General features: G+C 60.8%; 57 protein-coding genes, 1 tRNA gene and 3 pseudogenes (3 of these 61 only partly in view). 27 read left to right on the forward strand and 34 right to left on the reverse strand.

The genetic code is table 11. From position 1 onward, the window contains the following. Nucleotides 1-576, forward strand: partial view of a sodium-translocating pyrophosphatase gene (locus tag AC0L37_RS00300; RefSeq protein WP_282222309.1) — the 3' portion only. Its footprint begins 1,569 nt before the window's first position; 576 of the gene's 2,145 nt are visible here — the last part of the coding sequence; the start codon falls outside the window, past its left edge; its stop codon occupies nt 574-576. Nucleotides 577-715: 139 nt separating this feature from the next. Here the strand turns inward: AC0L37_RS00300 and AC0L37_RS00305 are convergent, their stop codons facing one another. Beyond that, nucleotides 716-1,060, reverse strand: coding sequence for a DUF6968 family protein (locus AC0L37_RS00305; RefSeq protein WP_212659878.1), 345 nt, complete (start codon nt 1,058-1,060; stop codon nt 716-718). Between the two features lie 523 nt (nt 1,061-1,583). Here AC0L37_RS00305 and AC0L37_RS00310 point away from each other — a divergent pair. After that, the gene (locus tag AC0L37_RS00310) at nt 1,584-2,378 is read left to right on the forward strand and encodes an ion transporter (RefSeq protein ID WP_282222308.1); all 795 of its coding nucleotides are present in this window, start codon (nt 1,584-1,586) and stop codon (nt 2,376-2,378) included. A 55-nt stretch (nt 2,379-2,433) separates the two neighbouring features. Here AC0L37_RS00310 and ppa read toward each other — a convergent pair whose 3' ends face one another. Further along, nucleotides 2,434-2,967: an inorganic diphosphatase gene (gene ppa / locus AC0L37_RS00315; protein WP_282222307.1), complete on the reverse strand. Its 534-nt coding sequence runs from the start codon at nt 2,965-2,967 to the stop codon at nt 2,434-2,436. 137 nt (nt 2,968-3,104) lie between these two features. Between ppa and AC0L37_RS00320 the strand changes: the two genes are divergently transcribed. Continuing rightward, entirely contained in the window at nt 3,105-3,650 is a 546-nt protein-coding gene (locus AC0L37_RS00320; protein ID WP_282222306.1) for a hypothetical protein, read from the forward strand. Nucleotides 3,651-3,710: 60 nt separating this feature from the next. On the opposite strand, the gene AC0L37_RS00325 is transcribed toward AC0L37_RS00320, so the two are convergent. The 3 genes from AC0L37_RS00325 to AC0L37_RS00335 all read right to left on the reverse strand — a co-directional run bounded on the left by AC0L37_RS00325 (nt 3,711) and on the right by AC0L37_RS00335 (nt 7,268). Then, on the reverse strand, nt 3,711-5,069 hold the full coding sequence (locus AC0L37_RS00325; protein WP_282222305.1) for a hypothetical protein: 1,359 nt from the start codon (nt 5,067-5,069) through the stop codon (nt 3,711-3,713). Between the two features lie 85 nt (nt 5,070-5,154). Further along, a complete protein-coding gene (locus tag AC0L37_RS00330) occupies nt 5,155-6,093 on the reverse strand; it encodes a DMT family transporter (RefSeq protein WP_282222304.1) in 939 nt (312 codons plus the stop codon). Between the two features lie 245 nt (nt 6,094-6,338). Next, nucleotides 6,339-7,268: a tyrosine recombinase XerC gene (locus AC0L37_RS00335; protein WP_282222303.1), complete on the reverse strand. Its 930-nt coding sequence runs from the start codon at nt 7,266-7,268 to the stop codon at nt 6,339-6,341. A 79-nt stretch (nt 7,269-7,347) separates the two neighbouring features. Here AC0L37_RS00335 and AC0L37_RS00340 point away from each other — a divergent pair, with 79 nt between their 5' ends. From AC0L37_RS00340 to AC0L37_RS00355, 4 genes and pseudogenes are all read left to right on the forward strand, one after another. After that, nucleotides 7,348-8,301 carry an omptin family outer membrane protease gene (locus AC0L37_RS00340; protein ID WP_282222302.1) on the forward strand — a complete coding sequence of 318 codons (954 nt, stop codon included), beginning with the start codon at nt 7,348-7,350 and terminating at the stop codon, nt 8,299-8,301. An 81-nt stretch (nt 8,302-8,382) separates the two neighbouring features. Next, a complete protein-coding gene (locus tag AC0L37_RS00345; protein WP_282222301.1) occupies nt 8,383-8,706 on the forward strand; it encodes a hypothetical protein in 324 nt (107 codons plus the stop codon). 65 nt (nt 8,707-8,771) lie between these two features. Further along, nucleotides 8,772-9,449, forward strand: coding sequence for a L,D-transpeptidase (locus tag AC0L37_RS00350; RefSeq protein WP_212659869.1), 678 nt, complete (start codon nt 8,772-8,774; stop codon nt 9,447-9,449). Between the two features lie 78 nt (nt 9,450-9,527). After that, nucleotides 9,528-11,695 (forward strand): annotated as a pseudogene (locus AC0L37_RS00355) (primosomal protein N'). Nucleotides 11,696-11,748: 53 nt separating this feature from the next. On the opposite strand, the gene AC0L37_RS00360 reads toward AC0L37_RS00355, so the two are convergent. Then, on the reverse strand, nt 11,749-15,414 hold the full coding sequence (locus AC0L37_RS00360; RefSeq protein WP_282222300.1) for a calcium-binding protein: 3,666 nt from the start codon (nt 15,412-15,414) through the stop codon (nt 11,749-11,751). A 334-nt stretch (nt 15,415-15,748) separates the two neighbouring features. Between AC0L37_RS00360 and AC0L37_RS00365 the strand changes: the two genes are divergently transcribed. The 9 genes and pseudogenes from AC0L37_RS00365 to AC0L37_RS00405 all read left to right on the forward strand — a co-directional run bounded on the left by AC0L37_RS00365 (nt 15,749) and on the right by AC0L37_RS00405 (nt 25,828). Then, complete coding sequence (locus tag AC0L37_RS00365) at nt 15,749-16,291, forward strand: F0F1 ATP synthase subunit delta (protein ID WP_473313813.1); 543 nt, start codon at nt 15,749-15,751, stop codon at nt 16,289-16,291. Further along, nucleotides 16,291-17,826 (forward strand): F0F1 ATP synthase subunit alpha, encoded by a 1,536-nt coding sequence (gene atpA, locus AC0L37_RS00370; protein ID WP_212659865.1) that lies wholly within the window; start codon nt 16,291-16,293, stop codon nt 17,824-17,826. The genes AC0L37_RS00365 and atpA overlap by 1 nt, the downstream gene beginning before the upstream one ends. A 24-nt stretch (nt 17,827-17,850) precedes the next feature. After that, nucleotides 17,851-18,735: a F0F1 ATP synthase subunit gamma gene (locus tag AC0L37_RS00375; RefSeq protein ID WP_212659864.1), complete on the forward strand. Its 885-nt coding sequence runs from the start codon at nt 17,851-17,853 to the stop codon at nt 18,733-18,735. Nucleotides 18,736-18,772: 37 nt separating this feature from the next. Continuing rightward, nucleotides 18,773-20,200: pseudogene (atpD, locus tag AC0L37_RS00380) on the forward strand (F0F1 ATP synthase subunit beta); the annotation flags it as partial. Nucleotides 20,201-20,259: 59 nt separating this feature from the next. Next, nucleotides 20,260-20,685, forward strand: a complete 426-nt coding sequence (locus AC0L37_RS00385) for a F0F1 ATP synthase subunit epsilon (protein ID WP_212659862.1) — start codon at nt 20,260-20,262, stop codon at nt 20,683-20,685. A gap of 252 nt (nt 20,686-20,937) precedes the next feature. Beyond that, a complete protein-coding gene (locus AC0L37_RS00390) occupies nt 20,938-22,530 on the forward strand; it encodes a PAS domain S-box protein (protein ID WP_282222299.1) in 1,593 nt (530 codons plus the stop codon). After that, nucleotides 22,530-23,108, forward strand: coding sequence for a methyl-accepting chemotaxis protein (locus tag AC0L37_RS00395; protein ID WP_282222298.1), 579 nt, complete (start codon nt 22,530-22,532; stop codon nt 23,106-23,108). The genes AC0L37_RS00390 and AC0L37_RS00395 overlap by 1 nt, the downstream gene beginning before the upstream one ends. A gap of 102 nt (nt 23,109-23,210) precedes the next feature. Further along, nucleotides 23,211-23,807, forward strand: coding sequence for a hypothetical protein (locus tag AC0L37_RS00400; protein WP_282222297.1), 597 nt, complete (start codon nt 23,211-23,213; stop codon nt 23,805-23,807). Between the two features lie 47 nt (nt 23,808-23,854). Continuing rightward, nucleotides 23,855-25,828, forward strand: coding sequence for a methyl-accepting chemotaxis protein (locus AC0L37_RS00405; protein ID WP_282222296.1), 1,974 nt, complete (start codon nt 23,855-23,857; stop codon nt 25,826-25,828). Between the two features lie 53 nt (nt 25,829-25,881). Here AC0L37_RS00405 and AC0L37_RS00410 read toward each other — a convergent pair whose 3' ends face one another. The 18 genes from AC0L37_RS00410 to AC0L37_RS00495 form a co-directional block, all read right to left on the reverse strand. Beyond that, on the reverse strand, nt 25,882-26,568 hold the full coding sequence (locus AC0L37_RS00410; protein WP_282222295.1) for an aspartate/glutamate racemase family protein: 687 nt from the start codon (nt 26,566-26,568) through the stop codon (nt 25,882-25,884). A 3-nt stretch (nt 26,569-26,571) separates the two neighbouring features. Further along, nucleotides 26,572-27,111 carry an RNA pyrophosphohydrolase gene (locus AC0L37_RS00415; RefSeq protein ID WP_212659858.1) on the reverse strand — a complete coding sequence of 180 codons (540 nt, stop codon included), beginning with the start codon at nt 27,109-27,111 and terminating at the stop codon, nt 26,572-26,574. A gap of 9 nt (nt 27,112-27,120) precedes the next feature. Beyond that, on the reverse strand, nt 27,121-28,245 hold the full coding sequence (locus AC0L37_RS00420; RefSeq protein ID WP_282222294.1) for a divergent polysaccharide deacetylase family protein: 1,125 nt from the start codon (nt 28,243-28,245) through the stop codon (nt 27,121-27,123). 80 nt (nt 28,246-28,325) lie between these two features. Further along, nucleotides 28,326-29,372, reverse strand: coding sequence for a S41 family peptidase (locus tag AC0L37_RS00425; protein WP_282222293.1), 1,047 nt, complete (start codon nt 29,370-29,372; stop codon nt 28,326-28,328). A gap of 4 nt (nt 29,373-29,376) precedes the next feature. Further along, complete coding sequence (locus AC0L37_RS00430) at nt 29,377-29,703, reverse strand: S41 family peptidase (RefSeq protein WP_282222292.1); 327 nt, start codon at nt 29,701-29,703, stop codon at nt 29,377-29,379. Between the two features lie 7 nt (nt 29,704-29,710). Then, complete coding sequence (locus AC0L37_RS00435) at nt 29,711-30,541, reverse strand: murein hydrolase activator EnvC family protein (protein WP_473313822.1); 831 nt, start codon at nt 30,539-30,541, stop codon at nt 29,711-29,713. 59 nt (nt 30,542-30,600) lie between these two features. Then, complete coding sequence (locus tag AC0L37_RS00440) at nt 30,601-31,086, reverse strand: hypothetical protein (RefSeq protein WP_473313824.1); 486 nt, start codon at nt 31,084-31,086, stop codon at nt 30,601-30,603. Between the two features lie 107 nt (nt 31,087-31,193). Beyond that, complete coding sequence (gene rlmH / locus AC0L37_RS00445) at nt 31,194-31,676, reverse strand: 23S rRNA (pseudouridine(1915)-N(3))-methyltransferase RlmH (RefSeq protein WP_212659854.1); 483 nt, start codon at nt 31,674-31,676, stop codon at nt 31,194-31,196. A gap of 9 nt (nt 31,677-31,685) precedes the next feature. After that, a complete protein-coding gene (gene rsfS, locus AC0L37_RS00450; RefSeq protein WP_427857117.1) occupies nt 31,686-32,078 on the reverse strand; it encodes a ribosome silencing factor in 393 nt (130 codons plus the stop codon). A gap of 178 nt (nt 32,079-32,256) precedes the next feature. Then, entirely contained in the window at nt 32,257-32,898 is a 642-nt protein-coding gene (locus AC0L37_RS00455; protein WP_269371664.1) for a nicotinate-nucleotide adenylyltransferase, read from the reverse strand. Nucleotides 32,899-32,904: 6 nt separating this feature from the next. After that, nucleotides 32,905-34,185 (reverse strand): glutamate-5-semialdehyde dehydrogenase, encoded by a 1,281-nt coding sequence (locus AC0L37_RS00460; protein ID WP_282222290.1) that lies wholly within the window; start codon nt 34,183-34,185, stop codon nt 32,905-32,907. Next, complete coding sequence (gene proB / locus AC0L37_RS00465; RefSeq protein WP_473313829.1) at nt 34,172-35,317, reverse strand: glutamate 5-kinase; 1,146 nt, start codon at nt 35,315-35,317, stop codon at nt 34,172-34,174. Before proB ends, AC0L37_RS00460 begins: the two co-directional genes overlap by 14 nt. After that, nucleotides 35,317-36,360 carry a GTPase ObgE gene (obgE, locus tag AC0L37_RS00470; protein ID WP_212659851.1) on the reverse strand — a complete coding sequence of 348 codons (1,044 nt, stop codon included), beginning with the start codon at nt 36,358-36,360 and terminating at the stop codon, nt 35,317-35,319. Before obgE ends, proB begins: the two co-directional genes overlap by 1 nt. Then, nucleotides 36,357-36,893 carry a GNAT family N-acetyltransferase gene (locus AC0L37_RS00475; RefSeq protein WP_282222289.1) on the reverse strand — a complete coding sequence of 179 codons (537 nt, stop codon included), beginning with the start codon at nt 36,891-36,893 and terminating at the stop codon, nt 36,357-36,359. Before AC0L37_RS00475 ends, obgE begins: the two co-directional genes overlap by 4 nt. Then, nucleotides 36,890-37,429, reverse strand: a complete 540-nt coding sequence (locus AC0L37_RS00480; protein WP_282222288.1) for a GNAT family N-acetyltransferase — start codon at nt 37,427-37,429, stop codon at nt 36,890-36,892. The genes AC0L37_RS00475 and AC0L37_RS00480 overlap by 4 nt, the downstream gene beginning before the upstream one ends. Before the next feature lie 124 nt (nt 37,430-37,553). Continuing rightward, nucleotides 37,554-37,820: a 50S ribosomal protein L27 gene (rpmA, locus tag AC0L37_RS00485; protein WP_212659848.1), complete on the reverse strand. Its 267-nt coding sequence runs from the start codon at nt 37,818-37,820 to the stop codon at nt 37,554-37,556. Between the two features lie 15 nt (nt 37,821-37,835). Beyond that, nucleotides 37,836-38,558, reverse strand: coding sequence for a 50S ribosomal protein L21 (locus AC0L37_RS00490; protein WP_269371658.1), 723 nt, complete (start codon nt 38,556-38,558; stop codon nt 37,836-37,838). A 225-nt stretch (nt 38,559-38,783) separates the two neighbouring features. Next, nucleotides 38,784-39,557, reverse strand: a complete 774-nt coding sequence (locus AC0L37_RS00495; RefSeq protein ID WP_282222287.1) for an MBL fold metallo-hydrolase — start codon at nt 39,555-39,557, stop codon at nt 38,784-38,786. Between the two features lie 220 nt (nt 39,558-39,777). On the opposite strand from AC0L37_RS00495, the gene AC0L37_RS00500 reads away from it, so the two are divergent. Next, nucleotides 39,778-39,867, forward strand: a tRNA-Ser gene (locus AC0L37_RS00500). Between the two features lie 84 nt (nt 39,868-39,951). Here AC0L37_RS00500 and AC0L37_RS00505 read toward each other — a convergent pair. From AC0L37_RS00505 to AC0L37_RS00520, 4 genes are all read right to left on the reverse strand, one after another. Further along, on the reverse strand, nt 39,952-40,641 hold the full coding sequence (locus AC0L37_RS00505; protein WP_282222286.1) for a LacI family DNA-binding transcriptional regulator: 690 nt from the start codon (nt 40,639-40,641) through the stop codon (nt 39,952-39,954). Further along, nucleotides 40,599-40,970, reverse strand: a complete 372-nt coding sequence (locus AC0L37_RS00510; protein ID WP_282222285.1) for a LacI family DNA-binding transcriptional regulator — start codon at nt 40,968-40,970, stop codon at nt 40,599-40,601. The genes AC0L37_RS00505 and AC0L37_RS00510 overlap by 43 nt, the downstream gene beginning before the upstream one ends. Before the next feature lie 66 nt (nt 40,971-41,036). Next, nucleotides 41,037-41,477 (reverse strand): VOC family protein, encoded by a 441-nt coding sequence (locus AC0L37_RS00515; RefSeq protein ID WP_212659832.1) that lies wholly within the window; start codon nt 41,475-41,477, stop codon nt 41,037-41,039. A gap of 122 nt (nt 41,478-41,599) precedes the next feature. Beyond that, nucleotides 41,600-42,409 (reverse strand): aldo/keto reductase, encoded by an 810-nt coding sequence (locus AC0L37_RS00520; protein WP_282222284.1) that lies wholly within the window; start codon nt 42,407-42,409, stop codon nt 41,600-41,602. 189 nt (nt 42,410-42,598) lie between these two features. On the opposite strand from AC0L37_RS00520, the gene AC0L37_RS00525 reads away from it, so the two are divergent. The 10 genes and pseudogenes from AC0L37_RS00525 to hisD all read left to right on the forward strand — a co-directional run bounded on the left by AC0L37_RS00525 (nt 42,599) and on the right by hisD (nt 50,994). Beyond that, nucleotides 42,599-43,489 carry a carbohydrate ABC transporter permease gene (locus AC0L37_RS00525; RefSeq protein WP_249327930.1) on the forward strand — a complete coding sequence of 297 codons (891 nt, stop codon included), beginning with the start codon at nt 42,599-42,601 and terminating at the stop codon, nt 43,487-43,489. Next, nucleotides 43,486-44,421 (forward strand): carbohydrate ABC transporter permease, encoded by a 936-nt coding sequence (locus tag AC0L37_RS00530; protein WP_269371650.1) that lies wholly within the window; start codon nt 43,486-43,488, stop codon nt 44,419-44,421. The genes AC0L37_RS00525 and AC0L37_RS00530 overlap by 4 nt, the downstream gene beginning before the upstream one ends. 4 nt (nt 44,422-44,425) lie before the next feature. Then, nucleotides 44,426-45,526, forward strand: coding sequence for an ABC transporter ATP-binding protein (locus tag AC0L37_RS00535; protein WP_282222283.1), 1,101 nt, complete (start codon nt 44,426-44,428; stop codon nt 45,524-45,526). Between the two features lie 28 nt (nt 45,527-45,554). Further along, nucleotides 45,555-46,793 (forward strand): ABC transporter substrate-binding protein, encoded by a 1,239-nt coding sequence (locus AC0L37_RS00540; protein ID WP_473313841.1) that lies wholly within the window; start codon nt 45,555-45,557, stop codon nt 46,791-46,793. Nucleotides 46,794-46,880: 87 nt separating this feature from the next. Continuing rightward, nucleotides 46,881-47,360 (forward strand): VOC family protein, encoded by a 480-nt coding sequence (locus AC0L37_RS00545; RefSeq protein WP_212659828.1) that lies wholly within the window; start codon nt 46,881-46,883, stop codon nt 47,358-47,360. 48 nt (nt 47,361-47,408) lie between these two features. Next, nucleotides 47,409-48,167: a sugar phosphate isomerase/epimerase family protein gene (locus AC0L37_RS00550; protein WP_282222281.1), complete on the forward strand. Its 759-nt coding sequence runs from the start codon at nt 47,409-47,411 to the stop codon at nt 48,165-48,167. A gap of 29 nt (nt 48,168-48,196) precedes the next feature. After that, nucleotides 48,197-48,850 (forward strand): aldo/keto reductase, encoded by a 654-nt coding sequence (locus AC0L37_RS00555; protein WP_282222280.1) that lies wholly within the window; start codon nt 48,197-48,199, stop codon nt 48,848-48,850. Continuing rightward, nucleotides 48,787-49,020 carry an aldo/keto reductase gene (locus AC0L37_RS00560; RefSeq protein WP_282222279.1) on the forward strand — a complete coding sequence of 78 codons (234 nt, stop codon included), beginning with the start codon at nt 48,787-48,789 and terminating at the stop codon, nt 49,018-49,020. Before AC0L37_RS00555 ends, AC0L37_RS00560 begins: the two co-directional genes overlap by 64 nt. A 37-nt stretch (nt 49,021-49,057) precedes the next feature. Beyond that, on the forward strand, nt 49,058-49,621 hold the full coding sequence (locus tag AC0L37_RS00565; RefSeq protein WP_282222278.1) for a cupin domain-containing protein: 564 nt from the start codon (nt 49,058-49,060) through the stop codon (nt 49,619-49,621). A 45-nt stretch (nt 49,622-49,666) separates the two neighbouring features. After that, nucleotides 49,667-50,994, forward strand: a pseudogene (gene hisD / locus AC0L37_RS00570) (histidinol dehydrogenase). A 166-nt stretch (nt 50,995-51,160) separates the two neighbouring features. On the opposite strand, the gene AC0L37_RS00575 reads toward hisD, so the two are convergent. Further along, complete coding sequence (locus AC0L37_RS00575; RefSeq protein WP_212659824.1) at nt 51,161-52,234, reverse strand: ABC transporter ATP-binding protein; 1,074 nt, start codon at nt 52,232-52,234, stop codon at nt 51,161-51,163. Between the two features lie 4 nt (nt 52,235-52,238). Beyond that, complete coding sequence (locus tag AC0L37_RS00580) at nt 52,239-53,231, reverse strand: glycoside hydrolase family protein (RefSeq protein ID WP_282222277.1); 993 nt, start codon at nt 53,229-53,231, stop codon at nt 52,239-52,241. Between the two features lie 12 nt (nt 53,232-53,243). After that, entirely contained in the window at nt 53,244-54,125 is an 882-nt protein-coding gene (locus AC0L37_RS00585) for a carbohydrate ABC transporter permease (protein ID WP_269371636.1), read from the reverse strand. Beyond that, entirely contained in the window at nt 54,122-55,195 is a 1,074-nt protein-coding gene (locus tag AC0L37_RS00590; RefSeq protein WP_212659821.1) for a carbohydrate ABC transporter permease, read from the reverse strand. The genes AC0L37_RS00585 and AC0L37_RS00590 overlap by 4 nt, the downstream gene beginning before the upstream one ends. A 73-nt stretch (nt 55,196-55,268) precedes the next feature. Then, on the reverse strand, nt 55,269-56,103 hold the 3' portion of the coding sequence (locus AC0L37_RS00595; RefSeq protein ID WP_282222276.1) for a sugar ABC transporter substrate-binding protein. The gene runs 59 nt beyond the window's last position; the window shows 835 of its 894 coding nt (coding positions 60-894); the start codon falls outside the window, past its right edge; its stop codon occupies nt 55,269-55,271. Continuing rightward, on the reverse strand, nt 56,083-56,103 hold the 3' end of the coding sequence (locus AC0L37_RS00600; protein WP_282222275.1) for an ABC transporter substrate-binding protein. 423 nt of this gene lie beyond the right edge of the window; 21 of the gene's 444 nt are visible here — the last part of the coding sequence; its start codon lies beyond the right edge, outside the window; the stop codon is at nt 56,083-56,085. The genes AC0L37_RS00595 and AC0L37_RS00600 overlap by 80 nt, the downstream gene beginning before the upstream one ends.

Below are 56,103 nucleotides of genomic sequence, written 5' to 3' on the forward strand. Positions count from 1 at the left end.
GTGGGCCTGCTGTTTGGCGGTCTGCTGCCCTTCCTGTTCTCGGGCATGAGCATGACGGCAGTGGGGCGCGCGGCCCAGTCCGTGGTGGTCGAGGTGCGCCGCCAGTTCAAGGAAAAGCCGGGCATCATGGCCGGCACCGAAAAGCCCGACTATGGCCGGGCCGTGGACATGCTGACCAAGGCGGCGATCAAGGAAATGATCGTGCCCAGCCTGCTCCCCGTGCTCAGCCCGATTGTGGTGTTCTTCCTGATCAATTGGATCGCCGGACCCGCTGCAGGCTTCTCGGCGCTGGGTGCCATGCTGATGGGCGTGATCGTCACGGGTCTGTTCGTGGCCATTTCCATGACCGCCGGTGGCGGCGCCTGGGACAATGCCAAAAAGAGCTTTGAAGACGGCTTCACCGACAGCCATGGCGTCAAGCACCTCAAGGGCAGCGAGGCGCACAAGGCCTCGGTCACCGGTGACACCGTCGGCGACCCCTACAAGGACACGGCCGGTCCGGCTGTGAACCCGATGATCAAGATCACCAATATCGTGGCGCTCTTGTTGCTCGCGGTGCTGGCCCATCTTGGCTGACCACCAGACGTTGTCTGGACTGGAATGAAGACGGCCCGGGGTGAAAGCTCCGGGCTATTTTTTGTCCACTGGTGGTGCAGCAATCTTGAGCCAAACGTGGGACCCGCCTGGCTGTTAAGGCGAAAAGACCGGATTGCACTTAACTGTCCACGCCATAGTATTTCTGATCGTCGCCAATCAGCAGGTCACGGGCGCCTTTGGGCATGGGAAAGCCGTAGCCGACCCAGGGTTTGATCCACCACATGGTCCGTTCATGGTGATAGCGGCTCATCTGCAGGTCAGTGCCGATCTTTTGCTGAGCCATGTCGATGGCATGCAGGGCATCATTGCCCATCGCGCGGCTCTTGACGCGTCCTTCAGGCCAGTCGATCTCATAATGGCAGTCCCAGCTCGGTCCATTCTGCACGGGTTGAAACACCCGAATGACAACGGGTTGTTCGCCGCTCGGCGTCAGTACGGTCAGGGTTCGCGTGCCGATGATCATCACGCACCTCAATAGTTGAACGGCGGAAGGGGATCATCCTTCATACAGGCGGTGCGCCGCAACATTGCCTGATTGCTGCAGGCGGGGGACCACACCGTCATTCTGCACTGGAACATGTCGCTCTCATATTGAGCCTCGCACTTTGCATAATTGCCATCATTCCAGCGTGCGGCAACTCTAGTCCGCGTCCACTGACCGCCAGTGGGACGTCCCGCTGGCACACGGGGTTGAGCTGGGTTGTATTTGCGTAGCAGCCGCTCGAGGCCAAGCCCGATGATTGTTAGTCGACCCGACGCTATCACGTACTCGGCTCTTGCAAGCAGTCTATTGGCCCTCAATATGGTTGCTCCGATCACGTGTTGACTGGCGCAAATTATCGGTGCGTTGCTCTGACCGGGGATAAGTTCAGGACCCCAAAGACACAAAGTCCAGGATTGATCACCGCCCACTGCGACCCAACACACCCTTGACGAATCCTGCGCTCTGGCCTTTGCCTCATGGGGTTCTTGTGGAGCCCTTGATCATGCGCCAGCGCCTTGTGCAATTGTTGACCTCCCGCCGCTGGGAGCAGGCCATTGTGGCCGTGATCCTGCTCAATTCGCTGGTGTTGGGGCTCGAAACCGATGCCGGTCTGGTCGCCCGTTTCGGGCCGGTGCTCCATGCGCTCGACATGATCATCCTGGCCATCTTCGTGGTCGAAATCTGCCTGCGCATCTATGCCTTCGGGCCGCGGTTTTTCCGTGATCCCTGGAGCCTGTTTGATTTCTTCGTGGTGGCCATTGCCCTGGTGCCGGCCAGCGGCCCGTTCCAAGTGCTGCGCGCCCTGCGCATCCTGCGGGCCTTGCGACTGGTCTCGACCATGCCGGCGCTGCGGCGTGTGGTGGGCGGGCTGGTGGCGGCCCTGCCGGGCATGAGCTCAATCGTGGCGCTGATGGCCATGCTGTTTTATGTGGCCGCGGTGATGGCGACAAATCTGTTCGGCGCGGCGTTTCCGGACTGGTTCGGCAGTCTGGGCGCCTCGCTCTATACGCTGTTTCAGGTGATGACGCTGGAGAGCTGGTCGATGGGCATTGTGCGCCCGGTGATGACGGCCTTCCCGCTGGCCTGGCTGTTCTTCGTGCCGTTCATCCTGCTCTCCACCTATGCGGTGCTGAACCTGTTCATCGGTGTCATCGTCTCGGCCATGCAGGAAGAAACCGAGGCGGCGGCCAGCACTGACCGGCAGGCGCTGCATGATGATACGGCCAGCATTTTGGCCGAGGTGCGGGCCCTGCGCGCTGAAGTGGCTGCGCTGCGGCAGGCGGACGGGCCGAAATAGCAAGGGGCGCCAAGCGCCCCTTCAAAGTCTCGAAACGATCAGGCTGACCAGAGGGTCAGGCCGATGTGTTATGCAGGTCGATGGAATCCAGGATCACCTTCTTGGCGTCTTCATAGCCACCGACATGGGAAATCTTGGCCCATTTGCCAGGCTCGAGATCCTTGTAGTGGGTGAAGAAGTGCTTGACGCGCTCAACCTGGATTTCCTGCATGTCGGTGACATCCTTGATGGCGTCATACATGCGGGTCAGCTTCTGCACGGGGACTGCGAGGATCTTCTCGTCCTGGCCGCCATCATCTTCCATGAACAGCACGCCGATCGGGCGGCAGCGCACCACGGCGCCGGGCACCAGCGGGCGCGAGTTCATCACGATGACGTCGAGCGGGTCGCCGTCGCCACACAGGGTATGAGGCACAAAGCCGTAATTGCCGGGATAGCGCATGGGCGTATAGAGGAAACGGTCAACAAACAGCGCGCCGCTGGCCTTGTCGATCTCGTACTTGATCGGCTCGCCGCCCATGGGGACTTCGATGATGACATTGAGGTCGTCGGGTGGGTTCTTCCCGGTGGGGATTGCGTCGATGTTCATTTGGCTTGGTGTCTCGTTGATCAAGGGGGCCACAAAGTGGTTGCGTTGTGCCCATAATGGCGGTGCAAAGGCAAGCCAGTTTGGTGCAAGGCTGCTGCCGCATATTGTCCCTGTTTCCTACGCGCCCCGGAGCCAAGATGAAACCCATTGTCTATGCCGCCCTGGCCGTATTGGCGCTGGCAAGCCCGGCCCAGGCCGGTTTCAACAGTGCCTATACCGATATCAATCTCGATGACTGCCTGGTTCTGGATGCCGATGATTTCGGCGTCAGCTGGGCCTGTCCGGGCTATAAGGGCTACCCGCTGATGATCCGCGAGGGCGATCTGCGCTTTTCGCTCAATTACGGTTTCGGCATTGATCAGCGCGCCCCGTTCTACACCATGCCCCCGTTCAATACGCTGGGCGCCAAGCTGGAATGGCGGCTGAGCAATGATCTGGGCCGCTGGATGCCGATTGCCACTATTGTGCGCTATTACACCGCCGATCCCGAAACCGGCGAGGATAGCGGGCAGGTGCTGATGGTGACCCAGCTGGTCGAGGGCAATAGCTGCCCCATCGCCTATGTCGATGCGCGCGCCAACAAGAATGCCAATGAGCTGGCGCGGCAGGCCGCCGACAAGGCGGGCAGTTTTGATTGCGCCAGCGATGAAGTGGCCATTATCGGCAGCTTCAAGGCCTGGTAGCGGACACAAGAATGGCGGGGACCGGCCCCGCCATTGCTGATTTTCGGGCTGGCCTGAAGGTTAGCTCTGCCCCGCGCGCAGCATGATGGTGCCCGCCTCGTAGCCGGTGCGGCAATCGCTGGCATCGCGCTTGAGATCGTCTTCAAGCACATAGCTGGCCGCGCCCGGTCCCTCAAAGCGCGGGTCATCGCACTGGCCATCATTGGCATAGCTGGAGCTGTCGTCGCCAAACTCGATGGCCTGGCTGTCATAGGGGGCAGCGGCGGCATATTGCGGGGTGTAGACGGTGCGGATCGAGACCTGTCCCTGGGCTTCAAGGGCCTTGCAGTCGCTGGCATCGCCCTGCAGGTCGTCGGTCAGCAGCTTCTTGTCGGTGCCGGGGCCTTCAAAGCGCAGATCATCGCATTCGCCATCATTGGCCCATTTGCTCCAGTCGCCGCCATAGTCAAAGGCGCCAACGGGGCTGGTGGTGTCGCCGCCCAGAAAGCTGGCATTGCCCGCTTCAACGGCGGCCTGGCAATCGGTGGCGTCGTGGCCGCGATCGGCTTCAAGCAGTTCGTCGGCGACGCCCGATCCGGCAAAGCGGGGGTCATCGCATTCGCCGTCATTGGCCCATTCGCTGGTGTCGTCGCCATAATCGATGAATGACTGGCTGGGGTCATCCAGAGCCGGGCTGTCGCCGATAAAGGTTGCCATGCCTGCGTCATAGGCGGTGCGGCAATCGGTGGCATCGTGGCCCAGATCGGCCTGCAGCAATTCGCTGGCCACGCCTGTACCGGCAAAGCGGGGGTCGTCACACTCGCCATCATTGGCCCAGTGACTGGTATCGTCGCCAAAATCGATCGCCTCGATCGCTGATGGGGTGGCGGTGTCACTGGCGCTGTCGGCGGCGCGGTCCGCGCGCAGGGTCACGGTGCCGGCTTCAAAAGCGGCCTGACAGTCGGTGGCGTCGCGGGCAATATCGGCATCGAGCAGTTCGGCAGCACTGGCCGGGCCCTCAAAGCGGGGGTCGTCGCATTCGCCATCCCTGGCCCAGTCGCTGCTGTCATCGCCAAAATCAATGGCGGGGGCAGGGGCCTCGATAATGGCGGTGGTGTCGACCAGGGTCAGCGCGCCCGCCTCATAGGCCGTGCGGCAATCGGTGGCGTCGTGCCCCTTGTCGGCCTCAAGCAGTTCGTCGGCGGCGGCGGGGCCGGCAAAGCGGGGGTCATCGCACTCGCCGTCATTGGCCCATTCGCTGGTGTCGTCACCATAATCGATCATGCCGGCGCTGATGGCGGGCGCGCTGGTCTTGGGCGTGTGGGTGATCTTGTCGGCCTGGGCGGGCATGGTCAGGCCCAGCGCCAGAGCTGCCGCCAGCGTGGCGGCAGAGACAAGGCCCAGCCCGGCGCTGTTCAGAAGCGTCTTCAATCGGATCATCTGGTGTCCCTTTCGAGATGGCTGGGCGTCAACTGGCGCCATCCTAGTGCGAAGTTGCCGGGCTCAAAAGCCTTGCTTGGCAGAATCATGGTGTCGCCTTGCGGGCGGCCCGCTCGGCGCGGGTAAACAGCACTGAGCCGGCCAGCACAAGGGCGGTGCCAATGGCATGGAACAGGGTGAAGGGTTCGCCCAGCACCAGCACGGCAATGATGATGGTCACGACCGGGCCGAAAGCGCCGGTCGATGCGGTGGCGCGGGCGCCGATCCGGGCCATGCCCATATTCATCAGAAACGAGGGTAACACCGTGCCCAGCAGACCCAGTGCCAGACCATAGGCCCAGATTTGCGGGGTCAGGCCGAGATAGCTGGCCGGGCCCGCCAGCACCAGATTCTGCCCGATGGCGACCAGTGCGGCGGTGGACATGCCGATACAGGTGAACAGCCCCGCGCCAATGGTCAGCATCTGACGCTTGGCCAGGTGCTGATAGAGCGCAAAAGTGATGGCGGCGGCCAGGACCAGCAGCGTGCCGGTGACCAGCCCGTCCGGATTGATTGCCAGGTTCCAGCCAAAGATCACCAGCAGGCCGGCATAGGACACAAGCATGGCGGGCACGACGCGCCAGAGCATGCGATCACCGAAGAACCACACGCCAAACAGCAGCACGAAAAACGGATAGGTGAACAGCACCAGCCGCTCATATTGCGCGGTGACGAAGTTCAGCCCCAGGAAATCGAGATAGCTCGAGAGATAATAGCCCAGAATGCCCACGGCCATGCTGGCCAGCACCACGGGCACGCTCAGGGCACGGCGCAGACTATCCTCGCGGCGCAAAATGGTGACTAGAATGAGCAGATAGACCGGCAGCGCGACCAGCATGCGCAGGCTGAGCAGCATTTCGGTCGACACGCCCTGGCCATAGGCAAGTTTGATGAAAATGCCCTTGGTTGAAAACAGCACGGCGCCGGCCACGGCAAAGGCATAGCCGATCGGGTCGCTGACGGTGAGGGGAGACTGGCGGGTCATCTGGCAGGTCCTGATAAGGTCCACCTTGCCAGTCACCGGAGCGCCAGAAGGCGGACCGGGGTAACGAATGGCTGGACGTCAGCGCTCGTTCCGGTCCCGCGGGGAGCCAGAAAGAAGCAGTGTAAGGCAGGAGGTTGCGACGATGATGTCCATGGCATGGTTTTACCGGGCCAGAAGCGGTGCACGCAAGTCCATCTCAACGCGAACCGTTCGGTCGTCCGGACAGGCTCGATGCTAACAGTGTGTTAACCTCTGGGGTGCGCCTTGCGGTAGCTGTCGAGCAGGCGGTCGGTGTCCACCGCGGTGTAGATCTGCGTCGAGGACAGGCTGGCATGGCCCAGCAATTCCTGGATGGCGCGCAGATCGCCGCCCTTGCCCAGCAGATGGGTAGCAAAGGAATGGCGCAGCGCATGCGGTGTTGCCGAGGGCGGCAGGCCCAGTGCGCCGCGCAATTGCGCCACGCGCAGTTGGATCAGACGCGGGGACAACACCCCGCCCTTGACCCCGCGAAACAGCGGCTCGCCGGGCTGGGGGGCGAAGGGGCAGAGCTCGAGATAGAGGTCAATACTGCGGCGAACAGCAGCGATCAGCGGCACCATGCGGGTCTTGCCACCCTTGCCAGTCACCCGCAAAACCTCGGTTTCGAGGTCCGCACGGGTCAGCGCCAGCGCTTCGGCAATACGCAGGCCAGCGCCATAGCACAGCGAGAGCACGGCCATGTCGCGGGCCGCGACCCAGGGCCGTTCTTCCATGCCCTGGGTGGTGGAAATCGTATCGCGCGCCTCGAGCACGGTCAGCGCCTTGGGCAGGGATTTGGGTAGTTTGGGGGTGCGGATGACATTGAGCGCTTCGGTGCTCATCACCCCTTCGCGTTCCAGGAAACGGAAAAAGCTCTTGAGCGCCGACAGGACCCGGGCCAGCGAGCGTGACCCCAGACTTTCATTGCGCCGCTGCGCCATGAAGGCGCGCACATCGGCACCGCGTAAATCCTTGAGCGTATTTAGAGAAACCGGGCCGCCGGTGTGGCCGGCGAGAAACTGCAGGAACTGGTCGAGGTCCCGCCCATAGGCTTCGAGCGTATTGTCGGCGAGCCGACGCACTGATCCCAGTTCACGCTGCCAATCGCTGATGCGCGCGCGGACAAGCTCGTCGGTGGCAAAGGCAGAGTCGACCATAGGTGCAATCTGGTCCTTCATGGTAAACCGATGTTTAACCAGCGCCTGCCATTGTGCGAATCCTCAGAGAGGCCGATCGATGTCCAGACGTATCAATACTTTAGCGGGTGTGTTGGCCACGGGCATGCTGGCTGTATGGGTCGGCCAGGCAGCGGCGCAAAGTTATGCCTATACCAGCCCTGACGACACCGTCCGGGTTACTGGTGGCATTGGCGCAATGTATCTTGAGGGCAATGAATATGTCTTCAATGGCGAGCGCACGCTGAGCCAGCTGATCTGGCAGACCCGCGTCCCCGTGCTGCGCGGCAGCATTGCAGTTGATGTCGGCAATGGCTTTTCCATTCGTGCCGAAGGCAGCGTTGCTGGTTTTGGCTCAAGCTATATGGAAGACTATGACTGGCTGGTCTCGACCGATAGCTTTGACAACTGGACGCACCGCTCGCAGCACCCTGACACTAATCTGGACCACTATCTGACGGGCGCGGCGATGATTGGCTATGAACTGGTCAATGATCCCGAGGCCGTCATCCGTTTCCACACGGGTCTGAAATACACCGATGTGAAATGGTCGGCCTATGGCGGCTCCTACATTTATAGCGATGGCGGCTTCCGCAACAAAACCGGCAATTTTGCCGATGGCGAGCCTGCAATTGCCTATCAGCAGAAACTGCCCGAATTGTTTGTCGGTTTTGATGGCGATCAGTATTACGACAATGTGCGGATTGGTGGTTTGCTGCGCGGTGGCCTGACCGTGATGGCGCAGACGCGCGACAACCACTGGATGCGCAATCTTCTGGTGGTCGATAATTTCAATCCAGCACCCACCATTGCGCTGGGCGCCGATGTCGGCTTCGCGCTGGGTCCGCTGGCCGAGTTCTACGTGGCCGCCCGCTACGACCAGATGTTCTTGATGCGCGGGAAGTCCGAGTATTTCAACACCACTACCGGCGCGCGCACCATTGTGGGCAACGATCTGGGGGGCGCGGATCTGCGTAGCGCCGAAATCACGGCAGGCCTGCGCGGTGCGTTTTAGGTCAATCAGTCAGGCCGACAACATAAACACGCTGCCGTGAGCGGTCTTCCGCCGCAAAGGCAGGCGCGCTAAGGCGATTGCATGAAACGTCTATTGGGCATTGCTGTACTGATTTTGGCACTGGTCGGCCTGAGCGCCCCCAGCCTGTCGGTGGCTGCCGGTGTTTCGGGACCGGTGTGGTCGATTGAACAAACCAGCGTTTCGGCCCCCACACCAACCAAGCTGGTGCACTGCAAATCACTGGGTGGCAAGCGCGTGCTGCCCTGCCATCCCGATCAGGGTGTGATTACCAGCACGCTGCCCGCCACAGGCCCCACCACCCGTCCTGCCCTGCAGCAGACGGTGTTGCTGCCCCCTGCCACGATTGGGCCTGAGGCCGAATTGCCGCCGCCCAGACGGGCCTGACGCCGGATATCGTTTCATCCTCAGGTTTCAGCGGCCAAATGGCCTCCCGTTTTCGAGTTTTCGACATGACCCGTCTTTCCATCGGTCGCCGCCAGTTCATGGTCGGCGCCACCAGTCTTTCTGCCCTGGCTCTGGCCGGCTGCACCACAACCACACCTCGCCGTGTCGTTGCTGCGGCCGCGCCCGTCCGCCAGCCCGTTCCTGCCGATGTGCAGGCCATGTATGGCGCGATCTATGACGAGCCCTTTGTTGTGCGCGCCGCCGACATGTCGCTGATAGACCCGATCTATTGGCGTCAGGAAGTGACCGACCCCACCGGTGAGGCGCCCGGTACTGTGGTGGTCGATACTGCGCAGCGCCATCTCTACCATGTCGGCGAAAATGGCATGGCGACCCGCTATGGCGTGGGCATTGGCCGGGCCGGTTTTGCCTGGGCCGGGCGGGCGCATATTGCCTACAAGAAAGCCTGGCCAACCTGGACGCCGCCCGCCGAAATGATCGAGCGGCAACCCGAGCTCGAGGAATATCGCCACGGCATGCCTGCCGGGGTGGATAATCCGCTGGGTGCGCGTGCTCTCTATATCCATCAGGGCAATGTGGACACGCTCTACCGCCTGCATGGCAATTCGGATGAGCGCAGTATCGGCAAGGCCGTTTCGAGCGGTTGTGTGCGATTGCTGCAGCAGGATGTGATCCATCTCGCCAGCGCGGTGAAGGCCGGTGCACCATTGGTGGTGCTTTAGTCTGGTGCGGTTGATGGTCTGAGCGGTCGCAGAATCACTGGACGCTGCCTATGTTCGTGGCGAACAGAACAGGCACAGATGCAGTTACGTCCAGATATTGTTGCGGTTATGGTGGGGGTCGCCGTGGAGGGACCCTATACCTATCACGTGCCCGACGGCATGACGGTGGCGCGCGGCTCCATCGTCTCTGTGCCGTTGGGACCACGCCTGGTGCTGGGCGTGGTGTGGGGGCCGCCCAAGGATATGGTGGCGCATAATCGGCTGCGCGATATCGCCATGGCCTATGATGTGCCGCCGCTCAGCGAGGAACTGCTCAAGCTGGTCGAATGGGTGGCACGCTACACGCTGGCAGCGCCCGGGCAGGTGTTGCGGGCCGTCTTGCGTTCGAGCGAAGCACTGGATGCACCCAAGCCGGTGGTGGCGTTTCGCCGGACCGGCAAGGATCCCGACAGGATGACCCCGGCCCGATTGCGGGTGCTGGACGTGTTGATGGACGATATGGCTTGGCCCAAGGCCGCGTTGATCGGCTCGGCTGGCGTCTCGGCTTCGGTCGTTGAGGGACTGGAACGCGCTGGCGCCGTTGAACGGCTGGAAACGCCCGCGCCGCCGATAGTCGAGCAACCCGATCCGGAGGCTGCCATCGCCACGTTGTCTGAGGGGCAGCAAAAGGCGCTCGATGACATTCTGGCACTGGATCCGCATCAATTCGGCGTTGCCCTGCTCGATGGGGTGACGGGGGGCGGCAAGACCGAAGTGTTCTTTGAGGCAGTCGCCGACACGCTGCGGGCCGGACGTCAGGCCCTGATCCTGTTGCCCGAAATTGCACTGACCAATACCTTTATCAATCGCTTCACCAAGCGCTTTGGCACCCGGCCTGCCGAATGGCATTCCGACATGACGCCGCTGCAGCGTGCCAAGGTGTGGCGTGGGGTGCTGGATGGCACGGTGCGGGCAGTTGTCGGGGCGCGCTCGGCGCTGTTTCTGCCGTTTCGCGAGCTGGGCATTCTGGTGCTCGATGAAGAGCATGATGGCGCCTACAAGCAGGCCGATGGCATCACCTATCATGCCCGTGACATGGCGGTGGTGCGCGCCCATTTGAGCCATGCGCGGGTAATCCTGTCCTCGGCGACGCCGTCGGTGGAAACGCGCAACAACGCCAATACCGGCCGCTATGCCCATGTGCTGCTGACCTCGCGCTATGCCGAGGCGGCCATGCCCAATATCACTACCATCGACATGCGGATAGACGGGCCGGAAAAAGGTGCCTGGATCGCGCCAACGCTGGCGCGGGAGGTCTTCGCCGCGCTTGATCGGGGCGAGCAGGCTCTGCTGTTTCTCAATCGCCGCGGCTATGCGCCACTGACCCTGTGCCGCTCGTGCGGGCACCAATATCAATGTCCGGACTGCTCCGCCTGGATGGTGGAACATCGCTTTCGCGGGGTATTGATGTGTCACCATTGTGGGCATGAGGTACGCACGCCCACCGCATGCAGTGAATGCGGGGAAGCGGATGCACTGATCGCGGTGGGGCCCGGGATCGAACGGGTGGCCGAAGAGGCCGCGGCGCGGTTCCCCGATGCACGTCGGGTGATCCTGTCCTCTGACATGGGCAGCAATGCGCAATTGCGCGAACGGCTCGGCGAGATTGAGCGTGGCGAGTTCGATCTGATCATCGGCACGCAACTGGTGTCCAAGGGGCATCACTTCGAGAAGCTGACGGTGGTAGGTGTACTGGATGCCGATCTTGGACTGGCGCATGGCGATCCGCGCGCCGCGGAAAAAACCTTCCAGATTCTGACACAGGTCGCGGGGCGGGCCGGGCGGGCCTCCAAAACCGGCAAGGCATTTCTGCAGACTTACCACCCCGACCATGCGGTTATGAAGGCCATGGTGACCGGTGATCGCGAGGCATTTTATGCCCATGAACTGGCGGCACGCGAATCGGGTGGCTTGCCCCGTTCGGGCGGCTGGCGGCGCTGATCATTTCGGCCAATGAGCACGATGTTGCGATGGCCTATGCCAAGCGCCTGCTTTCAGCGGCACCAATGGCCGAAGGCGTGCGTCTGTTCGGACCGGCCGATGCCCCCATCTCCATGGTCCGCGGCCGCTACCGCGTCCGGCTTCTGGCGCAGTCGGGCAAGGATTTCGATCTGTCGGGCTATGTGCGGTTCTGGCTCGGATCAGCCGAAAAACCCACAGGCAATCTGCGGGTGCAGGTGGATATAGACCCGATAAGTTTCATGTGACAAACCGGCCCCGTGCACGCACAGGGGGCCGGTCAGGAGTGCGTCCGGCCCCACTAGAGCAGGAAATCATCGGTGGTCAGCGTGATGAGCCCCGTCAACTCAATTTGGAAGTCGGCGGAGCCGTCGCCGTCAACATCTCCGCGGATCAGAGTGCGATTCTGTGCAGATTGTTGCGTCCAAGTCAGAGAACCCGCTCCCGAAAGTGCGGCTCCCTCAATCGTATTGAACGAAAAAGCGCCGTCTCCGCCTGTAAGGGTATTGGCATCGATATCGGTCAGGTCGATGTAATCGCGATTGCCGAAGATCTGCGAGAAGTCTTGGATGACGTCGCGCTGACCAGCGATTCCGGCATCCGCAATGTCGTCGAAGTTAAAAGTATCATTTCCGTCTTCGCCAATCAGGATGTCACGCTGAAAGCCGCCGCTGAGCAAGTCGTCGCCGTCGCCACCGATCAATAAGTCCGTTCCCTTCAGTCCGATCAGGGTATCGTTGCCATCAGCACCCCAGAGAACGTTGGCCTTGTCATTGCCGGCAATAACATTGTCCAGGTAGTTGCCAGTGGCATCTGCTTCGTCGTTTCCCAACAAAGTCAGGTTTTCGATCTGCTGCATATTTGCAATGCTGCGGGTAATCGTGGACGTGATCAGATCTGTGCCGCCTTCATCCCAGACAATGTCGAAATCTTGGGCTTCAGATCCGAGAACGAAGGTGTCATTGCCTTGACCGCCCCCGAGAAAGTCCTGACCGGCACCGCCCTCTAGAACATCGTCGCCATCGCCGCCATACAGGTCATCATTGCCCGCATCCCCGAACAACGTATCGTTGCCTTCTCCTCCCTGGACGGCGTCATCACCATTGCCGCCTACTATGAAGTCATTGCCATTGCCGCCCAACAGGAAATCTTCTCCGCCCTCTCCGTAAATGGTGTCATTGCCGTCGCCGCCGTTGACTTCGTCATGACCGTATCCTCCGTAGATGATATCGTCGTCTTCATTGCCGTCGAGCATATCGTGACCGTAACCACCATAGATCAGGTCATTGCCTCGGCCACCTAATACTCGGTCATTCCCACCGGCCGTGTCCGTTGAGCCGATATCGTCGCCATGAATTGTGTCATCGCCATCGTCGCCGTCAATGCGATCACTACCGCGACCACCGATCAGGGTGTCGTTGTCGTCTTGACCTCTCAATCTGTCGGAACCTCTACCGCCGTCCATGGTGTCGTCGCCACTGCCGCCATCGAGCTCGTCATCACCGACACCACCGTCCATAATGTCGTTGCCTTGCTCACCCTCAAGGTAGTCGTTGCCGTTGTCGCCGAAGAGACTGTCGTCACCATTGCCGCCGATAAGATCATCACGGCCATTGCCACCCCGCAACGTGTCTTCACCATTTCCACCGTTGAGGTAATCGTTGTCGCCTTCGCCGAGTATAACATCGTTACCTTCGTCGCCATTCAACTGGTCGCGGCCCCCACCGCCATTGATTGTGTCGTCGCCGCGTCCGCCATTGATTGTGTCGTTGCCATCGCCGCCGGACGCCGTATCGATTCCGTCGTCACCGCTGAACTGGTCCGCGCCGTCTCCTCCTGTAAAGAGATCGTTGCCGCCACGGCCGCGAACTGCGACTCCGACATCTCCGGCGAGGAACACGTCGTCGGTTTCGGTCAGTTCGAAAGCAATAATGCCGTCAATGTAGTCTTTGTCCCCCCACGTATCGCGGGCGCGGCCCGAGCCCACGAAGCCAAATCCAGCAATGTTGCGGTTCGTGACGCTGAGGTTGACTGCAACGCCGGTTTCGCCGTTATCGCCCCACTCAGTGTATTTGTCGAAATCCTTGTGGGTCCATTTTTCTTCATTGTAGTTGATCGTCGCAAGACCAGTTGTATCGGCGTCGGTGAAGGTATCGATGTTCCTGCCGCCTACGAAATCGAACACGCCAACACCTGACCGCAGTGGGTCATAGAAGCTGTTCCCCGCATCTTCAGTGTTGGAAAATCCAGATCCGACGATGAAGTTGTCTCGTCCTTCGGTACCGCGTATGCGCTCCAGATTTGCGAATGTCTGATCTAGCGATAGCTTGCGTGGAGTACCGCTATTAGGGTTGACCCCGAAAAAGCCGCTGACAGTGCCTGCTCCGACCCCATTTTCCAAAGTTACCGTAATCTTGTCGCCAGCGTGTTCGTTCTGGTCATCCGGATTGCCATCTCCATTGGCATCAGAGTCTCGGTCGTATTCGTCAAATGCATACATGTCATAGCCGGCGTCGCCATCTACGCTGTCATTTCCTGCGGATCCAAGAATTGTGTCAAAACGGCCGCTGCCAGCGTTGATGGTGTCGTTACCTTCACCGGCTGAGATATAGTCATCTCCTCCGTCGCCATTGATGACGTCGTTGTTCTTCCCACCGAACAGATCGTCGTCGCCATCGCCGCCATAAAGGAAGTCATTGCCGTCGCCGCCGTACAGGCGGTCATGGCCTTCGTGGCCGTAGAGGCGGTCATTGCCGTCTTCACCCCAAAACCGGTTGTCGGTGCTATCGCCGATGATGCGGTCGTTGAGATCGGTGCCGACGATGCGTTCAATGCTGATCAGGCTGTCGGTATTGCCGTAGCTGTCCAGTGCGGCATGCGCCGCAACAGTCACGCCGCCGCTGCCGGTCACGGCGCCGTTGGCTGAACTGTCTGAGAGATTGACGAAGACCCCGCGGGAACCCAGTTCGGCCGAGTAATTGACGCGATCATAGCCACCACTGCCGTTAATGGTGTCGGCGCCGTCCATGCCCTCAAATTCGTTGTTGAAGACACTGCCATAGAAAACATCATCAAAATTGGTACCCTGAAGAGTATCGATACCAAAGAGGCGATCGGTCCCACCAGCGCCGGGCTTGATCACGATACCCGTGCCCAGATTGGCATCAATGCCGCCAGCAATGCCCGTCTGCTCAAAGAAGAATCGATAGCTCACCCGCACATAGCTATCGCCATGCATATAGTAGTTGTCATTGCCCAGTGACGCTTCGATGAAATAGCCATCGCCCTCGATATCGGCGCCGTAAAACTCGTCATCGAACTGGCTGCCTCGACCCGATTCAAAGCTGGTGAAATTGGCCAGCAGGTTCAGGGTACCGCGCTCAATGACTTCACCAGTGCCAAAGTCGATCACGACGCCATTGGTGCGCTGAAAGCCCATTTGCAGGAAATCATTGCCGCTACCGCCATCAAGCGTAACGGCGGCGGCAGGGGTATCCAGGATATAGGCATCATTGCCCTCATTGAGCGCGACGGTGTCCCCGCCGACAATGGAGCTGCCAAAGACGTCTCGGTCGGCCGAACCGGCAACATCGATCGGCTCCATCAAAAGCAGGTTGGCCAGCGCAAAGCCGATGACGCCTTCATTGGGAGCAGGGTTGTCAAACTCGGTCAGAATGGTCTGCATGTCGGTATAGCTACCGGCCGTGACAAAGTTTTCGATGCGGGCTACTTCCTGCCCGTCGCTGAAAACGACAAGACCGGTAATGTCACCAGAAGTCATGTTACGCGCGGCATCAGCACGCAGATCAATACCGCTAATAACCAGAACGGTTGTGCCAGTTGTCAGGCTAATCGATGTCTGAGGCGAGTTGTCTGTGACGTTGAACACGCCAGATTGCAGTGCAGAACGATACAGCGCATTCCAGTCGTATGTTGGCATACCAACTGTAAAAATTACGTTTGACATCTTGTCGTTCTCCCCTCGGATCCGATGTTGGGGAGCTTAATACTTAAATTAACAATTGGTAAACATTTCTATTTTGGTGGATGCAGCGGGGCAGGTGCGCCCCCGGCTGCCTGAGGTGCCCTGCGACACTTTCGCCGCCAGTGAATCACACCTGCAAGCCTTGCAAGGCCCGCGAGCCTTGTGCTAGAGCGAGCGCGACTTTGAAGGGGGCTCCGGACGTCCTCTTTTCCAGACAAGAACAAGCGTCAGCGACCGCCCGGGTTTCCAAACCAAATCAGGCGGCAAGCAGGCAAGCAACCAAGAGGGTGATGCGGCATTGGCAGCGCAGAATTCAGTGCTTACCCAGATCGCTCGGCCATATGCGTCGGCGCTGTTTGATCTCGCTAGCAGCGAGAACCAGTTGGCATCGGTCGAGACGTCTCTATCTGACGTCTCCCGTTTGATCGGAGAAAGTGCGGACTTTTCGCGCTTTCTGCGGTCGCCTGTCATTTCCGCGGACAACAAGGCCAGCGCGCTCGATGCATTGCTGGGCAAGGCCAAGACCAATCCACTGGTCGGCAACTTCCTGCGCCTGGTGGCCCAGAATGGTCGTCTGTTCGCGCTTGATGCCATTATTGCCGGCTTTCGCGAACTGGCCGCGCAGGCGCGTGGCGAGGTGACGGCTGACGTCACCTCCTCGGCGCCGCTGAACGCAGATCAGGTTGCCGCGCTCGGCGAGACGCTCAAGGCCAAGATCGGCAAGACCGTCACGCTCAATCAATTTGTCGATCCATCCTTGATTGGCGGCCTTCAGGTGAAGGTCGGCAGCCAGATGATCGATAGCTCGCTCAAGACAAAACTCGCTGCGATGAAGATCGCCATGAAAGAGGTCGGATAATGGACATCAAAGCCGCGGAAATTTCTGCGATCCTCAAGGACCAGATCAAGAATTTCGGCCAGGAAGCCCAGGTTTCCGAAGTCGGTCAGGTGCTTTCCGTCGGTGACGGTATCGCCCGCGTCTACGGTCTGGACAAGGTGCAGGCTGGTGAGCTCGTCGAGTTCCCGGGTGGCATTAAGGGCATGGCGCTGAACCTTGAAACTGACAATGTCGGTGTCGTGATCTTCGGCAATGACCGTTCCATCAAGGAAGGCGATGTCGTCAAGCGCACCGGTTCGATCGTGGATACCCCGGTCGGCATGGGTCTGCTGGGTCGCGTTGTTGATGGTCTGGGTAACCCGATCGACGGAAAGGGTCCGATCGAGCACACCGAACGCAGTCGCGTTGACGTCAAGGCGCCCGGCATTCTGCCCCGCAAGTCGGTGCATGAGCCAATGTCGACAGGCCTGAAGGCCATCGATGCGCTGATCCCGATTGGCCGTGGCCAGCGCGAGCTGATCATTGGCGATCGCCAGACCGGCAAGTCGGCCATCATTCTTGATACTTTCCTGAACCAGAAGCCGGCGCATGACGCCAATGCTTCGGACACTGACAAGCTGTATTGCATCTATGTTGCAGTCGGGCAGAAGCGTTCGACCGTTGCGCAGTTCGTGCGTCAGCTCGAAGAATCGGGCGCGCTGCCCTATTCCGTGGTGATCGCGGCAACCGCTTCGGATCCCGCTCCCCTGCAGTACATCGCGCCATTCACTGGCTGCGCCATTGGCGAGTTCTTCCGCGACAACGGCAAGCATGCCGTGATCGCCTATGACGATCTGACCAAGCAGGCCGTTGCCTACCGTCAGATGTCGCTGCTGCTGCGTCGTCCACCAGGCCGTGAAGCCTATCCCGGCGACGTGTTCTATCTGCATTCGCGCCTGCTCGAGCGCGCGGCCAAGCTCAATGAAAAGCATGGCCTGGGTTCGCTGACCGCTCTGCCCGTGATTGAAACGCAGGCCAACGACGTGTCGGCCTATATCCCGACCAACGTGATTTCGATCACCGATGGTCAGATCTTCCTGGAAACCAATTTGTTCTTCCAGGGTATCCGTCCTGCTGTGAACGTCGGTCTGTCGGTGTCCCGCGTGGGTTCGTCGGCTCAGGTCAAGGCGATGAAGCAGGTTGCCGGTTCGCTCAAGGGTGAGCTGAGCCAGTATCGCGAAATGGCGGCCTTCGCCCAGTTCGGGTCCGATCTGGATGCGGCCACCCAGCGTCTGCTCAATCGTGGTGCGCGTCTGACCGAGCTGCTCAAGCAGCCGCAGTTCAGCCCGCTCAAGATGGAAGAGCAGGTTGCGGTGATCTTTGCTGGCGCCAATGGCTATCTCGATAGCGTGCCCGTCAACAAGGTTGGCGATTTTGAACAGACCGTACTGTCCGCCCTGCGTGGCAAGTATGCTGATCTGCTCAAGACCATCGCCACCGACAAGGCCCTGAGCGACGACACCCGTGCCGCGCTCAAGTCCGCACTCGATGAGATCAAGAAGACCTACGCGGCCTAAGGCCAGCAGGGAGATCGAAGGCCAATGGCTTCGCTAAAGGACCTCAAGAACCGGATCGACTCGGTCAGATCGACCCAGAAGATCACCAAGGCCATGCAGATGGTTGCGGCGGCAAAGCTCCGCCGTGCCCAGGAAGCTGCCGAGGCTGCGCGCCCCTATGCCGAACGCATGGGCAAGGTGCTGGCTTCGCTTGGTGCCGTCTATGACGGTCAGGAAAACGCGCCTGTGCTGCTCGGTGGTACAGGCAAGGATCAGGTGCATTTGCTGGTGGTTGCCACCGGCGAGCGGGGCCTGGCGGGCGGTTTCAACTCCTCGATCGCGCGTCTGGCCCGCGAGCATGCCGCAAAGCTGCTCAGCGAAGGCAAGACCGTCAAGATGCTGACCGTGGGCCGAAAGGGTCACGATATCTTGCGTCGTCAGTATGCCGACAACATCGTGGACACCTTCAATTTCCGTGAGATCAAGCAGGTCGGGTTCACCCAGGCACAGCAGGTCACGGACAAGGTGCTCGAGATGTTCAACGCCGGCGAGTTCGACGTTGCGACGCTGTATTTTGCCAAGTTCGGTAGCGTGATCAGCCAGGTGCCAACGGCGCATCAGCTGATCCCCGCCAAGCTGCCGGCTCAGGCAGAAGGCGAGGTCGAGAATTCGGCCGTGCCTTACGAATATGAGCCAAGCGAAGAGGCGATCGTGGAAGATCTGCTGCCGCGCAATATTGCGGTTCAGGTGTTGCGCGCTCTGCTGGAAAACAGTGCCTCGTTCTATGGTGCGCAGATGTCCGCAATGGACAATGCGACCCGGAATGCCGGCGAAATGATCGGGCAGTTGCAGCTGAGCTACAACCGTCAGCGTCAGGCCCAGATCACCAAAGAACTCATCGAAATCATTTCGGGCGCGGAAGCGCTCTAAGCAATCGAAGCGAAGGACGAAACAAATGGCAGAGAAAAAGGCCGGTCGCGTATCGCAGGTCATCGGTGCCGTCGTGGACGTCGTGTTCGACGGCCACCTGCCCGCGATCCTGAACGCACTTGAGACAACCAATAACGGCCAGCGTCTGGTCTTGGAAGTGGCACAGCACCTGGGCGAAAACGCCGTGCGTACCATCGCCATGGACACCACTGAAGGTCTCGTGCGCGGCGCTGAAGTGATCGATCTGGGGACCGCCATCACGGTTCCCGTCGGCGAAGAAACGCTGGGTCGCATCATGAACGTGATCGGCGAGCCAATCGACGAAGCCGGCCCTGTGGGCTCGAGCGTCAAGCGCGAAATCCATCAGGAAGCACCGGCCTTTGCCGAGCAGAATCCTGAGAGCACCGTGCTGGTTACCGGCATCAAGGTGGTTGATCTGATCGCGCCATATGCACGCGGCGGCAAGATCGGCCTGATGGGCGGCGCCGGTGTGGGCAAGACCGTGCTGATCCAGGAACTGATCAACAACGTCGCCAAGGCGCATGGTGGTTATTCGGTTTTCGCTGGTGTGGGTGAACGCACCCGCGAAGGCAACGATCTGTACTACGAAATGATCGAATCGGGCGTGAACAAGAACCCGGCCGAAAACGGCGGTTCTGCCGCCGGTTCCAAGTGCGCTCTGGTGTTCGGTCAGATGAACGAGCCTCCTGGTGCCCGTGCCCGTGTGGCACTGACCGGTCTGACCATTGCGGAAGACTTCCGCGACAAGGGTCAGGACGTGCTTTTCTTCGTGGACAACATCTTCCGCTTTACCCAGGCTGGCGCTGAAATGTCGGCACTGCTGGGTCGTATTCCTTCGGCTGTGGGCTATCAGCCTACACTGGCCACCGACATGGGTCAGATGCAGGAGCGCATCACGACCACCAACAAGGGTTCGATCACCTCGGTTCAGGCCGTGTACGTGCCCGCCGACGATTTGACCGATCCGGCGCCAGCAACCTCGTTTGCCCATTTTGACGCTGTGACCGTGCTGAACCGTGCGATCTCGGAAAAGGGTATCTACCCTGCCGTGGATCCACTGGCATCGAACTCGCGTATTCTCGATCCTCTGGTGGTTGGTGACGAGCACTATCAGGTTGCCCGTCGCGTTCAGGAAGTGCTGCAGAAGTACAAGGCGCTGCAGGACATCATCGCGATTCTGGGCATGGACGAGCTGTCGGAAGAAGACAAGCTGGTCGTGGCCCGCGCCCGCAAGGTTGAGCGCTTCATGAGCCAGCCCTTCGACGTGGCTGAAGTGTTCACCGGTACGCCAGGCGTCTTCGTGTCGCTTGAAGACACCATCAAGGGCTTCAAGGGCTTGGTAGCTGGCGAGTACGATCACTTGCCAGAAGGCGCTTTCTACATGGTCGGCACCATCGAAGATGCCGTCAAGAAGGCCCAGAAGCTGGCTGCCCAGGCAGCCTAGTGAATTCTTCGGGCTTGCCGCACGCGGCGAGCCTGACCTTCCGTTAAGGGACCAAAACAATGGCTGAAGGCCTCAAGATCGAGATCGTGTCGCCCGAGCGTCTGGTGCTGTCGGAAGTGGTGACTTCGGTCACCGTGCCGGGCAGCGAAGGCTACCTCACCGTGATGAACGACCATGCGCCGTTCATGACGACGCTGCGTCGTGGTTTCATCACCGTGAATGGCTTGAACGGTCGCGACGAGATCTTTTTCGTCAAGGGCGGCTTTGCCGACGTGTCGGCAGATGGCCTGACCATCCTGGCAGAGCAGTCGTCCCCTATTGTCGAGTTTGATCACGCCGAACTGGCTGAGCAGATCAAGGCTGCCGAGGCGGAACTGGCAACAGCCAAGACGCCTGAAGAGCAGTCCTATGCCCAGGAAGTGGTGAGCGCGCTGGCCAATCTGGCCATCGAGGCAGGCCAGATCAATGGTGGCCACGTCCACTAGGATAGCATTGACTGCAAGATTTCAAAGACGCCCACGGATCCGTTCTGTGGGCGTTTTTCTTTGCGCATTTATTGGGCGATACCAGGCATTACCCGATAATTCTGCCTAATTGTGCGGCATCTAGCCAAATTGCCCATGATGTTCGCATGACATCAACGGTCCATTAAGTTTCCCACGCCAGTGTCGCGATCATTGCGGTCGACACATTGTTAGAGGCTGGCGCTGCTGCGCCCCGTTCTCGGAGAAATTATAATGGCTATCCTGCTGGGCAATATCCGCCTGACCTTCGCGATTGCGGCCATGGCAATCGGCTCAATCACCATAGCCATCGCGGCTGTGGTGGCGGGGCTGTTTGTCAGCCTGTCGGGCACGGCCAGTTCTGATGTGGCCAATGCGCTGTCCAGCGCCACGCGGATCACCTCGGAAATCCTGCGGGTCAACCTGCCCAGTCTGGAAGTGGTCCCCGATGAGCAGGGCAATGTTGCCGGGCTGACCATGCGATCGATGCCGCGTTTCCGCAATCATGGGGTGATCGACACGATCTCGGACGTTACCGCGCAGCAGGCCGCGATCTATGTCTTTGATGCCGAGGTCGGCCCCGATTTTCTGGTCGGTACAACCAGCCTGATGGCAGGTGCCGAAGTACGGCTGCTGGAACGCCCCATCATGGCGGGCACCGAGCTGTTCAAATCGATGATGGCCAACCAGACCGTGCGGGTCAACGAGACCATTGACGGGGTTCAATACGCTACACGTTACCAGCCCATTGTGATGGCGGACGGCACGGTGATCGGCGCGTTGTTTGTCGCTGTTGAGCGCGCACCGATCGAAGCGGTCGTTGGACAGAGCATGACGATGCTGGCCATTGTGGGTGGCCTGGCACTGCTGGTCATCGGTATTGTGGCGCTGCTGCTGTCACGGGCACTGACGCGGCCAATCCCGCAATTGTCGATGGCCATGACCGCCATTGCAGACGGTGCGCTTGAAACCGAGGTGCCCTATACCTGCAATGGCAATGAGATCGGCACCATGGCGCGGGCCGTGGAAGTGTTTCGCACCAATTCCCAGCGCATAGCGCAGCTGGGCGCCGAGACCAATCGTCATCTCGAAGAGGCGGCGGATCACACCGGCCAGCTCAACGCCATTTCCATGTCGCAACTGGTTGCAGAGTTTACCCTGGGGGGCGAACTGATCACGGCCAATGACCGGTTTCTCCAGCTATTGGGGTATTCCGCCGACCAGATCGTGGGCAAGCCCAATGCGCAATTGCTGTTTGATGCCAGCGCATCTGATCCCGGCTATCGCCAGTTCTGGGCCGACCTTGCCGGGGGTACATTCAAATCAGGCGAATATCGCCGCCGCACGCGCGATGGACGCGAAGTGTGGATACAGAGCACATTCACACCCATTTTGGGGCTGGATGGAGCGCCCTACAAGGTGGTTCAGTTCGCTACCGACGTGACAGCACGCAAACAGGCTGTTGCTGCTGTGGGGGCCGCGCTGCTGGCTCTGGCGGATGGTGACCTGACGCAGCGCATTGATACCGCCTTTGAGGCCGAGTTCGAGGAATTGCGCCACGCGCTCAACAGCACTGTGACCCGGTTTGCCGACATTGTCGGTCAGCTGCGCGAAACCTCGCGTTCCATTCGCGTTGCCACCGGCGAAATTCTGGGTGGGGCCAATGATCTGAGCGAGCGCACGACCAAGCAGGCTGCCACCATCGAGGAAACCTCGGCGGCCATGGAGCAGCTTGCCAGCACCGTCTTGCGCAATGCCCAGAATGCTGAGGCGGCCAGTATCAAATCGCGGGGGTGTCGCGCACCGCCCAGGAAGGCGGCGATGTGATGAGCCAGGCAACCGGCGCGATGGAAAAGATCACCAGTTCGTCGGGCAAGATCTCCAACATTATCGGCATGATCGACGACATTGCCTTCCAGACCAATCTGCTGGCGCTCAACGCCTCGGTTGAAGCGGCGCGGGCTGGCGACGCCGGCAAGGGCTTTGCCGTGGTGGCCGTGGAAGTGCGCCGTCTGGCGCAGTCTGCGGCCTCGGCGTCGGCTGATGTGAAGTTGCTGGTCGAACAGAGCGCCAGCGAGGTTTCTGGGGGAACCAAGCTGGTGGCCGATGCCGCTGGCAAGCTCGAGGCGATCCTTGAAGGCATTCGTGAGAACAGTCTGGTGATGGAAGGCATTGCCCGCGACAGCAAGGAGCAGGCGTCTTCGATCGAAGAGGTCAGTGTTGCCGTGCGGCAGATGGATGAGATGACCCAGCACAATGCGGCGCTGGTCGAACAGACCAATGCGGCGATTGAACAGACCGAAGGGCAGGCCAGCGAACTGGACCGCATCGTCGACATTTTCGTGCTCGATGCGGACGAATTTGGGCGCGCTCAACTGGTTACGTCAACGTCAAGAGCGGCCTGACTAAGTTTAAATTCCTCAGGAATTTGAATTCATGGAATTTTTACCAGGCTAGCGGATGCTTGTCTCAGGCCGCCCCTTTGAGCGGCAGAGGAGAACAAGCTGATGTCCACACCTGTAATGATGCGACCAACCCTGGCCGCCCTCGCTTTTGCAACCCTGCTGTCGGTGAGCGCTGCTCCCCAGGCGCAGGATGAATTCACTGCGCCGCTCACGGCGCTCGCGGCCAGCGAGATTGCCGCTTTTGCAGCCGACCCCGTATTGATCGATGCGATCAACGCGCAGAATGCCATGTCGAGCAGCTATGATCAGGCCAAGATCGATGAACTCGATGCCCAATGGCGCGCTGAAGTGGGCGCCGCGAGCAAGCCCCTGATCGATGCGACGCTGGCCAATGCTGCTTCGCAGTATCTGGTTGGGGTCCAGGAAGAATCGCTGGGCAAGTATACCGAAATCTTCGCCATGGATGCCAAGGGCCTCAACGTGGCTCAGAGCACGCTGACCTCCGATTACTGGCAGGGCGATGAAGACAAGTTCACCGCCAGCTATGGTGCGGGCGCAGGTTCTGTCCATATCGGCGAAATCGAGCAGGACGAAAGCACTCAGGCATTCCAGAGCCAGGTGTCGATCCCGATTTCGGATCCAGCGACCGGTGAACTGATCGGTGCCATCACCGTCGGTGTCGACGTCTCGATGCTCTAGCGGCATCTGCCCCTTTCAATCCTACCTAAACAGCGTCGAGGCCAAGGATGATCAAACTTTCACTTACTCAGAAAATCGTTGGCCTCGTCGTGCTGGCCCTGGTGATAGGGTCCGCGACAATCAGCTATGTCGGTGCCACGCAGAATGCTGCGTTGCTGCGTGCCGAGTTGGAGCATGCCAACTCCACGCTTTCGGCCGCCAGCACCGAACAACTGGCAGGCGGCATTCGCTTCGGCAAGGCAGACGCCCTGCTCACAGTCTATGCAAAGCTGGACGCCACATTGGGCAAACAGTTCTCGAATGGCGCCAGCTTCAATATGGACGGCGCGGCGATCGCTTCGACCTCTGAAGATGCCGCGACCAATGCCGCTCTGGGTGACGTGGCCAAGCTGGCACTGGCCAGCGAAGACATTGAAATGGCTTCCTCGGGGAATATTGCCTATGTGGCGGTGCCGGCCCATTTCGGACCTGAAGGCGCCACGGTTGGCATTTCGGCCTTCGCATGGGACATGAGCGAAGCGCTGGAAATGCAGAGCCAGACCGTGATCACCTCGGCAATAGTTGGCGCTGTTGTAACGATCGCCCTGGTGCTGGCGGTCTACTTCTTCATTCGCATCAGTGTGACCGGTCCGCTGGTCAACCTGGTGCGCATCGCGACCGAGATCGCCGACGACCCGTCATCGGTGGATGAAGTGCCCGCAACCGATCGCAGCGATGAGCTGGGCGCCATGGCCCGGGCCATCGAGGTGTTCCGCGAGAACGGGCAGAAGGTGGCGCAGATGACCGAGGCTGAAGCCGCCCAAGTGCTCCGGAACCAGGCTGAACGCGCGACCATGATGCAGGAATTGCAGCGTGCCTTTGGCAATGTGGTTGATGCCGCCATTGCTGGTGATTTCTCCAAGCGGGTGGAAGCAGAATTTCCCGACGCCGAACTCAACACGCTGGCCGGCTCGGTCAATACGCTGGTCGAAACGGTTGATCGGGGTCTTGATGAGACCGGTCAGGTGCTGGCCTCGCTGGCCGACACCAATCTGACCAAGCGGGTCAACGGCGAGTACAAGGGCGCCTTTGCCAAGCTCAAGGACGACACCAATGCGGTTGCCGACAAGCTGACCGATATTGTCGGCCAGCTGCGCAGCACATCGCGCGGTGTCCGCTCGGCGACAGGGGAAATTCTGGCCGGTGCCAATGATCTGAGCGAGCGCACCACCAAGCAGGCTGCCACCATCGAGGAAACCTCGGCGACCATGGAACAGCTGGCTTCAACCGTGCTCGAAAGCGCCAAGAAGGCCGAAGAGGCCAGCGTCAAGTCCAAGACGGTGTCGCAGACGGCCGCCGAAGGTGGTGAGGTGATGAATCAGGCCACAGGCGCGATGGAAAAGATCACCAGTTCGTCGGCCAAGATCTCCAACATTATCGGCATGATCGACGATATCGCCTTCCAGACCAATCTGTTGGCACTGAACGCCTCGGTGGAAGCGGCGCGGGCCGGTGATGCGGGCAAGGGCTTTGCCGTGGTGGCCGTGGAAGTGCGCCGCCTGGCGCAGTCGGCAGCATCGGCTTCGGCTGATGTGAAGGTGCTGATCGAGCAGAGTGCCAGCGAAGTGGCTGGTGGCTCCAAGCTGGTGGCCGATGCCGCTGGCAAGCTCGAGGCCATCCTTGAAGGCATTCGCGAGAACAGCCTGGTGATGGAAGGCATTGCCCGCGACAGCAAGGAACAGGCGTCTTCGATCGAAGAGGTCAATGTCGCGGTGCGGTTGATGGACGAGATGACCCAGCACAATGCGGCACTGGTTGAAGAAACCAATGCGGCGATCGAACAGACGGAAGGTCAGGCGTCCGAACTGGACCGGATCGTGGATATCTTCGTGCTCGAGGATGGCCCGGTTGCTGCCAAGGCGCCGCTGGTCGAAGAACCCCGCGGCGGCATCAAGGGGCTGCAGGACAAGGTCAAGCAGGCTGCCAAGGCCTATATCAGCCACGGCAATGCCGCTGTGGCGCAGGACTGGAACGAGTTCTAGATAAACCGTCGACGACCGTCCGATACGTCAAGAATGCCTGATCGCGGTGTGCCCTATGACAGGGCCGCCGCGATCAGTGCTTTGGCGTGCAGGTCGGTGGTGTCATAGACCGGGATAGGGCTGACATCGTCATCAATGAGCATGGTGATTTCGGTGCACCCCAGGATCACCGCTTCGGCGCCCCGCGCGGCCAGACGTTCAATCGCGCTGACATAGGTACGCCGCGATTGTTCGTGCACAATGCCGCGGCACAATTCTTCATAGATGATGGCGTTGAGATTGGTGCGATCAACCTCGGGGATCAGTGCCTGCAGACCACGGCTCGCCAGACGGTCCCTGTAGAACCCCATCTCCATGGTGAAGCGGGTGCCCAGCAGGCCAATCGTTTTGAAGCCGTCCGCCAGCAGGGCGTCGCTGGTCGGGTCGGCGATATGGACGAAGGGCACCTGCAAATCGCGGGTAATGGTGTCGGCCACGATGTGCATGGTGTTGGTGGCCAGCCCAATGACTTCGGCGCCGGCCGTTTGCAGACCCTTGGCAATTGTCGCCAGCTGTTCGCCGGCAACGTCCCAATTGCCGTCCGCCTGCAACTGCGCAATGGGTGCAAAATCTACCGAATGCACGATCAGCGGCGCTGAATGCAGTCCGCCACGTTGCCGCGCGGTTTCCTGATTGAGCACACGATAATAGTGCGCCGTGGATTCCCAGCTCATACCGCCGATCAGGCCGATGGTTTTCATGGCTCAGATATGGGTAAAGCGTTGCGGAATATCGGCAAAGGCTGCCACGACCTGATCATAGGCATCCTTTTTGAAAGGCACGATCAGGGCCGGTGTGCGGCTGAGCCGTTCCCAGCGCCAGGCATCGAATTCGGCGGTGAACTTGCCGGCACCGGGGTTGTGCACGTCGATCTCGGTTTCCTTGCCGGTAAAGGCGAAGGCGAACCAGCGCTGGCGCTGACCGCGATATTTGCCCTTGAGGGCGATGCCGAGGGCTTCATCGGGCAGATCGTAATGGATCCACTCGGGCGCCTCGGCGAGCAGGCTGACGGAGGTGATATTGGTTTCCTCGTGCAGCTCACGCAGCGCGGCACGCAAGGGGTCCTCGCCCTTGTCGATACCGCCCTGGGGCATTTGCCAGGGTGCCTCGACTTCCGTCTTGTCTTCGGAGTCGTGGTCGGCAATCCGGCGGCCAATGAAAACATTGCCCTGCTGATTGAAAATGGTCACGCCCACGCAGTCGCGATAGGGCAGGGATTGGCGGTCGGGACGGGGCGCAGTCATGGCAAAGCTCTATTTCATCAATGCGCTGGCGGGCACCAGCAATATGCCCCTTGCCTCAAGGTCTCGTGACCATTCGGCTATCGTGGAGATCGATATGGGCAATGCACTGACAATACCAATTGCCTGACCATTCTCCACCGCTTTGGCTTCAAGGCTGGCAAGCGCTGCGAGAATGGATGTGCGCGATGGATTGGCATCGATCATCGCATCGGCGCGGGCAAAGGGGACGCCATTGCCCTGGGCCAGCTGCGGCGCCAGTGATCGGTTGGACGAGCCATCATCAAGATAACCCAGGCCGCGCGCACCCAGCTCTTCCATCATGGGCGAGAAGTCTGCCGCCGATGCGGTAAAGCGGGCACCCATATTGTTGATCAGGCCGGTATAGCCGCCAAAGCGCGACATCAGCCAGAACAGCTTGTCGAGATTGGCGCGGGGCGGCTCGCCGGTCAGCAGGGTTTCGGGGCCAGGGTCATTCTGGGGATAATCAAAGGGCTCCAGGGGCACTTCAAGCAGCACTTCATGGCCAGCACTGCGCGCTGCGGCCACTGTGGTGGAGAGCGCCTTGCCATAGGGGGCAAAGCCCAGCGTCATAAAGCTGGGCAGCTTGTCGATGGCGTTGAGTGATCCCTGTTCGTTGATGCCCAGTCCGGTCACGACAATGGCGACCAGCGGCATGCCGCTGTCCAGCGCATTGCCGGGTGGATGCGCATAGGCCTGGAACGGGGTCAGCCCGGTCGCCGAAATGCGGGGAATGGGACCGTCGGCGGTCTCTTCGCTCAGATCGGGCAAGGCGCCGAAAATATCGGGCAGGCCGACAACCGAGCTGGGGCCACCGGCGCCTGTGGTCACACCGGTAATCGAGCCGCCAGCGGGATATTGCTGGGGATCGGCCTCGATCACCACCGGGCCATCGGCAACCGAATTGGCCACCTCGTTGGCGTTGCGGGTGGAGGTGATGGCCACTTCCTGGCTGGGTCGCCCCCCATTGGGGTCATCAACCATGAGCACGCGCGCCACAAAGCCAATGGCCAGCAGTGCCAGCAGGCCGAACAGGACACGGGCGATAGGCAGACCGCGGCGGGAGCCGGGCTTGCGCTTGCGACCGGTGAGTGGCGTGGTCAGGTCATCGGTCATTCAGCAGGGTCCCGAAAACAGCTGGGGCGAGGCGGCGAATCAGCAGCCTCGCCCCAGCAATTTCATAGCACAATGAAGGCCTATTCCGCCTTGGGCGGGAACGCCTCATTGGTCTCAAGGCCTTCAATCAGGCGGATGGCGTATTGCAGCTGGTTGTCGTCGGCCTTTTCAGCCGGGACATAGACGGACGAGCCAACAGTGGTTTCCTCCTGGCCCTCAATGGTGATGTGACCGGCAAGGCCCGCTTCACCAATGATCTCGTCACGGCCCTGGAACTCCTCAGGCACGTCCTGGAGAATTTCGATGTCAGGGGTGATCCCAAGCGCCTGAATGGAACGGTTGTTGGGCGTGTAGTAGCGGGCGGTCGTCAGACGCATGGCGCCATCGGGGCCCAGCGAGATGATCGACTGCACCGATCCCTTGCCGAAGGAGCGGGTGCCCACCAGGGTGGCCCGCTTGTGATCCTGCAGGGCGCCGGCGACGATTTCGGAGGCAGAGGCCGAGCCGCCATTGATCAGCACGATCAGCGGCACGTCGGCGATCTGGGCGTCGAGGGCGTCAGGCTGGGCGTCATAGCGGGCGCTTTCCTCTGGCACGCGACCGCGTGTCAGCACGACAGCACCCTGCTTGAGGAAGGCGTCGGCGACATAGACCGACTGATCGACCAGACCACCGGGATTGTTGCGCAGATCGAGAATGATGCCCTTGGGCGCCACGCCGTCACGATCGGCAAAGATGTCCTTGATGGCGCCTTCAATGCCGACAAAGGCCTGCTCGGAGAAGCGCGACAGGCGTACAACGGCGACGTCCCCTTCCAGCGAATAGCGCACGGCGCGCATGGCAATGGTGGCGCGGGTGAGTTCAAAATCGAGCGGCTTGTCGAGGCCTTCGCGAATGACGGTGACCTTGATGTCGGTGCCGATCGGGCCGCGCATCTTGCCCACGGCTTCATCCAGGGTCAGCCCCTGAACCTGCACGCCATCGAGTTCGACAATCAGGTCATTGGCCATGATGCCGGCATTGGCCGCGGGTGTGTCATCGATGGGGGAGACCACCTTGATGACGCCTTCTTCCATGGTGACTTCGATGCCCAGGCCGCCAAATTCACCAGAAGTGTCCTGGCGCATGTCGTTATAGTCTCGCCGGGGGCAGGTAGCCCGAATGGGGATCAAGCGAGGTCAGCATGCCCTGAATGGCGGCGCGGACCAGTTCCTGCTCATCAGGTGGATCGACATATTCAGCGCGGATGCGATCGAAGATTTCGCCGAACAGATTGAGATCGGCATAGATCTCGAGCGGGTCGCGCGGGGTCGGCGCGTCCATTTCCATATTGGGGTCGAGCTGCTCAGCACCCGGTACGGGATCGACCGGCGCAGGCGCCTGCTGGGCAAAAGCATGACCAACCGGCAGCAGCAGCGCCAGGGCGAGAGCTGAGGCGCGAAGGGGAGAAAGGCGCATGAGGGTTCTATCCACTCTGTGTCGGGGTCGCCCACCAGCCGGTGGGATCGACGGGCTCATTGTTCTGTCGAAGTTCAATATAGAGGGTCGGCTGGGCAGCGCCAGCATTGGTGGTCACCGTGCGCCCAATTGTGCGTGAACCCATCGTGCCCAGGGGCATGCCCATCTGCACGAATTGACCGATTTCGACGGTCACGGTGTCCAGCCCGGCCAGGAGCGCGGTGTAGCTTTGACCCGTATTGAGAATGATGATTTGGCCGTAATTGAGGTAAGGACCCTTATAGAGCACCCAGCCATCGGCCGGGGCAATCACCTGGGCCTCGGCGCGGGTGACCAGCGAGATGCCGTGGCTGATGCCACCAAAGCCGTCGCTGGCCCCAAAATCGAGGACATTGACGCCATTGGCAGGCATGGCCAGAAAGCCCTTGGCCAGGCCAAAGGGGATGGCGGGCTCGGTGCGGGCGGTGTTGGCCAGCGCCAGTTCGATGTCCGCCTGGCTCATCACCGGCAGGCTTGGATCGATCGCTGCGTCAGCGGCAGCGGCGGCAGTGGAAACCGAGGTAACCTGAGCGGAAAGGCTGTTGACCAGTTCCTTGAGCGAGGTGGCCCGGGCGGCCAGTGCTTCGGCGTCGCGCTGCTCTTCCTCGAGCTGGGCGGTGCGCATGCCAATGCCCTGCTTGCGGGCGGCAATCAGGGTGGCGATGCGCAATTGCTCTTCCTCGAGCACGGCATGGTTGGCGCGCAGCGTGGCTTCTTCGGCCAGTGCTGCCAGCTTGATGTCGGTCAGTGCCTTGAGATCGGCGGTGACAGAATCGGCCTTGGCACGCAATTGCGGCACGATGGCCGCGATCAGGATGGCGCTGCGGGCCGAACCCAGCGCGTCATCGGGATCGACAATCAGTGCGGGGGCGGATTTAGTGAGATGCGTTCAAGTGCTGCGAGCACATTGGCAATTTCTGCATTGGAGCCATCAAGACGGCCACGCACTTCGAGTTCGGCAATGATGAGGTCCGAAAGGCGGGATTCGACATCGGCGACTTCGATCTCGGCCAGCTTGACGCGCTGGGCCGCGGCAATCAGTGCTGCGTTCTGCTTGGTACGATCGCCTTCCATTGCCGCGATCTCGGCCTTGAGCTCGTCAATTCGCTGCTGGCTGAGCGAGATCGAGGCCTCGACAGCTTCAAGATCGGACTGGGTGGCCTGGGGTTCGGGTTGTGTGTCTGCGGCAGGCTCGGCCGTTGCTGGCGTATCGGCTGACGGGGCAGCCTCTGTCGGCGCCGGCGTGGCGGTATCGCTCTGAGCCAGCAATGGCAGGGGCGAAAGCCCCACCAGCACGATGCTGGCGAGCAGCAATCCCAGTCTGTTGCCCGGCCACAGCGCCATGACGTCTCCAGCGAGGGCGGCACGCGCCCGAATCAATGCTCGCACCATAGCAAGCATGCAGAAAACTGCAGGTTAATGCGGCTTAACCTTGATGGAATTGGAATTGGCTAGTCGCCCCGGTGATAGGGATGGCCGGCCAGGATGGTGGTGGTGCGATAAAGCTGCTCGGCGAGCATGATGCGGACCAGCTGGTGCGGCCAGGTCAGGGGCGAAAAGCTCAGCACCAAATCGGCCTTGGTCACGAAATCGGGATCAAGCCCGTCGGCACCGCCGATTACGAAGCTGACCGCGGGGCGGCCATCATCGCGCCAGCGGCCAATCTGGTTGGCAAAGGGTTCCGAAGCGATGGATTTGCCGCGCTCGTCGAGCGCCACAACAATGCCGTCGGGCAGGGCGGCCCGCAGCGCCTTGGCTTCGTCAGCCTTGCGGCTGGCCGAAGAGGAGGCGCGCGATTCGGTCAGCTCGATCACGTCGAAACCGGTCAGGGCGAGCGGCTTGCCGCCGCCGACTGCGCGATCGAGATAGCGCGCCACCATTTCGCGTTCCGGCCCGGCCTTCATTCGGCCGACAGCCGCAATCGTCAGGCGCACTGGATCGCTCTAGTGCGCGTCAGCAGCGAAATCGGCCTGCCACATCTTTTCGATGTTGTAGAATTCGCGCACTTCGGGACGGAAGATGTGGACGATCACATCGCCAGCATCGACCAGAACCCAATCGCAATGGGGCAGGCCTTCAATGCGGGGCTTGCCGTAACCGGCTTCGCGCAGGGCGTTGACCATCTGATCGGCCACGGCGCCGACATGGCGCTGCGAGCGACCCGAGGCAACGACCATGTGGTCGGCCAGCGAGGACTTGCCGACGATATCGACAGCAACGATTTCCTCGGCCTTGGCGTCGTCAAGGCAGTCAAGGATCACATCGATCATAGGGCGTTCCGGTGCCACAGCGGGCGTTTCGGCGGATGGGGTGGTGTTTTCGGGCAGCGCGGCCATCAGCAATGGCCTTCCGCCCATGCGAGTGCATGGGTCATGCGGGGGATCAGCATCCTTGGTTGTTGATCGGAATGTGCAGGCGTCTTTGCAAACGGCAAGCAGTCAGTTCCTGTTCCGGTGACTAGTATCACACGTCCAGAATATGCGCTCTTGATGACGGTTTCGCAAGATTGGCGATTCATTTTGGCTTAACGTGTTGCCGCCGTGCCCTTATGGCCGACGAAGACAGGGGTGACTGGCGACCATGCAGATACACCCAGGCGGGTGCTTCAAGCGTTGCCAGACGGGTGGCGTCGTCCTCATCAATGCGCCATTGGGCCAGCGCACTGGCAGCCATCGAGACCGGGGCGCGTCGACCCGAACCGGGGCGGACATAGACCGCCATGGGGACCATGGCGGCGATATCGCGCCAGCGTTCCCAGCGGCTGAAATGGACCAGATTGTCGGCACCCATGATCCAGACAAAATTGCGGTCGGGCATGGCCTGGGTGAGATAGGCGATGGTCTGCCAGGAATAGGTGAAGCCATGGGCGGCCTCAAAGCCGGTCACCCGCACCTTGGGGTGATTGAGCAAGTCGCGTGCTGCCGTTACCCGGTCGGCCAGTGGTGCCAGATCATCGTGGTTTTTCAACGGATTGCCGGGCGTCACCAGAACCCATAAAGCGTCGAGATCAAGCCGGCGCAGGGTCTCTTCGACCACCAGTCGATGGCCCTGATGGATCGGATTGAAGCTGCCGCCGAACAGACCGATCCGCATGCCGGCGCCGGAGGTTGGCAGCTCGGTGATGCCGGGGATACGAAGGGGTTGGCGATAGGTCAAAAGGGATCAGGGTCTCGTCTGGCCAGTGCCGCGAACGCGGTACTTGAAGCTGGTAAGCTGTTCGACCCCGACGGGGCCGCGCGCATGCATCTTGCCGGTGGCAATGCCGATCTCGCCGCCAAAGCCGAACTCGCCGCCATCGGCAAACTGGGTGGAGGCATTGTGGACCAGAATTGCGCTGTCGATCTGGTTGAAGAATTTTTCGACCGCCTCGGCATCTTCGGCGATGATCGCCTCGGTGTGGTGGCTGGAATATTTTTCGATATGGGCGATCGCATCGTCCAGGCTGTCGACGACTTTGACAGCGATGATGGCGTCTTCGTATTCGGTGCGCCAATCCTGCTCGGTCGCTGGCTTGGCGTTGGGAATGGCATCCATGACGGTCTGGTCACCACGGATTTCGCAGCCCTTGGCGATCAGTGCATCGATAATGGGGCCAAGATGGGTGGCAAGCACATCGCGGTGCACCAGCAGGGTTTCGGCTGCCCCGCAAATACCGGTGCGGCGCATCTTGGCGTTCAGGGTGATGGCCACGGCTTTGTCGAGATCGGCTGACTTGTCGATGTAGACATGCACCAGGCCTTCAAGATGGGCAAAGACCGGCACCCGGGCCTCGTCCTGCACGCGCGCGACAAGCGTCTTGCCGCCACGCGGCACGATGACATCGATATTGCCATCAAGCCCCTTGAGCATTTCGCCCACGGCAGCGCGATCGGTGGTGGGCACCAGTTGCACGCATTCGACGGGCAGACCGGCCAGATGCAAGCCATCAAGCATACATTCGACAATGGCGTGGCTGGAATGGAAACTGTCGCTGCCGCCGCGCAAAATCACTGCATTGCCCGATTTAATACACAGGGCACCGGCGTCGGCTGTCACATTGGGGCGCGATTCAAAGATCACGCCGATCACCCCGAGCGGGGTGCGGACGCGTTCGATGTGCAGTCCATTGGGGCGGTCCCATTCGGCGATGACGCTGCCGACGGGGTCGGGCAGTTCGGCAATGGTCTTGACCGCTTCGATGATGCCGTCAATGCGGGCATCGGTCAGCTCGAGACGATCAAGAAATGCGGCGGATATCCCTTTGGCCTGCGCTGTTGCCATATCCATGGCATTGGCAGCCAGGATCTTCTTGCGATGGGCATTGATGGCGCCGGCAGCGGTCATCAGGGCCGTGCGTTTCTGCTCGGGGGTGGCGATAGCCAGTGCCCTGGCGCCGAGGCGGGCATTGCGGCCGAGCTCGGCCATGGTGTCGGTTAGCGCTGTTGCGGTTTCAGCTTGGCTCATGGCTGTCCTCCTGCGTGCCCACCAGCACCATATTGTCACGATGTATCAAGGCGGCGCGATTGCTGGCGCCCAGCAGTTCAAGCACCGTGTCGCTGTGCTTGCCCATCACCAGCAGGGCTTCCTGGCTATCCAGTCCCGCCAGTCCGCGCGCAATTTCAACGCCATCGGGATTGAGCACGCCAATGGCGTCGCCACGTTCAAACTGGCCCGACACTTTGGTGACGCCGACGGGTAGTAGCGATTTGCCGGTCTGCAGCGCACGGGCGGCGCCGGCATCGACCTGCAGGGTGCCCGAAACGGCGAGGGTCCCCATGATCCAGCGCTTGCGCGCCTGTGCCCGCGAACTGGCGGGGTGGAACAGGGTGTGCCGCGCGCCTTCGGCCAAGGCGGCCAGTGGATGGTTATGGGTGCCCTTGGCAATGATCATGGCGGTGCCAGCCTGGGTGGCAATCTTGCCGGCTTCCACCTTGGTGGTCATGCCGCCGCGCGACAGGTGGCTGGCGGCGCCGCCGGCCATCGCCTCGATCGCGGGGGTGATGGCATGCACGTCCGGCAGATGGGTGGCATCGGGGTTGGCGGCAGGCGGGGCAGTATAGAGACCGTCAATATCGCTGAGCAGGACCAGGCAATCGGCTTCGATCATGGTGGCGACACGGGCGGAGAGACGGTCATTGTCGCCATAGCGGATTTCGGCGGTCGCGACGCTGTCATTCTCGTTGATGATGGGCACCGCACCCAGCCCCAGCAGCGTGGCGATGGTGGTGCGGGCATTGAGATAGTAGCGGCGCTCTTCGGTAATATTGGGCGTGATCAGGATCTGCCCGGTCACGATGTCATGGGCGCCCAATGCTTGCGCCCAGGCCTGGCTCAAGGCGATCTGGCCAGCGCTGGCGGCCGCTTGGCTCTGTTCGAGCGTCAGCGCGGTGGCCGACAGACCCAGCAGGCCACGCCCCAGTGCGATGGCGCCCGAGGAAACGATGACCACCTCGATAGCCTGCGCCTTGAGGGCGGCAATATCGGCTGCCATATCGGCCAGCCAAGCAGCCCGCAGCGCCCCCTGCTTGTCGACAAGCAGGGCCGAACCGATCTTGATGGTCAGGCGCCGATAGGACGCGAGGGCATTGGCGCGCATCAGGGAGCCCAGTTCGGCTCGATCTTGCGGCGTTCCAGTTCGGCCTTGGCGGCCTTTTCGGCATCAAGGGTCTCGATAACCCCATAGAGCACCATGTCGGTACCCTTGCCGGTAACGGCCGAAACCTGCAGCACGTTCTGCTTGCTGACCTGCTTGAGGATTTTGACCTTTTCCTTGAGCTCGTCGGCAGGGATGGAATCGACCTTGTTGAGCACCACGATCTCGGGCTTTTCGCCCAGACGCTCGTCATAGGCGGCCAGTTCGAAACGGATCGATTCATAGGCGCGCTTGACGTCGGCCTGGGTGCCATCGATCAGGTGGATCAGAACGCCGCAACGCTCGATATGGCCCAGGAAGCGGTCGCCAATACCCACGCCTTCGCTGGCGCCTTCAATCAGGCCGGGAATATCGGCCAGCACGAAATCGCGCTCGCCGATCGAGACCACGCCCAGATTGGGGTGCAGGGTGGTGAAGGGATAGTCGGCGATCTTGGGCTTGGCCGCCGAGACGGCAGCCAGAAAGGTCGACTTGCCTGCATTAGGCTGACCGACCAGACCGGCGTCGGCGATCAGCTTGAGGCGCAACCATACCCACTTTTCGATGCCTTCCTGGCCCGGATTGGCGCGGCGCGGCGCCTGATTGGCGCTGGTCTTGAAGTGGGCATTGCCGAAGCCGCCATTGCCGCCCGAGAGCAGGACCACGCGCTGACCCACTTCGGTCATGTCGGCGATCAGGGTCTCGTTGTCGTCTTCAAAGACCTGGGTGCCCACTGGCACACGCAGTACGGTATCCTGCCCATCGGCACCGGTGCGGTTCTTGCCCATACCATGGGTGCCGGTATTGGCCTTGAAGTGCTGCTGGTAGCGATAGTCGATCAGGGTGTTGAGCCCGTCGACGCATTCGAGCACGACGTCACCGCCGCGGCCGCCATTGCCACCATTGGGACCGCCGAATTCGACGAATTTTTCACGCAGGAAGGACACAGCCCCACCCCCGCCATCGCCGGAACGGATAAAGACCTTGGCTTGATCGAGAAATTTCATTTCGGTCTGGCCTTCCAGACGCTACGCGTCATTTGTGTGTCGATATGCTCTACCTCGGCGTCGCGCGCAAGGCAGAGGAGGGTGGAGCGTCCAGTTTCGGTAAATCCGAGCTTGGTCTGAATGACCAAGGAAGCGGTATTGAAGTGGAACACCCCGGAAACAATTTTGTCGACCGCGACAGTGTCAAAGAACCAGTCAAGGCTGGCGACCACCGCCTCGGTCATGATGCCACGGTTCCAGAATGGCCGCCCCAGCCAATAACCCAGAATGGGCCCTTTGGGGCCGGCGTGAAACCCGATATGGCCAACAAAGCCGTGGTCGGGAATCTCAATCGAGAACGTGGTTTCCTGCGCTGGCAGGTGCGCGCGCCGGGTGGCCAGCCAGGCTCGTGCATCAGAGACATGGTAGGGAAAGGGCACGCGCGCAAGATTGCCGGCCACCTCAAAGTCATTGAGATAGCGCGCGATGGGTTCGGCATCGCCGATCTGGGGTTGGCGCAGAATGAGCCGGGCTGTGTGCAGGGTGACGTTCATGTTGTCTCCCCATTGGCAAAGTCGAGCCGCATAAAGGTGGTCGGCGCGCCGGCATTGGTGCCTTGTGGGCCCGGACCCTGGTGGGTTTGTGAGAAACCAATCCTGCGCAGCAGGTTTAGTGAGGCGGTGTTTGTAGTCAGTGCACAGGCGCTCAGCGTGACAAATCCGGCATTGCGCGCAGCGGCGACAACAGCACTGGCTGCTTCTGAACCATAGCCCATGCCCCAATGGGGTTCTCCCAGCCAATAGCCGAGTTCGGCGGGTTTGTCGGCGAACAGATGCAGGCCGACGACGCCGATGAATTTGTCCTGCAACAGGATCGACCAGGCGAATTCGCTATCGCCGCGCGCGATGGACTCGACAAAGAACTTCCCGTCGCTCTGGGCATAGGGATGAGGCAGGCGCGAAAGCACGCTGTAAATCGCCTCGTTATTGGCCAGCACCGCCATCTCGGGCACGTGCGCCAGCGTAGGCGTGGTCAGCACCAGTCGATCCGTTTCAATCGAAGCGGGCAGGTTTTTGGTGATGCTGTCCATGGTGCGCTCTAGCTGTAGAATGCGAAAAGGGGAACCGGCAGACCGGTTCCCCTTGTCAATTTCGCGTGGTTGCGAACACGAGCCGGGGAACGGGTCACCGGCCAGGTTCACAGGACCTGCCGGGTTACTCGGCGGCCTCTGCCGGGTCGACAGACACGAAGACCTTGGACTTCGCACGGGTGCGGAACGAGACGTTGCCGTCGACCAGTGCGTAGATGGTGTGATCCTTGCCCAGACCAACGCCGGTACCGGGGTGCCACTTGGTGCCGCGCTGACGGATGATGATGTTGCCGGCTACGACAACTTCGCCACCGAACTTCTTGACGCCGAGACGACGGCCAGCGGTATCACGACCGTTGCGGGATGAACCGCCTGCTTTTTTATGTGCCATGGTGCTTGTCGATCCTTACTTCGTCTTGTCTTCGGCCTTGTCGGCCGCAGCGTCCTGGTCAACCTTGGAGCGAGGGGGCTTGCCGGCCACCAGATCCTGGGCCTGGGCAATCCACTCGTCGCGCTCGATGCGGCCCTTGAAGCTGAGCAGGTCGTCAAACTTGACGACGTCGTCAGCCGTCCAGGCAGCGATCTGGGTCAGGCTGGTCACGCCAGCGGCGTTCAGCTTCTTTTCCAGGGCGGGGCCAACGCCACCAATGAGCTTGATGTCGTCGTTGAAATCGGCGTCCGCCTTGGCGGCAGCCTTCTTTGGTGCAGCAGCCTTGGCTTCAGCGGCCGGTGCCTTGGCAGCGGTCTTGGCCTTGGCAGGCTTGGCTTCGCTGACTGCGTCAGTCTTGGCAGCAACGCCGGCAGCCTTGATCGTTGGCTTGGCGCCGCCGGTCAGGATTTCGGTGATGCGCACGGTCGAGAGCAACTGGCGGTGGCCGTTGCGACGACGATAATTGTGGCGACGGTTCTTCTTGAAGATGATGACCGTCTTCTGCTTGCGAGTCTCGAGCAGCTCAGCAGCGACAGTGGCGCCTTCGATGAGCGGCGCGCCGACTTCGTCGCCAACCATCAGCACCTGGTCGAAGGTGACGATCGTGCCGGCTTCGGCATCGAGCTTTTCAATCTTGAGAACGTCGTTGGCGGCAACCTTGTACTGCTTGCCACCGGTTTTGATCACGGCAAAAGTCATAGCATAACCGGGAGCGTTAAACGCCCGGTCCCATTGTGTCGCGTCCTGTGGCGCCGCAGGGCAAGCCCTGATCCTGCGGTCTTCGTGAATGCTGCTGGCGATCAAACCAGCGGGGCAACCTCGAACAGCGTTTTCAAACAAAGGAAGCGCGCAAGACCAGCCTGCGCGCAATTCCGAGGGCGCTTATCAGGGCAAATGCCCCAAGAGTCAAGCGTGCGAGCCTGTCTAGCCGCCGTTGGGATACCAGTTGCGCAGACGCAGTTCGGTATCGGAACCAATGGCGGTTTCGAGCACGCTCAGATCACTCTCGCCATAGTGATAGGGATAAACAATGGCGGGCTTGAAGGTGTTGATGGCTTCTGCTGCCTGCTCAGGTGTCATTGTATAGGGCAGGTTCATGGGCAGGAAAGCCACGGCGATCCCGGTCATGGCGAGCATTTCGGGAGTCGGTTCGGTATCGCCGGCCACATAGACCACCTTGTCGCCCAGGGTCAGCAGATAACCATTGCCGACACCGACGGGATGATAGCGCATGCGGTCTTCGGTAGTGTTGTGCGCCGGCACGGCGCTCAGCGCGATGCCATTGATGTCACCATCATCGCCATTGGCCATGGCGGTAGCCTGGGCTCTGAGGGCCTCGGGCAGCTTGTCGAACACGTCCTGATTGGTGATGATTGGTGCGTCCCCGGCAATCGCCTCAAGGGTGGGCACATCAAAATGATCGCCATGGCCGTGGGTGATCAGGATGGCGGTGGCGGCTGGCAGGCCCGCATAGCGCTCCGCGCCGCCAACAGGGTCGATATAGATGGTCTGATCGCCATAGCCGAGCAGCAGGCTGGCATGGTCAACAGGGTGGACGGTGATGTCGCCCTGTGCGGTCGGAATCGTGTCGCCGTCCAATGTGGCCTCCTGTGCCAGGGCTGTAGTTGCAAATCCGCCGCCCAGAGACAGCAGGGACAGTGTCGCCATTCCGGCAACCATTTCACGACGTCTAACCATTGGTTTCTCCCATTATCAGCAAATCTTGCGTTCCTTGAACGCAAGGACAGACGGCATGGTTTGCTCAAGCACGGAAACGTGAGGTCGAGGTGATCGTCGGCCAATGGCGGCCAAAGCGCAATGAAAGCTTACAAGAAGTGTTGCGGCCCGATGGCTGCTATGCCATAAGCCCGCCCGTGTTGACCACACGCGCCCCCACAAGGGGTAGCATCGATCTTGCGGAGAGATGGCAGAGTGGTCGAATGCACCGCACTCGAAATGCGGCATGGGGGCAACTCCATCGGGGGTTCGAATCCCTCTCTCTCCGCCACTTCTTCCCTTATGGCCATCGATCGTTCGCCAGACCCGGATTGCCGGGTTGGACGGTTTGCGCTGAATGATCCGTCCCGGAGGGTCAGCCCTTGGTGAGGGTGCTGTCGCGGACGATGACTTCGGGGTCGATCTGGGTGACGCGGGGCGTGGGAAGCTCGTCGCCGGCGGTGATCAGCGACATCAGGCGCTCGACGGCCAGTTCGGTGACAATATCGACCGGATAGTTGACGCTGGAGAGTGGCACCACGGCGTGTTCGGCAAATTCGATATTGTCAAAGCCGATAATGGCCATGTCGTCGGGCACGGTGAGCTTGTGCTTGATGCACCAGCGCAGGGCGCCCAGCGCCAGTGAGTCATTGGCGGAGAATACGGCGGTGGGCTGGGCGGGCGTGGCCATCAGCGCTTCCATGGCCAGATAGCCGCGGATCACCGAATGGCCGCGCGGATCAACGGCCAGCGCGGGATCAAATTCCAGGCCCGCTTCATTGAGCGCTTCGACATAGCCCTGGCGCTTTTCGCGGTTGCCCAGCGGGTTGGCACCATCAATCAGCCCGATCCGCTTGTGACCAATATCGATCAGATGCTTGGTGGCCTTATAGGCGCCGCGCGATTCATCAACGCAGACCGCATCGAGCCCTGAATCGGGATCGCCGACCAGCATCACCACGGGGTAATTGGCCAGACGCAGGGCGCGGATATGGTCGATCTGGAGATGGCTGGTGGGGTAGATCAATATGCCGTCGACCTGGCGCGAGCGCACCAGTTCGAGCACCTTTTTTCCTCCGACAGTTTGTTGTTGGAGGTGGCAAACAGGGTGGCATAGCCCCGCTCGGCCAGGGCCAGTTCGATCGCCTGGGCAGTATGGGTCAGGGTGGGATTGGTGATATCGGTGAGCACCAGACCGATGGTCTTGGTTTCGCGGCTGACCAGTGATTTGGCGATGAAATTGGGCAGGTAGTTCAGGCTGGCGGCAGCCTGCCGGATCAACTCACGTGTCTCGGCCGGGATGCGCGGGCTGTCGCGCAGCGCCAGGGACACAGTATTCGTTGAAAAACCGGTTCGGTCGGCAATGTCCTTTAGCCGAACTGTGCCCTTGCCCATCTTGTCCCGTTCACCGCTGGGGTGATGCCGGCGCGAGGGGCGGCACCACCTGGTTTCGTTTGACCGTTATCGGCCTTCGGCATGGAGCCGCGCAATGGCCTGAAGTTGCAGGCAATCGGGGTTCATTTCCATAAGCTCGATCCGATTACCATCGGGATCTTCAATCCAGGCCTGTCGATTGCCGTCCAGTCCCATCTGAATCTGGGACGTCAGCGCGATGCCGGCATCCTGAATGCGCGCCACCGTGGCATCAAGATCGTCGATGGTCAGGCACAGATGGTTGGCGCCATTGGCGTTCCAGCCCGGTGCCCGATCATTTTCAGCGCCCGGAAACACTTCGAGAAACACATCATCGGTGATGCGCAGATACACCAGCCAGGTTTCGCCATTATCGTGCTTGAGACGCAGCATTTCGGGAAAACCCAGGCGCTTCTCCCAGAAGTCGAGTGACTTATCGAGGTCCTTCACCTTGATCGCCAGATGGCCAAAGCCCGTAATACCCTTCATTGAATCCTCCTTGGTCTCTTCTTGTGTCTCTGACGCCAGCAATTTTGGGTCAGAATGGATGACCTATCTCATCGTTAATACGATTTTTTGCTGTGTTGCAAGTTTCGGCCGGGGTTGTCGGCTTAGTCCCATTTGGGTCCCCATTCGGGATCGATGCGGCGCTTGCCCTGATCCAGCGTGGCAATGCTGGCGATCTGCTGGGGCGTCAGGACGATCTTGCTGGCGGCGTAGTTTTCGCGAATGCGTTCCGGCTTGCCCGAGGTGGGAATGGCCGCGTAGCCCTTGGCCAGCTCGAACGCGATGGCGATCTGCGCCACCGTCGCGTCATGGCTCCGGGCAATGTCCTGCAAGATGGGATCGTCCCCCAGGGTGCCGTGGGCAATGGGCAGATAGCAGGTCACAAGGATGCCCTTGGACTGACAGAAATCGGCCAGCCGCTTGTTCTGCATATGGGGGTTGAGCTCGAACTGATTGTTGGCAATGGCATCCTTGCCCAGCATAGCGATGGTTTGCTCGAGCAGGTCGATCGTGAAATTGGAGACGCCGATCAGCCGGGAAAGCCTGGAACTCCGGGCTTCCGCCAATTGTTCGACATAATGGGCCAGTGGCACTTCGTCATTGGGGGAGGGCCAGTGCAGCAGGGTCAGGTCAACCTGGTCCAGGCTCAGCTTGTCCAGGCTTTCGCGCAGTGAGGGCAGCAACGACCCCCTGGGATAATGGCGCGGCGCAATCTTGGTGGTGACGAAAATCGACTCGCGCGGCAAGCCCGAGCGGGCAACGGCCTGCCCGACCTCGGTCTCGTTTTCATAGTCCTGTGCGGTGTCCAGGTGGCGGTATCCGGTTTCAAGCGCGGTGAGCATGGCGTCCACGCCTTCGGGCCCTCTGCGGCCATAAGTGCCGAAGCCGAGCCTGGGGATCGGGTTTGATGTCACGACGCCTCTCCTGTTTGTGTCTGGGCCTTGGACCCTGTTTTTCAATGATGCCAACAAAGACGGTTGACGATCTGCGTTTCATCAACCTAGATTAACGCTAATACGAACACAAGCCGGACCAGAAACGGGCTGTGTTTTCGAGCGGGGCGACCCGACGACTGCGCGCAAGACGCAGGTGAGGAGGACTAAATGAAGACCATGCGATGGAGTCGCATATCGCCACAGGCTGCGCTGATGCCAGCGGTCGCTGTCACGCTGGTGGCCTTTGTGGGCTCGATCCTGTGGACCGTCTATCTCAGCTTTACCCGCAGCCGCCGTCTGCCCGAATATGGCATCGACTGGTCTGAATGGGGACGGCAGTACAACCGCCTGTTCCGCGATGCCGGCTGGGAAATCTCGCTGCGCAATCTGATCGTCCTGGGTCTGGGCAGCGCGCTGGCCATCGTCTTCGGGTTCATTCTGGCCGCGATGATCGACAAGGAAAAGCGCGGCGAAAGCCTGTTCCGCACGGTGTTTCTGTATCCGCTGGCAGTGTCGCTGATTGTTACCGGCGCTGCCTGGCGCTGGATCCTCAATCCGACCCTGGGCGCCCAGAGCTTTCTGCGGGGGCTGGGCTGGCAGGTCGATTTCAACTGGTTGGCGCAGCCCGATACGGCAATGTACGCCATCATTCTGGCCTCGGTCTGGCAGAGCGCCGGCTTTTACATGGCCCTGATGCTGGCCGGGCTCAAAGGCATCAATTCTGAAATCTGGAGCGCGGCCAAGCTGGACGGCGTGCCGTTATGGCGGCTCTATGTCGAGATCGTCATTCCGATGATGAAGTTCACCTTCATCACCTGTGCCATCCTGCTCTCTCTGGGTGTGATCAAGGCCTATGACGTGGTGGTCGCCATGACCAATGGCGGACCGGGCCAGTCCACCTGGGTGCCTGCCTATTTCACCATCAATGCGCTCTCGGCCAAATCCAATCTTGGCTACGCCTCGGCTGCGGCGGTGATGATGCTGATCATTACGCTGGTCGTATTCGTGCCGCTGGTGGCTCTGACCGCCTGGCAGCAGCGCAAGGGAGTTGCCCGATGAGCCAGATATCGGTGACCCAACGCGCCGCTGGCGCTGCAGAAGTGCCTGTGAGCCGAGCGCCCTATTTCCCGCGCAAGAAGAAGGGGATCTCGCCGCAGTCGATCGCCATCATCGTGTTTTTGAGCATGTGCGCGCTGTTCTTCTGCATCCCGCTCTATGTGGTGGTGGTGACCTCGTTCAAGACCATGGATCAAATCCGCGAGGGGGCGATCTTCGCGCTGCCCCAGGTCTGGACGCTCGATGCGTGGGACCATGCCTGGAACAGGGCCTGCTCGGGTATCAACTGTAATGGGCTCAAGGTCGGGTTCTGGAACTCGGTCATGATCCTGTTCCCCTCGCTGGCCCTGTCCATCGGGCTATCAATGGTGACGGGCTATGCGCTGGCGCTGTGGAATGTGCGCTGGGCGGGCGGTTTTTTGTTCCTGCTGTTCATCTGCGCTTTCGTGCCGTTCCAGATCATCATGTATCCGCTGATCGTGATGACCTCGACGGCCAAGGTCTACGGCACCCTATGGGGCGTGGCGATCATCCATGCCGTGCTGGCCATGCCGGTGCTGACGCTGATTTTCCGAAATTACTACAAAGACATACCGCAGGAGATCATGAGCGCGGCGGTTATGGATTCAGGCTCGTTCTGGAAGATATTCATCGAGATCATCCTGCCCATGAGCGGCAATATCCTGATCGTGGTGCTGATCCTGCAGATCACCAATATCTGGAATGACTATCTGATCGGGGTGACTTTTGGGGGCCTGAACGGGCAGCCCATGACGGTGAATCTGGCCAATCTGGTCACCATCTCCACCGGTACAACCAATTACGCACACAACATGGCGGCCGCCCTGCTGACCGCCATCCCCCCGCTCGTCGTCTATTTCGTGGTGGGAAAGCTGTTCGTGCAGGGCGTCACTTCCGGCGCGATCAAGGGATAATCTCATGCCAACTGTCAGCTTCGAACACATCGTCAAAAGCTACGGGTCCCTAGCGGTCCTCAACGACCTCAACCTTGCGGTGGAGGACGGCGACTTTCTGGTGCTGCTGGGGCCAAGTGGCTGCGGCAAGACCACGCTGCTCAACCTGCTGGCCGGGCTGCTTGAGGTGACCGACGGGCGCATCATGATCGGGGATCGCGATGTCACTGATCTGGACCCCAAGGATCGCGGGCTGGCCATGGTGTTTCAGTCCTATGCGCTCTATCCGACCAAGACCGTGCACGGGAACCTCAAATTCGGCCTGTCGGCCAGCAAGCTGCCGCGCGAGGAGATCGAGCAACGCATCGCCTGGGCGGCCAAGCTGCTGCAGATCGAGCCGCTGCTGCATCGCAAGCCGGGGCAGCTCTCGGGTGGGCAGCGCCAGCGCGTCGCCATTGGCCGGGCGCTGGTCAAGAATGTCGGGGTGTTCCTTTTTGATGAGCCGTTGAGCAATCTCGATGCCAAGCTGCGCACCGAAATGCGGCTTGAGATCAAGAAGCTGCATGACGAGCTGAAGTCCACCATCGTGTATGTCACCCACGACCAGATCGAGGCCATGACCATGGCCACCAAGATCGCGGTGATGGATGGCGGGGTGATCCAGCAGTTTGGCACACCCGACGAAATCTATGAGCGGCCCGCCAATCTGTTCGTGGCCGGGTTTATCGGTTCACCCGCGATGAATTTGCGTGAAGCCACGCTGCGCGTGAATGGATCAAAAGTCACCGCCGATCTGGCGGCGGGCATGGCGCTCGATCTGACCGGTTATGATTTCGAGACCGCGCCGCAGGACGGCACCCGCATCATAGTGGGGTTGCGGCCCGAGCATTTTGGCGTGCCCGACATGGCCGAGCCCAATGCGGCGGCCAGCTTCACCCTGCCGGTGCAATACGCCGAACGCACCGGCTCGGATGCCACCGTCTACCTCAGTCTCGACAACCAATTGCTTGCCCTGCGGGTCGCTCCCGACGCTGCAAGCCGGCTCAAGCCCGGCACCAGCGTCTCGGTCGATTTCATGCCGGGTAAAGCCAATATCTTCGACGCCCAGACCGGGCGGCGGATGTGAACGACGCATCGTAAGGGAGGAAACAACGATGATGAAGAAGACCCTAGCCGGACTTGCTACAGCCATCCTGCTCAGCTCTACCGCCTATGCCAGCGAAATCGTGGTGTACCACTCCTGGTCTTCGGGCCCGGAAGTGGCAGCGCTCAATATCATCAAGGATGGCATTGAAGCCAAAGGCCACACCTGGACCGATATCGCCATTCCGCATGATACCGGCTCCAATGTGAATTTGATGAACCTGGTCACCGGCGGTAGCCCGCCAAATGTGTTCATGGAATCCAATCCCGGTGTGTTCCGCGATCTGGCCGCACTTGGCTTTGGTCGTCCGGTCACCGCGTTCTTCAATGAACAGGGTATCACCGAGCACCTGCCGCTGGCGGTTGCCAAGTCGATCACGGTGGACGGCGAGATCGTCAAGATCCCGACTGCACTGCATATCGATGGCATGGCGTATTACAATATGGAGGTGGCCAAGGCTGCCGGGGTCGATCCCTCCAGTTGGGGTTCGCTCGACGCCATGTTCGCTGATTTCCAGAAGGTGAGCGATGCGGGCTATGTACCGCTGGCCATTGGTGGGCAGCAGTGGCAGGTCGGCTATCTGTTCCATGCGCTGGCGGCCGCCACGGGCGGCGTCGACTTCTACAATCGCGTTTATGGCGCAGAGCCTGATCCGGCGGTGCTCGACAGTGCCGAAATGCGCAATCTGCTCGATACGCTGCGGCGCTTCCAGGAAGCGGCCGACGAAGGCTCGGCCAATCGCGAATGGAACGTGACCACCAATATGGTGATCACCGGCAAGGCGCTGATGCAGATCCATGGCGACTGGATGAAGGGCGAATGGACCGCTGCGGGCAAGACTGCCGGCACCGACTTTGGCTGCATGCAGATCCCGGGTGCCAAGGCCGTTGTGGCCACGGTCGATAGCTGGGGCCTGCTGGGCGGCCAGTCGCCTGAAATGGACCAGGCCGAACTCGACTTTGCCTCGGTGGTGGTTGATCCGCAGGTGCAGGCCGATTTCGCCATGGCCAAAGGCTCGACCCCGGTCCGGCTTGATGCGCCTGAATCGGCGCTGGATGCCTGTTCCGAAGAAGTGCTGCACATCCTGTCTGATCCGGCCCACCAAGTGCAGAACCCGCATTCGATGAGCGATGCCGACTGGCAGAACTCGATCTGGGATGTGGTGTTCAACTTCTGGAGCGATCCGAGCATGAGCGTGGATGATGCCATCGCGCAGATGCAGGACAATTACGAGACCATCCTGGGCTAAGCGCCCACATCCTGTCCCCCCAGCGGTTGGCGACCCGGCGTTCTGCGCCGGGCCGCCGCCCCTCAACCCAATGAATGGACGAGCAGAATGGACAAGCGCCTGCTTGATGAAGACGAAGTGATGCAGATCTGCTTTGTCACCGATGATGTGGTGAAGTCTGCGCAGTGGTTTGCCGATCTGACGGGCAAGCCGATGCCAAGCGAGGGCCGCGCCGCTCCGGCAGAGGAAGCCAAGGCCATCTATCGCGGCAAGCCCAGCGATGTCGGTTGCCGGATCATGATGTTCAAATTCGGCAATATCGATGTCGAGTTTCTCGAACCCGGTCCTGAAAAGAGCGCCTGGCGCGACCTGCTCGAGGAGAAGGGCCCGGGTTGTCATCACATCGCTTTCCGCACGCGCAATCTGACCAAGCGCGATGCCTATCTTGAATCCAAGGGTCATCCGCTGCTGCAGCGCGGCGAGTTCGACGGCAGCCATGGGCGCTACGCCTATTACGACACGGTCAAGGATCTGGGCGTGATGATCGAACTGCTTGAGTTCGACAAGGACAAGGAAGCCCAGCCCTGAGGCTGGCGCTGTTCCCCACTGCACACACCTGACACCGAGACCTGCCGCATGACCTATCGCAAAGCCTATCAGCTCTATTCGTCGCGCAATTTCCCGCCACTGGCGGCGCAATTGCCGATCCTCAAGGCGATGGGATATGACGCCATCGAGCCCTGGTTGCCCGCCTATGAGGAAGATCCGGGGTTGTTCCGCCAGCAACTCGATGATGCGGGGTTGGCCTGTTATGGCTTTCACATGCCGCTGGCCGGACTTGTCGAGGCGCCGCAGCGTTATATCGAGATTGCCCAGACGCTGGGGGTCACCTATCTGATCCCGCCCTATGTCACCGCCGAAGAGCGCGCGCCGACGGTTTCCTACTGGCGCGGGCTGGGCGAAAAACTGGCCCGCGGCGCCGAACTGGCAAATGCTGCGGGGCTTGAGGTCGCCTGGCACAATCATGATTTCGAGTTCGTGCCGCTGGCCGATGGCAGCCGGCCGATCGACCATATCTTTGCGGCCGGCGGGTCGGGCGTGAAGTTCGAGATCGACTGTGGCTGGATCGTGCGTGCCGGGGCCGACCCGGCGGCAGAACTGCGCCGTTTCGCGGACCGCATCGTGATCATCCAGACCAAGGACACAGCGACTTTGGGCACCAAGCAAGACGATGGCTGGACGGCCACGGGCGATGGCATCATCGACTGGCAGGCGCTGGCGCCGCTGTTTGAGAAAACCAAGGCCGACCACCTCGTCACCGAACACGATAACCCAAGCGACTGGCGGGCCTTTGCCAGCCGGTCGATCAATCACCTCAATGCGCTGGGCCTTTAGGGCCGCGCAGCGACAGGAAAGGCAAGGCAATGCACAGCGAACCAATGGTCAGCGGCATTCCGCAAATGGGCTATGGCACCTGGAACCGTCCCGGCGCGGAAGCCAGCAATGGTGTGCGCTGGGCGCTGGAGGCCGGGTGTCGCCACATCGATACCGCGCAGGGTTATGACAATGAGGCGGACGTAGCGCGCGGCATAGCCGAGGCTGGCGTGCCGCGGCAGGACATCTTCATCACCACCAAGGTGAAGCCGGACAATTTCGGGCCTGGCAAGCTGGTGGATTCCGTGCGGGAAAGCCTCGACAAGCTGCAGACCGATCAGGTCGATCTGCTGCTGTTGCACTGGCCATCGCCGCACAATGAATTTCCGCTGGAAGTCTATATGAGCCAGTTCGCCGAGGCGTTCGACGCCGGATTGGCCAAGCGCATCGGGGTATCCAACTTCACCAAGGCGCTGCTGGATGAAACCAGAAATCTGCTTGGCGATCGGCCGATCACCACCAACCAGGTGGAGTGTCACGTCTATATGCAGAACCGGCCAATCATTGATTATTGCGAGGGGCTGGGCATGCCCGTCACCGCCTATGCGCCGCTGGCGCGGGGGGCGTGGTTGGTGATGCCGTGCTGGAACGGATCGGCAAGGCCCATGAGGCTACCGGCGAGCAGGTGGCGCTGGCCTTCCTGATGGCCAGGGGGCACAACGTCATTCCCTCTTCGGGCAAGAAGGACCGCATCATCGCCAATTTTGCGGCGCGCCATCTGGTGCTTGATGCCCAGGATATCAAGGATATCGAGGCACTCGACAAGGGAATGCGGCTGGTCAACGGCCCCTGGTGTCCCGTGTGGGACGTCTAGTACCGCAACGCCATTTGAGAACTGAAGGGAGAGAGCAATGTCCAGGATCGAGGTCGAGCAGCATTGGTCGCGGCCCAATGGCATGCTGCCAAACAGCCGGTTTCCGCTGCTGGTGCATCGCAATGGTATTCCGGGCGGCGGCGCGGACGCCGTTCAGGCACGTTTTCGCGGCAATGGCTGGCTGAACAACTGGCGCTATCCGGGGGTCTATACCTATCCCCATTTCCATTCGACCACGCATGAATGCCTGGGCGTGGCCACAGGCTGGATGGAGGTCGAGCTGTTCGGCAAGGGCGGGCTGCGCATGCGCGTGAATGCGGGCGATGTGATCGTGATGCCCGCCGGGGTGTCGCACAGCATGGTCGGTCAGTCCGATGATGTGCTCATGGTTGGCGGTTATCCCGATGGTCGCGACTGGGACAATATGCAGGAAGAGCATCTGACCGAAGAGCTGCGGCGTGCCGCAGCCAAGCGCATCATGATGCTGCCCATTCCCCCGCGTGATCCGGTCACCGGAGAATCCATGATCGAGTGGATCGAGGCGCCATCAACGGTCGAGGCTGATCTCAACGATTTCCGCGATGGTCTGGACGCGCTCTAGCGCGCGTTTTCTGCACACAGGGCAACAATTTGAGGAGAAGCAGGCATGCCGGTATGGCTCAAGCGCGGCAAGGATGCTGCGGCGCGCGCGCAGGCGGATCAACAGGTCCGCACTACGGTGGAAGCCATTCTGGCCGATATCGATGCGCGCGGTGACACGGCGGTGCGTGAGCTGTCGGCAAAGTTCGACAATTGGCATGCCCCTGAATTCCGCCTCAGCCAGCGGGACATCGATGCCTGCCTGGCACAGTTGAGCGCGCAGGATCTGCGCGATATCGAGTTTGCCCAGACGCAGGTGCGCAATTTCGCGCGACTGCAAAAAGACACCATGCTTGAACTCGAAGTGGAGACGCTGCCCGGCGTGACGCTGGGTCACAAGCATGTGCCGATCAGTGCGGTGGGGTGCTATGTGCCGGGGGGAAATACCCCTTGCTGGCATCGGCCCATATGTCGGTGATCACCGCCAAGGTCGCCGGTTGCGAGCGGGTAATTACCTGTGCGCCGCCTTTTGGCGGCAAGCCCGCCCCAGCGGTGGTGGCAGCGCAGGCCATGGCGGGCGCTGACGAAATCTACGTGCTGGGTGGCATTCAGGCCATTGGCGCCATGGCGATCGGTACCGAGACAATCGCGCCCATCGATATGCTGGTGGGCCCCGGCAATGCCTTTGTTGCCGAGGCCAAGCGGCAGCTGTTTGGCCGGGTCGGTATCGACCTGTTCGCCGGTCCGACCGAAACGCTGATCATCGCCGATGAGAGCGTTGACGGGGAAATCTGCGCTACTGACCTATTGGGGCAGGCCGAGCATGGTCCGACCTCACCGGCTATCTTGCTGACGACGTCGGAAAAGCTGGCACGCGATACCATGGCGGAAATCGAGCGGCTGCTGGCCATTCTACCGACAGGTGAAATTGCACGGACCTCCTGGACCGATTTTGGCGAAATCATTGTCTGCGACAGCCATGCGGAGATGCTGGTCGAAGCGGATCGGATCGCTTCGGAACATGTGCAGGTGATGACCGACCGCGATCTGTGGTTCCGGGATAATCTGCGCAATTACGGGGCGCTGTTTCTGGGACCGCGCACCAATGTGGCCTTTGGCGATAAGGTCATCGGCACCAACCATACGCTGCCCACCATGCGCGCAGCGCGCTACACCGGCGGTTTGTGGGTGGGCAAGTTCCTCAAGGCCTGCACCTGGCAGACAGTCACGACCGATGCAGCATCAAGCATGATCGGCGAATATGGCTCGCGCCTCTCCATGCTGGAGGGCTTTGTCGGCCATGCCGAGCAGGCCAATATACGCGTGCGCCGCTATGGCGGGCGCAATGTGCCCTATGGCACGGGGGCGAGTGTTCCTGCGGCGTCTGTCGAGTAAACTTCGCCGTCTGGATACGCTCCCGCATCAGCAAATCTTGGCAACGGCGGCGTAGCTGGACGTTCTTGGCCTCATGGCGGGCTGGTTCTGGGACAAAGCCCAGAGACCGGGTTGAAGACGCGGTTTGCAGAAGCCCGGGCAATCTGCGCGGGTCGCGGCTTTTGCCTCAGGCGGCATCGCCTGACGGCAGGAACAGGCTGGCCTTGTCGGCCTGGGTGGCCAGGCTCAGGGTTTCGCCAGCAGCCACGGCAACATCGCCGGGCAGGGCAGCAATGATCTGCTGACCCGATTTGAGCTGCATGGCGGCCAGTGTTTCATTGCCGAGCCGTTCCACCAGCACAATGCGCCCTTCAATGCGGTGATCGCCCGTTTCCCCCAGATGGTGCGGGCGCAGGCCCACGGTGACATCGTCACCCAGCTTGAGCTCGGGATTGGTGCGGGGCAGCACCATGCTGCCCAGATCCTGCGAGGTCACGGTGACGCTGTCGGGGCCGATTGCCTCGATCCTTGCCTTGAGCAGGTTCATCTTTGGCGAGCCCATAAAGCCTGCCACAAACAGGTTTGCCGGGGTGTGATAGAGCTCGAGCGGGGTGCCGATCTGCTGCACCACGCCGCCATTGAGCACCACGATCTTGTCGGCCAGCGTCATGGCTTCGACCTGATCATGGGTGACATAGACCATGGTCGCGCCCAGATCGGCATGCAGTTTGGAGAGCTCCATGCGCATGTCGACGCGCAGCGCGGCATCGAGATTGCTCAGCGGTTCATCGAACAGAAACACGGCCGGCTTGCGCACAATGGCGCGGCCGATGGCAACGCGCTGGCGCTGCCCACCCGAGAGCTGGCTGGGGCGGCGATCGAGCAGATGCTCCATTTGCAGGATGCGGGCGGCCTCGGCGACCTTGGCGTCCTTTTCGGCCTGCGGGGCATTGGCGATGGTCAGCCCGAAGGCGAGGTTTTCGCGCACGGTCATGTGCGGGAAAATCGCATAGCTCTGGAACACCATGGCAATGCGGCGATCCTTGGGGGGCAGGTCGTTGACCACGGTGTCGCCAATGGTCAGCGTGCCCCCCGAAATGTCTTCAAGCCCGGCGATCATGCGCAGCAGGGTGGATTTCCCGCATCCCGATGGGCCAACAAACACCACGAATTCGCCATCGCCGATCTCGATATCGACGCCCTTGATCACCTGGGTGGCGCCGTAGTTCTTCTTGATGGCCTTGAGGGAAACCTGCGCCATGGGGCTACTCCGCCGCTTGAACTGTGGGGATGACTGAAAGCAGACCGTCCTGGCCCACCACGACTGGTTCTGGATCCATGACATAGCCGCCAAAATTGTCCTTGCCGCCATCGGCAAAGCCCAGAATGCGCAGGCCGTCATCGGTCTCGACAATGCGTGCGGCGTAGCGGCGGCAGGGCTTGGCGCCATCGAGGAAGGGACCGGGAGCGATCTGCCAGGGGCCGCGGGGATCATCGGCGATCAGGTAGTGATTGCCCGCGACCGGCGATTGCGGATTGACCGCCTTATAGGCCTCGGACCAATGGGAAGAATCGGTGCAGAACAGGCAGTACCATTTGTCCTCGACGCGGAAGACCTGTGGCACTTCAAGCTGGCCAAAGCCGCCGGAAAAGACGGGTGGCTGCAGCGTCCAGGTCATCAGGTCGGGCGATTTGGCGAAACCGACGGCGCCACCGGCATTGGGTTCTTCAACGCCGGGCACGCGAGCGGTGAAATACATCAGCCAACCATCGCCGGCGGGGTCACGCATCACCCAGGGATCGCGCATAGCGCGGTCGTGCCAGTGGCCCACCATATGCTCGGCCTCGTAGAATTTTGCCGCCGGGCCCGTCAGGTCCAGGCACGGCTGGTCGCCGACGCGGACCCAGTTGTGCATATCGCTCGAAGTGGCGTGGCCGATGCGCTGATACATGCCCTGCTCGGACTGACGCGAGCCGGTGTAGAACAGATGCCAGACACCATCATCGCCCTGAACAACCGAACCGGTCCAGGTGGTCATGTCATCCCAGGCCGGCCCGGGCGCCGGGCGCAGGCAGGTACCCAGATGGGTCCAGTTGACCAGATCGGTGGAGACGGCATGCCCCTGCGAGACATTGAAATGGCGCAAATCGGGATCGCCCAGGCTGCGGTCAGCCTGCAGGAAATAGCCGTGGTACTGGTCGCCATCGCGAACATACCAGCTGTCCCAGATCCATTTGGTGTCGAGTGCGAGAACCATCAGTAAACTCCGTCAGCCCTTGACGCCGGTCGAGGCGATCGAGGCAATAAATGCGCGTTGCAGGAAAAGGTAGAAGGCCAGCACAGGCACGGTGATCATGGAAAGATAGGCCATGATCTCGCCCCAGGCCCGGTTGAGCTGGAAGAAATACTGCAGCCCCACCATGACGGGCCGATAGGCCTCCTGCTGCACCACCATGAGTGGCCACAGATACTGGTTATACATGGCAAGGAATTTCAGAATCGCCGCGGTTGCCAGCACCGGGCCAGCCAGCGGCATGACCACGCGGCGATAGACCTGCCACCAGCTGGCACCCTCGACGCGGGCCGCCTCGATCAGTTCGCCCGGCAGATCCTTGAAATACTGCACGAACAGGAAAATGGTCAGACCATCGGTGATGAAGGGGACAATCTGTACCTGATAGGAATTGAGCCAACCATAGGTCAGCCCGTCCAGCCCGATCCAGGGCAGTTTGGAGGAGATCAGCAGCAGCGGAATGGCGATGGTTTCGAACGGCACGATCAGCGTGGCCAGAATGATGGTCAGGATCAGTTCGCGACCGCGCCAGTCGATGAAGACAAAGGCAAAGGCAGCGGCTGAACACACGATCAGCGAGAGCAGGACGGTCACCCCGGTGATCAGCACCGAGTTGAACACGAACAGGCCTACCGGCGCCCGGCGGAAGGCGGCCGCATAATTGTCCAGCGAGATGTCGCCCACCGGCAGAAAGGCGGCCAGGCTTTTGGTATCGATCAGCAATTGCTGGTCGGGTTTCAGGCTCGACATGAGCATGAAGACCAGCGGAAAGATGAAGATCACCGCTATCAGCACCAGCACCGCATAGCGGACGAACAGGCGCAGGCCGTGATTGTCGGAGGCGATATTGGCCATCATGCCTTCTCCCGCGTGAGCCAGCGTTGCAGCAGAGAAATGGACAGCACCAGCACGAACAGAATGACCGAGATGGCCGAGCCGCCGGAAATGTCCTGCTTGCCATAGCCGCGCTCGACGGCCTGGAAGACAATGGTCTGGGTGGAATCGAGCGGTCCGCCGCCGGTCATCACGTCGATCTGGGCGAACAGGGCAAAGGCCTGCATGGTGATCACGATCAGCACCAGAATGGCGGTGTTACGCAGCCCCGGCCAGGTGACATAGCGGAAGGTCTGCCACGGGCTGGCGCCTTCAATGGCGGCCGCTTCATAGAGCGTTGGACTGATGGTCTGCAGGCCCGAAAGCCAGATCACCATGTGAAAGCCAACCGCCTGCCAGATCGACATGGCCATGATGGCGCCCAGGGCGGTGGAGGGATTGCCCAGCCAGTCGATTTTGGGGATGGCGCCAAAACTGATCGCCCCCAGCAGATTGTTGAGCAGCCCGCTATTGCCGTCATAGATGAAGCGCCAGAGCAGGGAGACCACCACGATGGAAACCACCACGGGCATGAAATAGATGGCACGGAACAGATTGATGCCGCGCAGGCGCTGATTGATCAGCAGTGCCAATCCAAGCGCCAGAGCGCCCTGTACGGGGGCGACGATCAACACGAACAGGAAGGTGTTGACCAGAGCCTTCATGAACACCACGTCGCGCACCAGCACGAAGCTGCGCGCCTCGCCAAAGGGCACGCTGAACCATTCGCGCATGCCGGCATATTGCGGATAGTCGGGATTGTTGCGAACCAGGCGCCGGACCGAGGGGTATTCAACCGCGCCGTCATCGTCACGCATGACGGTGCCGGCGTCGTCGCGCAGCGGGTCCAGCGTCAGCACGCCCACGCCGAGCAATTGCTCGTAATTGGACAGGCCGACAAATTCTGTGGGGTTGGGTGAGATCAGCCGCTGATTGGTGAAGCTGAGCACAATGGCAAAGATGAAGGGCAGGATGATAAACCCGGCCATCAGCGCGGTTGCCGGGCCTGCCATGAGCCAACCGGCGCGATTGGATCGGGTAAATTTGGATGCCATGGTCAATTCACCTTGCTGAAATACGGGACCCCGGCCTTAACCGGGGTCCCACCAGGACCGGGAGGGGACCGACCTAGAAGCCGTAATTGCCGTTCTTGGCGATGTCGGCGTCGATCTCATCGACGGCGGCATCAAGGGTGTCGGCAACATCTGCACCATTGGCGATATCGGCCAGCGCCTTTTCGAACACCTTGGCGGCGACGACGTAACCGGGGGTCACGGGGCGCAGCAGAGCCTGCTGGGCGGAGAGTTCATAGAAGTCAGCCATCGGGCCGCCGTCCTTGTAATTGATCGAGGCCGCAGCAGAGCCGGGGGTTGGCGGGATCAGGCCAATGCCATCGGAGAAGGCTGTCAGGTACTTGTCCTGCAGGGCAAACTCGATGAAGGCAGAGGCGCCATCGGGATGCTCTGAGGCAGCCGAGATGCCGAACTGCCAGGAAGCAGCACCGATCTTGGGGCCATTGCCGAAATCTGGCGCTGGCAGGAACAGGGCGTCATCAAAGGCGCCCAGTGCCCCCAGGGCTGCCCAGTTGCCGTTCCAGGAGAAGGCATATTTGCCGTCAGCAAAACCGGCATCGCGGTCAGCGGGGTCCTGGGTGGCCTGCGAATAGCCCTCGGTGAACAGGCTCTGCCACCATTCGCCAAAAGCAATGGCTTCATCGCCGTTCAGCACGCCTTCGGCGGTGGTGTATGTGGAGCGGTCGATGATGTCGCCACCAAAGCTCTGCAGGAAGGGCGAGAACGCATAGGGGTACCATTCGCCGGTCCAGGCCATGCCGGGATCAAAGGCAGCCTGATACTTGCCCGACGCCTTGGCGGCTTCCAGCGCGGCCATGAATTCGTCATGGGTCCAGGGCTCATCCAGGGTCGGTGTGCGCAGACCCAGATCATCGAGAATGGACTGGCGT

Source organism: Devosia sp. J2-20, from assembly GCF_055808475.1.

Coding starts and splice junctions, on each gene's coding strand:
- AC0L37_RS00340 (WP_282222302.1), top strand. CDS start 7,348: ATGTCCAGACGTATCAATACTTTAGCGGGTGTGTTGGCCACGGGCATG.
- AC0L37_RS00320 (WP_282222306.1), top strand. CDS start 3,105: ATGAAACCCATTGTCTATGCCGCCCTGGCCGTATTGGCGCTGGCAAGC.
- AC0L37_RS00420 (WP_282222294.1), bottom strand. CDS start 28,245: ATGACCGATGACCTGACCACGCCACTCACCGGTCGCAAGCGCAAGCCC.
- AC0L37_RS00385 (WP_212659862.1), top strand. CDS start 20,260: ATGGCTGAAGGCCTCAAGATCGAGATCGTGTCGCCCGAGCGTCTGGTG.
- atpA (WP_212659865.1), top strand. CDS start 16,291: ATGGACATCAAAGCCGCGGAAATTTCTGCGATCCTCAAGGACCAGATC.
- AC0L37_RS00375 (WP_212659864.1), top strand. CDS start 17,851: ATGGCTTCGCTAAAGGACCTCAAGAACCGGATCGACTCGGTCAGATCG.
- AC0L37_RS00360 (WP_282222300.1), bottom strand. CDS start 15,414: ATGTCAAACGTAATTTTTACAGTTGGTATGCCAACATACGACTGGAAT.
- AC0L37_RS00390 (WP_282222299.1), top strand. CDS start 20,938: ATGGCTATCCTGCTGGGCAATATCCGCCTGACCTTCGCGATTGCGGCC.
- AC0L37_RS00395 (WP_282222298.1), top strand. CDS start 22,530: ATGAGCCAGGCAACCGGCGCGATGGAAAAGATCACCAGTTCGTCGGGC.
- AC0L37_RS00585 (WP_269371636.1), bottom strand. CDS start 54,125: ATGATGGCCAATATCGCCTCCGACAATCACGGCCTGCGCCTGTTCGTC.
- AC0L37_RS00515 (WP_212659832.1), bottom strand. CDS start 41,477: ATGAAGGGTATTACGGGCTTTGGCCATCTGGCGATCAAGGTGAAGGAC.
- AC0L37_RS00580 (WP_282222277.1), bottom strand. CDS start 53,231: ATGGTTCTCGCACTCGACACCAAATGGATCTGGGACAGCTGGTATGTT.
- AC0L37_RS00480 (WP_282222288.1), bottom strand. CDS start 37,429: ATGGACAGCATCACCAAAAACCTGCCCGCTTCGATTGAAACGGATCGA.
- AC0L37_RS00555 (WP_282222280.1), top strand. CDS start 48,197: ATGCACAGCGAACCAATGGTCAGCGGCATTCCGCAAATGGGCTATGGC.
- AC0L37_RS00430 (WP_282222292.1), bottom strand. CDS start 29,703: ATGCGCCTTTCTCCCCTTCGCGCCTCAGCTCTCGCCCTGGCGCTGCTG.
- AC0L37_RS00535 (WP_282222283.1), top strand. CDS start 44,426: ATGCCAACTGTCAGCTTCGAACACATCGTCAAAAGCTACGGGTCCCTA.
- AC0L37_RS00510 (WP_282222285.1), bottom strand. CDS start 40,970: ATGGGCAAGGGCACAGTTCGGCTAAAGGACATTGCCGACCGAACCGGT.
- AC0L37_RS00565 (WP_282222278.1), top strand. CDS start 49,058: ATGTCCAGGATCGAGGTCGAGCAGCATTGGTCGCGGCCCAATGGCATG.
- AC0L37_RS00490 (WP_269371658.1), bottom strand. CDS start 38,558: ATGACTTTTGCCGTGATCAAAACCGGTGGCAAGCAGTACAAGGTTGCC.
- rsfS (WP_427857117.1), bottom strand. CDS start 32,078: ATGGCCGCGCTGCCCGAAAACACCACCCCATCCGCCGAAACGCCCGCT.
- AC0L37_RS00545 (WP_212659828.1), top strand. CDS start 46,881: ATGGACAAGCGCCTGCTTGATGAAGACGAAGTGATGCAGATCTGCTTT.
- AC0L37_RS00575 (WP_212659824.1), bottom strand. CDS start 52,234: ATGGCGCAGGTTTCCCTCAAGGCCATCAAGAAGAACTACGGCGCCACC.
- AC0L37_RS00345 (WP_282222301.1), top strand. CDS start 8,383: ATGAAACGTCTATTGGGCATTGCTGTACTGATTTTGGCACTGGTCGGC.
- obgE (WP_212659851.1), bottom strand. CDS start 36,360: ATGAAATTTCTCGATCAAGCCAAGGTCTTTATCCGTTCCGGCGATGGC.
- AC0L37_RS00425 (WP_282222293.1), bottom strand. CDS start 29,372: ATGCGCCAGGACACTTCTGGTGAATTTGGCGGCCTGGGCATCGAAGTC.
- AC0L37_RS00525 (WP_249327930.1), top strand. CDS start 42,599: ATGAAGACCATGCGATGGAGTCGCATATCGCCACAGGCTGCGCTGATG.
- AC0L37_RS00410 (WP_282222295.1), bottom strand. CDS start 26,568: ATGAAAACCATCGGCCTGATCGGCGGTATGAGCTGGGAATCCACGGCG.
- AC0L37_RS00400 (WP_282222297.1), top strand. CDS start 23,211: ATGTCCACACCTGTAATGATGCGACCAACCCTGGCCGCCCTCGCTTTT.
- AC0L37_RS00325 (WP_282222305.1), bottom strand. CDS start 5,069: ATGATCCGATTGAAGACGCTTCTGAACAGCGCCGGGCTGGGCCTTGTC.
- AC0L37_RS00415 (WP_212659858.1), bottom strand. CDS start 27,111: ATGACTGCGCCCCGTCCCGACCGCCAATCCCTGCCCTATCGCGACTGC.
- AC0L37_RS00335 (WP_282222303.1), bottom strand. CDS start 7,268: ATGGTCGACTCTGCCTTTGCCACCGACGAGCTTGTCCGCGCGCGCATC.
- AC0L37_RS00495 (WP_282222287.1), bottom strand. CDS start 39,557: ATGGTTAGACGTCGTGAAATGGTTGCCGGAATGGCGACACTGTCCCTG.
- AC0L37_RS00405 (WP_282222296.1), top strand. CDS start 23,855: ATGATCAAACTTTCACTTACTCAGAAAATCGTTGGCCTCGTCGTGCTG.
- AC0L37_RS00475 (WP_282222289.1), bottom strand. CDS start 36,893: ATGAACGTCACCCTGCACACAGCCCGGCTCATTCTGCGCCAACCCCAG.
- AC0L37_RS00305 (WP_212659878.1), bottom strand. CDS start 1,060: ATGATCATCGGCACGCGAACCCTGACCGTACTGACGCCGAGCGGCGAA.
- AC0L37_RS00550 (WP_282222281.1), top strand. CDS start 47,409: ATGACCTATCGCAAAGCCTATCAGCTCTATTCGTCGCGCAATTTCCCG.
- AC0L37_RS00540 (WP_473313841.1), top strand. CDS start 45,555: ATGATGAAGAAGACCCTAGCCGGACTTGCTACAGCCATCCTGCTCAGC.
- ppa (WP_282222307.1), bottom strand. CDS start 2,967: ATGAACATCGACGCAATCCCCACCGGGAAGAACCCACCCGACGACCTC.
- AC0L37_RS00530 (WP_269371650.1), top strand. CDS start 43,486: ATGAGCCAGATATCGGTGACCCAACGCGCCGCTGGCGCTGCAGAAGTG.
- AC0L37_RS00330 (WP_282222304.1), bottom strand. CDS start 6,093: ATGACCCGCCAGTCTCCCCTCACCGTCAGCGACCCGATCGGCTATGCC.
- AC0L37_RS00460 (WP_282222290.1), bottom strand. CDS start 34,185: ATGAGCCAAGCTGAAACCGCAACAGCGCTAACCGACACCATGGCCGAG.
- AC0L37_RS00310 (WP_282222308.1), top strand. CDS start 1,584: ATGCGCCAGCGCCTTGTGCAATTGTTGACCTCCCGCCGCTGGGAGCAG.
- proB (WP_473313829.1), bottom strand. CDS start 35,317: ATGCGCGCCAATGCCCTCGCGTCCTATCGGCGCCTGACCATCAAGATC.
- AC0L37_RS00350 (WP_212659869.1), top strand. CDS start 8,772: ATGACCCGTCTTTCCATCGGTCGCCGCCAGTTCATGGTCGGCGCCACC.
- rpmA (WP_212659848.1), bottom strand. CDS start 37,820: ATGGCACATAAAAAAGCAGGCGGTTCATCCCGCAACGGTCGTGATACC.
- AC0L37_RS00590 (WP_212659821.1), bottom strand. CDS start 55,195: ATGGCATCCAAATTTACCCGATCCAATCGCGCCGGTTGGCTCATGGCA.
- AC0L37_RS00440 (WP_473313824.1), bottom strand. CDS start 31,086: ATGGCGCTGTGGCCGGGCAACAGACTGGGATTGCTGCTCGCCAGCATC.